This window comes from Mycobacteriales bacterium, assembly GCA_035550055.1.
Classification (GTDB): domain Bacteria; phylum Actinomycetota; class Actinomycetes; order JAFAQI01; family JAFAQI01; genus DASZTV01.
Genome location: DASZRO010000121.1, coordinates 1 through 48,710, shown reverse-complemented (window position 1 = coordinate 48,710; position 48,710 = coordinate 1). Strand labels below are relative to the sequence as shown.

Here is a 48,710-nt window from a genome sequence, read left to right as displayed (position 1 = left end):
TCCTTCGGCGCGAACCACGAGCTGAAGTCCACGGCGGTCTACCTGTACCAGGTCAAGAACGGCAACATCGCTTATCTCGGCGAGATCAGCGACCTGGTCTGACCGAGTACGAAGCCAGGCAATAGGAGCGCCGCGGGCCGGACCGTTGTAACGTCCGTCCCGCGGCGCTCTGCGTTGCGCCGTCCGTTCGACCCGGGAGCGCCTGCGACCGATGTGCTTCTCGCATAACTTCTGGCCGCTGTTGATCAGCGGCATTGAGAACGGGTCGGTCTATGCGCTCGTAGCACTCGGCTACACGCTGGTCTACGGCGTCCTGCAGCTCATCAACTTCGCGCACAGCGAGGTCTTCATGAGCGGCTCCTTCGGCGGGCTGTTCGCGGTCCAGGAAGTCGTGGGAAGCAGTACGCCGCACGGCTGGACCTCGGTGTGGCTGATCGCGCTTGGCGTCGCTGCGGGAGCTGTCGTCGGAGGGCTCGCGGCGTTCGTCCTCGAACGGGTCGCCTACCGGCCGCTTCGACGGCGTGGCGCACCTCCGCTGGCCTTCCTGATCAGCGCGATCGGCGCGTCGTTCTTCGCGCTCAACCTCGCCGGCAAGGAGTTCGGCAACAACCCGATCTCGGTGCCGCAGCTCTACGACCAGCACGCGGTGTTCCACGTCTTCGGCGCCCCCGTGCTGAACACCTACCTGATCATCGTCGGCGTCGCCGCCGTCTTCTACCTGATCGTCGACCAAGTCATCGCCAGGACGAGGCTCGGGCAGGGAATCCGCGCCGTCGCGCAGGACGCGGAGACCGCGAGCCTGATGGGTGTCAACGTCGAGAGGATCATCGTCGCGACGTTCGTTCTCGGCGGGTTGCTCGGCGGCGCGGGCGGCTTTCTCTACGGCATGGCCTACAGCGTGCAGTTCAACATGGGCTTCTTCCCTGGCCTGAAGGCGTTCACGGCGGCGGTGCTCGGCGGTATCGGCAACATCCGCGGCGCCGTCGTTGGTGGACTGCTGCTCGGCGTCATCGAGTCACTCGGGGTGGCCTGCATCCAGACCGAATGGTCGGACACGATCGCCTTCCTCGTGCTCGTGCTCGTGCTGATGATCAAGCCGACCGGTCTGTTCGGCGAGAGCCTCGGGCGTGCCGCATGACCGGGCAGGCGAACGCAGCAGCCACCGGTGGTGACCGCGTGAGGATCCACCTGGCGCAGGGGGCTCGTGGCCGGCTCGGCGGCTGGATCTCGGTCGCGCTGGTGCTCGCGCTGGTCAGCGGGCCGGGCGGGAGCAGCAGCGCGTACTCCTACGGCTTCCGGCACTCGATCCTGCGCCCCCGCGTGATCCCGTTCCTCGTGACCGCCCTCGTGGTGTGGGCCGTCGTCGAACTCGTCCGCCCACGTCGCGATCAGCTCTCCGCGGCGGTCCTGCGCCGTTGGGAGCTCGTCGAGCGCAAGACCGCGGCGCTGCGCGGCAATCCCGCGGGCCGGTTCGCCGTCCCCGTAGCGGTGCTCGCGGTCGCGGTGGCGGTGCCGCCGTTCCTGAACGGGTTCTGGCAGACGGTCCTGGTCCAGGAGATGGGCATCTTCGCGTTGCTCGCGCTCGGACTCAACGTCGTCGTCGGATTCGCCGGTCTGCTCGACCTCGGCTACATCGCGTTCTTCGCCGTCGGCAGCTACGCAACGGCGTACTTCACCGGCCGGCTGCCGGTGCACCCGCCCTTCACGCTCAACCCGTTCTGGATCCTGCCGATCGCGGTGGTGGCGGCCTTGATCGCGGGCGTGATCCTCGGCGCGCCGACGTTGCGGCTGCGTGGTGACTACCTGGCGATCGTCACCCTCGGGTTCGGTGAGGTCGCGTACAGCTTCGTACGCAACAAGACGAGCGTCACCGGTGGCGACAGCGGCGCCTTCAACATCCCGCACTTGTCGATCCACGCGGCCGGCATCCACTACACCTGGGGCGTCGAACAGCTCCCGTACTACTGGGTGCTGCTCGTCATCATCGTGCTCGTCTTCTTCCTGTTCCGGCGGTTGGAGAACTCCCGGGTCGGCCGGGCCTGGACCGCGATCCGGGAGGATGAGGTCGCAGCGGCGGCGTCCGGCATCCCGACGGTGCGCTACAAGCTGCTGGCATTTGCGATCGGGGCGTCCACGTCCGGGTTCGCCGGCGTGCTGTACGCCTCCAACGTCAGCGTCATCACCGACCAGGACTTCATCGTCCAGACCAGCATCCTGGTGCTGGTGTTCGTGATCTTCGGCGGCATGGGCTCGATGTGGGGAGTCCTGGCCGGAGCGGCGTTCCTCGAATGGCTGCCCGAGAAGCTGCGAAGCACCGTGCCGCCCGCTGACCGGTTCGTCTACTTCGGCATGTTGATCATCCTCATGATGATCTTCCGGCCGCAGGGGATGATCCCGTCCCGGCGCAGGGCATTGGAGATCAAGCAAGCCGAAGGCGGTGTCGGCGAAGCCGATGCGCTCGGCCTGCCGAAGGAGATGCAGCAGTGACCGCCCCCGCGCCGGTCGCTGCGCCCATGACCGATCCGGTGATCACCGTCGAGGGGATCACGCTGCGGTTCGGCGGGGTCACCAGCCTGGCGGATGTCACGCTCGCCGCACCGCGCGGCGAGGTCATGGCGGTCATCGGCCCCAACGGCGCCGGGAAGACCTCGCTGTTCAACTGCCTCACCGGGGTGTACGTCCCCCAGGAGGGCCGGATCACCTTGCATCAGGCCGGCGGGTCGACGGCGACGTTGTCCGGCCGCAAGCCGCACGTCGTCACCCGGCTCGGCGTCGGTCGGACGTTTCAGAACATCCGGCTGTTCAACGCGCTGACCGCCGTCGAGAACGTGAAGGTCGGCGGCGACTCGCGCGGCAGTGCCGGCCCGATCAGCGTGATGCTCGGCCTGCCGCGTACGCGCCGCGAGGAGCGGGCCAACACCGACCGCGCCCTCGAGCTGCTCGACTTCGTCGGGTTGAGCGGCCGGCACGATGCGATCGCCTCCTCGCTGTCCTACGGCGAGCAGCGCCGCCTCGAGATCGCGCGTGCGCTTGCGACCGCGCCGCAGGTGCTTCTGCTCGACGAGCCCGCGGCGGGCACGAACCCGGCGGAGAAGCTCGAGCTGGCGAGCCTGATCCGCCGGATCAACTCCGAGCTCGGCGTCTCCGTGCTGCTGATCGAGCACGACATGAAGCTCGTCATGTCGGTGGCGACATGGGTGGTCGTCCTCAGTTTCGGCAGAGTCATCGCGAGCGGTACGCCGGAGCAGGTCCAGCGTGATCCGGCGGTCATCGAGGCCTACCTCGGCACGGCGGACAAGGGAGACGGCGATGCTGCTTCAGGTTGAGGGCCTGCGGGTCGCCTACGGCCGGATCGAGGCGCTGCACGGCATCGATCTCGAGGTGGCGGAGGGCGAGATCGTCACCCTGCTCGGCGCAAACGGTGCCGGCAAGACGACCACGTTGCGCACCATCTCCGGGCTGCTCCCACCCACCGCCGGATCGGTGACGTTCGACGGGCAGCGGATCAGTGGCCGTCCCGCGCACGAGATCGTCGCCGCCGGGATCGGTCACGTGCCGGAGGGTCGCCGGGTCTTCCCGCGCATGACGGTTGTCGAGAACCTGCAGATCGGCGCCTACCAGCGCCGCGGCGACCTCACCGAGGACATGGATCGCGTGTTCTCGCTGTTCCCGGTGCTACAGGAGCGGCGTACCCAGACCGGGGGCACCCTGTCCGGCGGCGAGCAGCAGATGCTGGCGATCGGCCGGGCACTGATGGGGCGGCCGAGGCTGCTGTTGCTGGACGAGCCGTCGATGGGTCTGGCACCGATGATCGTGGCGAAGATCTTCGAGATCCTCCGGGAGATCAACTCGCAAGGTACGACGATCCTGCTCGTCGAGCAGAACGCGGCGCAGGCGCTGCGCCTCGCCGGTCGTGGCTACGTCCTGGAAACCGGAGCGATCGCGCTCGCCGACCGGGCCGAGTCACTGCTCGCAGACGACCGAGTGCGCTCGGCGTACCTGGGCGAAAGTGTCGCGTAGCGGGCAAATCCGCTGAAAACAAAAGGAAGCCCGGCACCTTTGGGTCCGGCCACGCCTTCCCCGTGCGTGGTCGTTGTCTACTCGGTGCCGGGCTGTGCGCCGAATTTAGTGACCCGCCACTTGGTGGGTCAACGCCGGTCACCCGCTGTTTGCCCGCTACCGCCGATTGGCCCTCGCCGGAGGTTCGTCGGGGCGCTACCGTGCTTCTACCCAGCGGTGCTTCCCGAAGGTCGCAGGGTTCGGATCGGCGCGAGGGAGGCCCGTGATGTCGCGGACACAGGTGGCCACTCGCATGGCGACCATCGAGGACATTCCGGTCCTTGTCGACCTCTGGGACGAGCTGCGTCAGATCGGCGGTCGAAGCGAGCGGGCGAACAACCCGGTGTCGGCGATCGACGTCCGCGAGCGGCTCACTGCGGTGCTGTCGAGCCCGTCGTACCGGATCCTGCTCGCCACCTTCGCCGACGTCCCGGCAGGAATGGCGGTGCTGCAGACGACCCGCCCGGATCCGTTCGCTGACGCGAAGGTGCTCAATGTCGCGCATCTCGTCGTGTCGCGGTCGGCACAGCACAAGGGGGTCGGTCACGCGTTGCTGAAGGCTGCCGTGGACTTCGCGACGGAGAAGCGGCTCGACCAGGTGTCGGTCAGCATCTATCCGTCGCTGCGGGAGGCGAACCGCTTCTTCGCCCGCCTCGGCTTCGCGCCCGCCGCGACGCGCCGCGTCGCTCCGGTCAGCCTGCTGCGCCGGAGGTTGGGGGCTGACGCAGGGACGGCGGTCGGTGTCGAGGCAACGCGGCGGCGGGCCCGGCTCGTCCGCAGCGTGCCGTACCCGAGGGGCAGCCGCGGCAGCGCCGACACCACCGCGGCGCGTCGCGCGGAAGCGCGCTAGAGAGGCAGTGCGGAAGCGCGCTAGAGGCAGCGCGGAAGCGCGCTAGAGGGGGCAGCGCGGAAGCGCGCTAGAGGGGCAGCGCGGAAGCGCGCTAGAGGGGGCAGCGCGGAAGCGCGCTAGGAGCGGCTAGGTCGCGTCGCGCAGCAGCGCGGTGAGCCGCGCGGTGCAGACCCGCCGGTCCTGCTCGTCGGTGATGACGATCTCGTAGGTGGCGAGCGTTCGGCCCAGGTGCAGTGGGGTCGCCACGCCGGTGACGTAACCCTCGGTGGCCGATCGATGATGGGTGGCGTTGATCTCGATGCCGACCGCAATGCGGCCTTCCCCGGCGTGGATCGCGGCACCGACCGAGCCGAGGGTCTCGGCCAGCACGCACGACGCCCCGCCGTGAAGCAGACCGTAGGGCTGGCGGTTGCCCTCGACCGGCATGCGCGCCACCATGCGGTCTGCGCCGAACTCGAGGAACTCGATCCCCATGCGCTCGGGCAGATCGGGCAGCGTCGCCTCAGGCGGGTTGTCAGTCACAGGGCGACATTACGATGCCGAGCATGGCCGCGGGCGACGTAGGTACCAGTCCGGGAGGCGGTCAGCGACTGCTGCTGCTCGACGGGCACTCGCTGGCGTACCGCGCCTTCTTCGCGTTGCCAGTCGAGAACTTCTCCACCACCACCGGGCAGTCGACGAACGCGGTCTACGGCTTCACCTCGATGCTCATCAATGTCTTGCGCGACGAGGCACCTACGCATGTCGCCGTCGCATTCGACGTCGGGCGCAAGACATTCCGAACCGAGGCCTACGCGGAGTACAAGGCGACCCGCAAGGAGACGCCGAGTGAGTTCCGGGGTCAGGTGGATCTCATCAAGGACGTGCTGGCGGCGCTCACCGTGCCGGCGCTGTCCCTCGACGGGTACGAAGCCGACGACCTCATCGCAACGCTTGCGGTGCAGGGCGCGGACGCCGGGATGGACGTGCTCATCGTCACGGGCGATCGCGACGTACTCCAGCTGGTCAACGACCGCATCACCGTGCTGATGACCCGCAAGGGAATCAGCGACATGACCCGCTTCACGCCGGAAGAGGTGCGGGCGAAGTACGACCTGACGCCCGCGCAGTATCCGGACTTCGCCGCGTTGCGCGGTGATCCGAGCGACAACCTGCCGTCGATCCCGGGCGTCGGTGAGAAGACCGCCTCGAAGTGGGTGCGCGACTTCGGCTCGCTCGACGAGCTCGTGGCGCGGGTCGACGAGGTGCCGGGGAAGGCCGGACAGGCGCTGCGGGATCACCTCGCCGACGTGATCCGCAACCGTCAGCTCACCGAGCTGCGCCGTGACGTGCCGTTGGAGGTGACTCCTGCCGGCCTCCAGGTCGGACAGTGGGACCGGGAGGCCGTCCATCAGCTGTTCGACACGTTGCAGTTCCGGGTGCTGCGCGAGCGGCTGTATGCGACCTTGTCCGCGGTCGAGCCGGAGGCCGACGAGGGCTTCCAGGTCGAAGGCGAGACCCTCGGGCCGGATCAGGTCGCCGCGTGGCTCGACGTACACGCCCGTGGAACGGGTGACCACGGGGTCGCCGTCGCCGGCAAGTGGGGACGCGGCACCGGCCACGTCACCGGGGTCGCCGTCGCTGCGCCGGACGGCGCGACCGCGGCCATCGACCCGGAACAGCTGACCGCCGCCGACGAGCAGGCGTTCGCCGGCTGGCTCGCGGACGCCACGGTCACGAAGGTGTTCCACGACGTCAAAGGCCCGTTGCTCGCTCTGGGTGCCCGTGGTTGGACGGTCGCCGGCGTACGAAGTGACACCGCCTTGGCGGCGTACCTCGCGTTGCCGGGCCAGCGGACGTTCGATCTCGCTGACCTGGCGTTGCGATACCTGCGCCGTGAGCTGCGCGCCGAGGTCCAGGACGGCCAGCTCTCCCTCGACGGCTCAGCAGAGGCGGACGCGGCTCAGGCGGAGATGGTGCGCGCCCGGGCGATCGTTGACCTCGCCGGCGCCCTCGACGCCGACCTGGAGCGGCGAGGCGGCGCCCGGCTGCTGGCGGAGGTCGAGCTGCCGTTGACCGCGTTGCTCGCCGACATGGAACGGGTCGGCATCGCCGCTGACGTCGACTGGCTGGCGGAGCTCGAGGCCCGCTTTGCGGGCGAGGTGAAGCGTGTCGCCGACGCGGCGTACGCGGTCATCGGGCACGAGGTGAACCTCGGGTCGCCGAAGCAGCTGCAAGAGGTGCTGTTCAACGAGCTCGGCCTGCCGAAGACGAAGAAGATCAAGACCGGCTACACGACCGACGCGGACGCGTTGCAGGAGCTGTACGCGAAGTCGCAGCACCCGTTCCTCGAGCATCTGCTCCGGCATCGCGATGTGGCGCGGCTCAAGACCGTCGTCGACTCGCTGATCCCGATGGTCGACGACGCCGGGCGCATCCACACCACCTTCAACCAGATGGTCGCGGCGACGGGCCGGCTGTCGAGCACGGATCCGAACCTGCAGAACATTCCGGTCCGCACCGTCGAGGGCCGGGAGATCCGCAAGGCGTTCATCGTGGGGGCGGGCTTCGAGTCGCTGATGACCGCGGACTACTCCCAGATCGAGATGCGGATCATGGCCCACCTGTCTCACGACGCCGGGCTCATCGAGGCGTTCACGTCGGGTGAGGACCTGCACACCTTCGTGGCGGCGCAGGCCTTCGGCATCCCGGTCGACGCGGTCGAGCCCGAGCAGCGGCGGCGGATCAAGGCGATGTCCTACGGTTTGGCGTACGGGTTGTCGTCGTTCGGCCTCGCCCAGCAGCTGGGGATCTCGACGAGTGAGGCGCAGGCCCAGATGGACGCCTACTTCGCGCGGTTCGGCGGGGTGCGGGACTACCTCAAGGGCGTGGTCGACGTCGCCCGCAAGGACGGCTACACCGAGACGATCCTCGGCCGGCGCCGCTACCTGCCCGATCTGACGAGCGACAACATGCAGCGCCGGCAGATGGCCGAGCGCATGGCGCTCAACGCTCCGATCCAGGGTTCAGCGGCGGACATCATCAAGGTCGCGATGCTCGGTGTCGAGCGGGCGCTGCGGGAGGCGTCGCTGTCCTCGCGGCTCCTGCTGCAGGTGCATGACGAGCTCGTCCTCGAGGTCGCCGCAGGCGAGCGCGAGCAGATCGAGGAGCTGGTCCGCCGACAGATGTGTTCGGCGTACGTCCTCGGTGACGTCCCGCTCGACGTCTCGGTCGGCTACGGCCAGAACTGGGACGCCGCCGCCCACTAACCCCCAACCCGTTCCCAGCAACGCTCCGTTGCTGTGGCTATCGCCCAGCTACGGACCGTTACCCCGGCGGATTGCCCAGCAACGGACCGTTGTCCCGGCGGAATGCCCAGCAACGGACCGTTGCTTCGGCGGATCGCCCAGCAATGGAGCGTTGCTGGTCAGGGTTTGTGGGTCAGGAAGATCGCGGTGCCGGGGATCAGCTGGCCGCGCAGCTTGCTCCACTGGCCCCAGGTGCGCTCGTGCTCCTTGGGCCACTCCGGCTCGACCAGCTCGTCGAGCACCAGGCCGGCCGCGACGATCTCCCGGATGCGGTCGCCCATCGTGCGGTGGTGCTCGACGTACGTCGGGACGCCGTCCTCGTCGACCTCGACGTAGGGCCGGCGGTCGAAGTACGACGTTTTCGCGATCAGCCCACCCAGGCCGGGGTCGTCGAGGAAGGACCACCGGATCGGGTGCGTCAGGGAGAACACCCAGCGTCCGCCCGGCTTCAGCACCCGGGCGACCTCGCTCATCACGGCAGCGGAGTCAGCGACGAACGGAACGGCACCGTACGCCGAGCACGCCGCGTCGAACACCGCGTCGCCGAACGGCAGCCGTTGGGCGTCGCCGACGACGACCGGGGTCCGTACCCCCAACGCCGCGTCGATCAGCCGTGAGTGGGCGAGCTGGGAGGCGGACAGGTCGACTCCCACGGCCCAGGCGCCGGCCGCGTTGAGCCAGCGGCTGCACTGCGCGGCGCCGGCTCCGACTTCGAGCACTCGTCGGCCGCGGACGTCGCCGAGCAGGCCGGCCGAGGACTCGCGCAGACCTTCCGGACACCACAGGAAGTCGGCGTCACCGAGGAAGTCGCCGTGCTCGACCTGGTAGTCGGCGGCGGAGGCGTCCCACCAGCTCCGGGATGCCCGCAGGCTGGTCGCCGGGTCGAGATGCCGGCGTACCGGTTTGATGACCGTCATCGGGCTGGTTCGAGCGCTCGTCGCGGCGTTCGACGTGCGGGTAGGCGCGGACTAAACTTGCTGGTCGCGTCGCGGGACCCCCGGCGCACAACCCGACATCTGTCCACCTTCGACATCTGTCCGTTCCCGAGGATCACCACTACATGACCGCTGCAGTCGCCGAGCCCAACGCCCTCACCCAGGTCGCGATCAACGACATTGGCACCGCCGAGGACTTCCTCGCCGCCATCGAGGGGACCATCAAGGAGTTCAACGACGGCGACATCGTCGAAGGGGTCATCGTTCGCGTCGACCGCGACGAGGTGCTGCTCGACATCGGTTACAAGACCGAGGGTGTGATCCCCAGCCGCGAGCTGTCGATCAAGCACGACGTCGACCCTAACGAGGTCGTCTCGGTCGGGGACGAGATCGAGGCCCTTGTCCTCCAGAAGGAGGACAAGGAAGGCCGCCTGATCCTGTCCAAGAAGCGCGCTCAGTACGAGCGGGCCTGGGGCACGATCGAGCAGATCAAGGAAGAGGACGGCATCGTCACCGGCACGGTGATCGAGGTCGTCAAGGGCGGCCTCATCCTCGACATCGGGCTGCGGGGCTTCCTGCCCGCCTCGCTGGTCGAGATGCGCCGGGTGCGCGACCTCCAGCCGTACGTCGGCAAGGAGCTCGAGGCCAAGATCATCGAGCTCGACAAGAACCGCAACAACGTCGTCCTGTCCCGTCGCGCGTGGCTCGAGCAGACGCAGAGCGAGGTTCGGCAGACGTTCCTGACGCAGCTGCTCAAGGGCCAGGTGCGCAAGGGTGTCGTCTCCTCGATCGTCAACTTCGGTGCGTTCGTCGACCTCGGTGGCGTCGACGGTCTCGTCCACGTATCCGAGCTGTCCTGGAAGCACATCGACCACCCCAGCGAGGTCGTCGAGGTCGGCCAGGAGGTCACCGTCGAGGTGCTCGACGTGGACATGGACCGCGAGCGGGTCTCGCTGTCGCTCAAGGCGACGCAGGAAGACCCGTGGCAGGCCTTCGCCCGTGCCCACCAGATCGGCCAGGTCGTCCCCGGTCGGGTCACCAAGCTCGTCCCGTTCGGTGCGTTCGTCCGCGTCGCGGAGGGCATCGAGGGCCTGGTTCACATCTCCGAGCTGGCCGAGCGCCACGTCGAGATCCCGGAGCAGGTCGTCAACGTCGGCGACGAGATCTACGTCAAGGTCATCGACATCGACCTCGAGCGTCGCCGGATCTCGCTGTCGCTGAAGCAGGCCAACGAGGGCACCGTCGGCGAGGCGGTCGCGGACCACTTCGACCCGACCCAGTACGGCATGCCGGCCCAGTACGACGACAAGGGCAACTACATCTACCCCGAGGGTTTCGACTCCGACACCAACGAGTGGAAGCCGGGCTACGAGGCGCAGCAGGCCGAGTGGGAAGCGCAGTACGCCAAGGCGCACGAGCGCTGGGAGGCCCACCAGAAGCAGATGCAGGCCGCCCAGGCCGCTGACGCGGAGGCCGCTGAGGCGACGTCGTACAGCTCTTCGCCGGAGGGTGCCTCCGACGCCGAGTCCGGTGGCACGCTGGCCAGCGACGAAGCGCTCGCCGAGCTTCGCCGCAAGCTGACCGGTGGTGACGACGAGGCGTCGGACGCGGCGGAGTAGCACCCGCCTGCGGGGATCGTCTCGATGCTCAACGTCGGGCTGACCGGCGGGATCGGCGCTGGCAAGAGCGAGGTCACGAAGCGGTTCGCCGCGCTCGGGGCCAAGGTCATCGACGCCGATGCGATCGCTCGTGAGGTGGTCGAGCCCGGTACGCCGGGGCTCGCCGCGGTCGTCGCGGAGTTCGGCGCCGGGGTGCAAGCCGCAGACGGGTCACTCGACCGCGACGCCGTGGCCGCGATCGTCTTCGCCGACGACGACGCCCGTGCACGGCTCAACGCGATCGTGCACCCGCTCATCGGTGAGCGCGTGGCGGCGTTGCTCGCCGAGTACGACGCCGATGATCCCGACGGGATCCTGATCAACGACGTACCGCTGATCGCGGAAGCCGGAGTGGCCGAGCGCTACGAGGTGATCATCGTCGTGGACGCGCCCGTGGAGGTCCAGCTCGACCGGCTCGTGCGACTGCGGGGGATGACCCGCGAGGCAGCGCAGGCCCGCATCGACGTACAGGCCAGCCGCGAGCAGCGCCTCGCCCTCGCCACCCACGTGCTCACCAACGACGGTGACCTCGACTCACTCCAAGCGCAGGTCGACCAGGTCTGGCAGGCCCTCCACGCCCGTTCGAAGTAGCACACAACCTGCCCCTGGAACCGGTCATCAAGGGGCAAGGGCGGCATTTCGCGGCAGGTTGTGTGCTACTTCGGACGCGGGAAGTGTCGGAGGGGCGGCGTACGTTGTGGATTTGTGGCCGCTGTGACCTCGATCCGTCCGACCAAGGCTCCGTTCGTCGTCGAGTCGGAGTTCGAGCCGTCCGGCGACCAGCCGGCGGCGATCGACGAGCTGGCCCGCCGGATCCGCGACGGCCACAAGGACACGGTCCTGCTCGGCGCCACCGGCACGGGCAAGTCGGCCACCACCGCGTGGCTGATCGAGCGGTTGCAGCGACCGACGCTGGTCATGGCGCCCAACAAGACCCTCGCGGCACAGCTGGCGAACGAGTTCCGGGAGCTGCTGCCCAACAACGCGGTCGAGTACTTCGTCTCCTACTACGACTACTACCAGCCTGAGGCCTACGTCCCGCAGACCGACACCTACATCGAGAAGGACTCCTCGATCAACGAGGAGGTCGAGCGGCTGCGGCACTCGGCGACGATGAGCCTGCTGACCCGGCGCGACGTCGTGGTCGTGGCGAGTGTCTCGTGCATCTACGGCCTCGGTACGCCGGAGGAGTACGTCAACCGCTGCGTCCAGCTCGAGCTCGGCCAAACGATCGAGCGCGACGCCTTGCTGCGCCGCTTCGTCGACATCCAGTACACCCGCAACGACCTCGCCTTCACGAGGGGCACGTTCCGGGTGCGCGGCGACACCATCGAGATCTTCCCGGTCTACCAGGAGCTCGCGATCCGGATCGAGATGTTCGGCGACGAGATCGAGCGGATCTCGGTCCTGCACCCGCTGACCGGCGAGGTGATGAGCGACGAGCAGTCCGTCTTCGTCTTCCCGGCGACCCACTACGTGGCAGGTCCCGAGCGCATGGAGCGCGCGATCTCAGGGATCGAAGCGGAGCTCACCGAGCGGCTCGAGGAGATGGAACGGCAAGGCAAGCTGCTCGAAGCGCAGCGGCTGCGCATGCGTACGACGTACGACATCGAGATGATGCGCCAGGTCGGCTTCTGCTCCGGGATCGAGAACTACTCCCGCCACATCGACGGACGCGCGGCCGGCTCCCCGCCGCACACGCTGCTCGACTACTTCCCGGACGACTTCCTGCTGGTCATCGACGAGTCGCACGTCACCGTTCCGCAGATCGGCGGGATGTACGAAGGGGACATGTCCCGCAAGCGGACCCTTGTCGACCACGGCTTCCGGTTGCCGAGCGCGATGGACAACCGGCCGCTGCGCTGGGAGGAGTTCCTCGACAGGATCGGGCAGACCGTCTACCTGTCTGCGACGCCGGGCAGCTACGAGATGAAGAAGGTCAACGGTGACGTCGTCGAGCAGGTCATCCGACCCACCGGGCTCGTCGACCCGCTGGTGGTCGTGAAGCCGCCGAAGGGCCAGATCGACGACCTGATGCACGAGATCCACCTGCGGGTCGAGCGCGACGAGCGGGTGCTCGTGACGACGCTGACCAAGAAGATGGCCGAGGATCTGACCGACTACCTGCTCGAGAACGGCGTTCGCGTCCGTTACCTGCACAGCGAGGTGGACACCCTGCGTCGGGTCGAGCTGCTGCGCGAGCTCCGGCTCGGGGAGTACGACGTGCTCGTCGGGATCAACCTGCTGCGTGAGGGCCTGGACCTTCCCGAGGTGTCGCTGGTGTCGATCCTCGACGCGGACAAGGAGGGCTTCCTTCGTTCGGACAAGTCGCTGATCCAGACGATCGGCCGCGCCGCGCGCAACGTGTCCGGCGAGGTGCACATGTACGCCGACACGATCACGCCTTCGATGAAGGCCGCCATCGAGGAGACCAACCGGCGCCGTGAGAAGCAGCTCGCCTACAACGCCGAGCGCGGTATCGACCCTCAGCCGCTCCGCAAGAAGGTTGCCGACATCCTCGACGGCATCATTCGCGGCGACGCCAACGAGCTGATCGGCGGCAGCGGCCGGGCGCAGTCGCGAGGCAAGACGCCGGTGCCGGGGATGACGAGCCCGTCGCCCACCGCCGGACAGCACGCGGCCGACCTGGCCGGCATGCCGCGCGCGGAGCTGGCACAGCTGATCCAACAGCTCCAGGACCAGATGCACGCCGCCGCCGAGGAGCTCCAGTTCGAGCTCGCCGCACGCTTGCGCGACGAGGTCAACGAGCTCAAGAAGGAGCTGCGGCAGATGACTGCGGTGGGCGCGTAGGCGGCGCGACAGCGAGACCTGCCCGTGACAGTTCCCCTCACAGGGAGTGCCGCGCGCCCTGACGGGTAACCCGCCGGCATGCGAATCCGACTCATCCTCGTGATGGCCGCGAGCGCCGTACTGGCCGGCTGTGGCACGAACTCGGGCGATGGGCCGAGCGTGACGACGAACGGTGTCACCAGCCTGCCGTCACCGAGTGCGGTATGCACCTCGCTTCGGGTCCACCAGTTCTGCGGCCCGCGAGACGGTTCGGCGGCGAGCCCGACGGCGACCGCCGCTTCGCCGACCCCTTCGTGTCGACCCCACCACCACGCGCGAGCCCGCCGCAGGCGCGACTGCGCGACCGCGACACCCGCGGCTGGCCACACCAGCCGCTGAGCCCTGCGCTGCTCTGGGCCGGGCAGGGGCGACGGCCGGAGTCGCACCCGCGGGCGGGTCTACGCCGGACCGGCGCCTTGCCGGACGACGCGCCGAGGGCGTGCGTGGGTGCAGACTACGGTCGTGACCACCTACCGCCTGACCGGTGGGATCGGCTTCGTCGGACGTCACCTGATCGAGCTGCTCCGCTGCGTCCACTGATAGGTGTCGGCGCAGAGTGGGGTCGTCGCAGAGTGCGCGGGACATGAACCCCGCGGTGGAGGAGCCGCTCGCGGCGCGGTCGGCGCGGCTGGTCGACGACCTGGCGCGCCACCGGTACGCCGTCCTGGCGCTCCTGACGGTGGTGCTGTGGCTCGGCACGGGCGCCGCGGTCGGCTGGCAGGGTCGGGACTGGAGCTACTTCCTGACCGGTGCGCACGCCCTGACCGGTCGGGTCGGGCTTCATGTCTACGCGCGCATGCCCGACCTGCAGTTCGGGCCCCCCGCGTTGCTGGTTGCGGTCGTGTTCCGCGACGCCGGTCCCGGTCACGGTTGGGCGCTCGTCAGCGCGATCTGCATGCTGCTCGGCGTCGTGACGATTCGGCTGCTCGAACGCACGGCCGTGGAGCTGGTCGGGCGAGCCCATCGTGTCGAGACACTCGTGCTCCTCGGCGGTCCGTTCTTCCTGATGACCTGGACCTTGCCGGCGGTCAGCCAGGGCCACCCCGACGACGTCCTGGCGCTGCTCGCGATCGCGGGGGCGATGCGCGCCGTGGTGTCCCGACGCTGGCTGCTCGCCGCGGCGCTCGTGGGCTGCGCCGCGGCCGCCAAACCCTGGGCGCTGATGGTCCTGCCGCTCGCGCTCGCGGTGCGCGGGACCCGGGTGCGGGCACTGCTCGTCACGATTGCGGTCGCGCTGGTGAGCTGGGTGCCCTACTTCCTCGGTGACGCCGAGACCCGGCGGGTCGGCGACTTCCATCTGCGGGTCGAGCAGACCTCGACACTGCACTACCTCGGGTTCGGCGTGGGCGCGGCGCCCGCTTGGCCGCGCGAGGCGCAACTGGCCGTCGCGCTGCTGCTGGGCGCCGTAGCGGTCCTTCGCGGCAGGTGGCTGCTGGTGCCGTTCGTCGCGTTCGCGGTCCGGATCAACCTGGACCCGTCCGTCGTCTACTACTACGCCGCGGGACCAATTCTCGGAGCGTTCGCCTGGGACCTCGTCGTACCGGTCCGTGGGCTTCCGGTACGCACGATCGGCGCCTGGCTCGGGCTGCTGGCATTCCCCACCGCGGTGCTCGGCGGCGGTACCGGCGATCCGGTGTCGCACGCCCTCATAGCTGCGGTGCGCGTCGCCGTGCTCGCCGCAGCGGTGTGGGGCGTGGCGGCGCCGGTCAGGCCGGGACCGGGAACCCTGCGGTCAGCTCCTTGACCTCTTTCGCGACCTGCTCGATGTCGCTCTCGTCGTCGCTGGCGACCGCGGTTGCGACGCGGTCCATCCAGCCGGCGATCGCCGTCATCTCAGCGGCGCCCATCCCGCGCGTCGTGACCGCGGCGGTGCCGATCCGCAGCCCGGACGGGTCGAACGGCGGGCGGGGGTCGTCGGGGATCGCGTTGTAGTTGGTGACCAGGCCGGCTCGGTCGAGCGCCTGCGCGACCGGCTTGCCGCCGACGCCCTTCGGTGTGAGGTCGACGAGGATGAGGTGGTTGTCGGTGCCCCCCGAGACCAGGTTGAAGCCGCGCTCGAGAAGGGCGCCGGCGAGCGCCGAGGCGTTCGCGACGATCTGTGCGGCGTACTCGCGGAACGACGGCTGCGCCGCCTCGCGCAACGCGACCGCGATCGCCGCCGTCGTGTGGTTGTGCGGTCCGCCCTGCAGACCGGGGAACACCGCCTTGTCGATGGCCGAGGCGTGCTCGGCGTTGCACATCAGCATTGCGCCGCGCGGGCCGCGCAACGTCTTGTGCGTCGTGGTCGAGATGACCGACGCGTGCCCGACTGGCGAGGGGTGCGCCCCGCCGGCGACGAGCCCCGCGATGTGGGCGATGTCCGCGACCAGCACCGCGTCGACCTCCGCCGCGATCGAGGCGAAGCCGGCGAAGTCGATCGTGCGGGGGATCGCCGTGCCGCCGCAGAAGATCACCTTCGGGCGCTCGGCGAGAGCGAGGTCGCGCACCTCGTCGAGGTCGACCCGGCCGGTGTCAGGGCGTACGCCGTAGCGCACCGGGGTGAACCACTTGCCGGTCGCCGAGACGCCCCAGCCGTGGGTCAGGTGCCCGCCAGCCGGCAGCGACATGCCCATCACCTTGTCGCCGGGCGACAGGAAGGCGAGGTAGACGGCCAGGTTCGCGGGCGAGCCGGAGTACGGCTGCACGTTGGCGTGGTCGACGCCGAACAGCGACTTGGCGCGCTCGACCGCCAGCGTCTCGATCTGGTCGATGACCTGCTGGCCCTCGTAGTACCGCTTGCCCGGATAGCCCTCCGAGTACTTGTTCGTGAGCACCGTGCCGGTGGCTTCGAGCACGCCTCGCGAGACGTAGTTCTCCGAGGCGATGAGCCGGATCTTCGCGCGCTGCCGGACCTCCTCGGCGTCGATCAACGACGCGATGTCGGGATCCTCGGCGCGCAGCGCGGGAAGGGTCGGAATCGGCTGGGCTGCAAACCCCTGCGGGTCGGACATGCTCGCTCCCAAGCGGTGGCGACGCCCAGGCGTACGGCGTCGTCGGTCTGCGCTTCCCGGTGGTCGATTCCACCCACTGCACGCCAGTCGCGACGAGTGCAGTCTAGTCGGTCTCCAGCACGGACCGGTCGCCGTGGGCCAGCGCGTTGGCGCGCGACTTCATGGTCGCGGTCGACTTACCGCTGCGCGCCGGAACTCGAGCACGCTTGGTTGCAGCCGCCGGGAAATACCGTGTGGCGGGCGCCGTCGTTCCCTGCTGGGTGGGCATCCGCTGCCGGGTCGGCAGCGAGGCGACCGCGCCGCCGGTCTCGGCGTCCTGGTTGAGCTCCGAGCACGCCCCGCTGCTGATCACCTGCGGGTCGGGGACCGAGGCGAGCGCCGGCATCGACAGGTCCGGTGTCCCGGCGAACAGCGCGTCCGCGAGGCTGGAGACGGTGCTTCGGCGCCACGCGGAGATGTTGTCGACCTTGATGCCGAACAGGTCTTCGAGCAGCAGCAGCTGCGAGGTGTGGTCGAACACCTGGGAGACGACGTGCCCGCCGCGGCTGAACGGCGACATCACCAGCAGCGGGACGCGTACGCCGAGGCCGAGCGGTCCGCGGATACCCAGAGTCGAGCTGTCGAGGGTGGCCGCGGTGAGGTACTCGCCGGCGGTGTTGGCCGGTGGCGTCGGCGGTGGTACGTGGTCGAACCACCCGTCGTTCTCGTCGTACATGAGGAACAGCACCGTCTTGGACCAGGTGTCCGCGTCGGCCATGAGTGCGTTGAGGACGAGGTTGGTGACGAACGCGCCACGGTCGGGCGAGGAGGACGGGTGCTCGTCCCAGCCGATCGGGGGGATGATCCAGGAGACGCTGGGCAGCGTGCCCGCTTGGATGTCCTGGATCAGCCCGTCCGGGTAGGTCGGCCCGAACGCCTTGCTGTACAGCGTCGAGCTCGGGTCCTTGTACTGGTGGAAGTACGGCAGGATGTGGTCGCCGACCGCGAGGACCAACGGGTTCGACGTCGGGTCGTAGAGGCGGCTGTCCCACACGCCGAACTGCTGGAACTGCGAGCCGACCGGGCCCTCGTCGGAGGGGTGGTAGATCTTCCACGACACCCCGGCGTCCTCGAGCAGCTCCTGCACTGTCGTCCAGCTGCAGGTCCACATGGCGTTCGGGTTGTCGGTGCTGTAGGTGATCGGACCGCCCTGGGTTCCGGCCGGGTCGATCGTTCCGCTGTTGGCCATCAGCCGGTTCGGGTGAGTCGGTCCCAGGATCGAGGCGTGGTAGCCGTCGCCGAGGGTGAACTCGTCGGCGATGGACCAGTAGAACGGGATGTCACGGCGGGTGTAGTAGCCCATGGTCATCGCGCCGTCGGGGCTGCCTTCGTACTGCTTGCTGGTGTGAGTGCGGACCCAGCTGTCCATCGCGCCGTTGTTCCAGCACAGGTGCTGCGCGCCCCAGGCGTGGGTGAGGTCGTCGGTGCACTCCATCCCGGCATGGGCGTCGAGGTGGAACGGCAACAGCTTCCGGCGTGGGGACAGCTCACCGCCGGCTGGATAGTCCTGGGCGAACACGCCGAGCGAGTGCGCCGGGTGGTCGTCGAAGCCGCGCCCCTTCGGGTAGGCGCCGAAGTAGTGGTCGTAGGACCGGTTCTCCATCATCAAGAACACGACGTGCTCGATCGCGCCGAGGTCCGACCCCCTCGCCTTGGTGGCCGCCGCGCGGCGAACGGTCCGGGCGAGTGGAGTCGCCGGTGTCGCGGCCGCGACGCGTTCGGGGAGCCCGAACGCCGCGGCGGCGCCCACCGCCGAGATCGCCGCGAGGATCTCGCGGCGCGACACGCCCCCGTTGGCCATCAGTGCCGATCGGCAGGCGTGCCGGCGTGGGACAGGTGGTTGTACGCCGACTTCGTCGTGGCGGTGCGACGCCCGCTGCGCAGCGGGACCCGGTCCGTGGTGGTGTGCGAGGCGGCGAAGAACCGGCTGGCCGGCACCGTCACCCCGCGCTGCGTCGGCATCCGCTGCTTGGTGGCGAGCGTCGGTCCGACACCGCCGAGCTCGGACTCCTCGCCGACTTCAGAGCACCCGCCGGTCAGCTCGAACGGCGTCAGGGCGATCTGCGGGAGCCGCGGAAGCGTCGCGTCGTGCGGGGTGCGGAACAGCGTTGAGGTGAGGTCGCCCACGGTGTTGCGGCGCCACTTCGAGACGTTCGGTACCTCGATGCCGAAGCGCTGGTGCAGGAACTGCAGCTGGGACGTGTGGTCGAACACCTCGGTCGCGATGTGGCCGCCGCGGCTGAACGGCGAGATGACCAGGCACGGCAGCCGTACGCCGAGGCCGAGCGGGCCCCGGATGCCGAGGGTCTGCGAGCTGATCTTCGGTGCCGTCAGCCACTCGCCCGCCGTCCCCTCGGGTGCGGTGGGCGGGGCGACGTGGTCGAACCAGCCGTCGTTCTCGTCGTACATCAAGAACAGCACCGTCTTCGACCACACCGTCGGGTTCGACGCGAGGATGTCGATGATCTGCTGGACGAACCACTGCCCTCGCTCCGGGTTGGCCGACGGGTGGTCGTCGAAGCCGAGCGGTGCCATCAGCCACGACACGCTCGGGAGCTGGTCCTTCGCCACATCTGCCATGAAGTCGGCCGGGAACGTCGGGTTGAACGCCTTCTGGTGCAGCATCGACAGCGGGTTCTCGAAGGCCTTGAAGTACGGCAGGACGGTGTCCGTCGCGAGCATCACGACGGGATTGACCGTCGGGTCGTAGAGGACCGGGTCCCAGATCGGGTACTGCACGAGGCTCGCGTACTTTCCGGTCGCCCCCACGAACGACGGGTGGTAGACCTTCCACGAGATCCCGGCGTCCTCGAGCACCTCCTGCACCGTCGGCCAGGTGCAGGTCCACAGCACCGCCGGATCCGGGTTGGTGTCCGTGACCGGCCCCCCGTGGGTGCCGGCCGGGTCGATCGTGCCGGTGTTCGCCATGAGCCGGTTCGGGTGGGTCGGCCCGAGGATCGAGGCGTGGTAGGCGTCGCAGAGGGTGAACTCGTCGGCCAGTGCCCAGTAGAGCGGGATCTCCCGGCGGGTGTAGTAGCCCATGGTCATCGCGCCGTCGGGTACGCCTTCCCACTGCTTGCTGGTGTGGGTCCTGACGTAGGAGTCCATCTTTCCGTCGTTCCAGCACAGGTGCTGCGGACCCCAGTTGTGGGTGAGGTCGTGGGTGCAGTCCCCGTCGGCGCCCGCGGTCAGGTGGAACGGAAGCAGCTTTCCCTTGGGGGAGAGGTCAGTCCCGGCGGGATAGTCCTGGGCGAACGCTCCGAGCGAGTGCTTCGGGTGGTCGTCGAAGCCGCGACCTCTCGGGTAGGCGCCGAAGTAGTGGTCGTAGGACCGATTCTCCAGCATCAGGTAGATCACGTGCTCGACCGCGCCGAGGTCCGAGCCGTGCGGAGCGGTCCGAGCGGCTCGCCGGGCCGCCGCCTTTGCCGCTCGGGCAGACGGGCCGGCGCCGACGGTGGCCCCGCCGGTGGAGGCGGTGGCGCGCTCCGGCAGTCCGAGTGCGGCCGCAGCGCCGGCGGCGGTGATCGCGGCGATCAGCTCGCGCCGGGACATGGAGGTCATGGGTTGTCCCAGTATCCAGCCATCAGCTCGGTTGCCCAGGCAGGTTGGGAGATTTCGCCGCGAGGCAGGAACTCGTTCATCACCGGTTTGAGGTCGAGCACCGGCGTGCCGTCGATCGCGTCGAGCCCCGCGACGCGCACGGTCAGGCCCTCGACGCCGAGCAGCCGGCAGGCCGTGACGCCGATCCGGTTCGGCCGCATCTTGGCGCGCTGGGCGAGGATGCCGACCAGTGGCCAGTCGCGGTTGCCGCGCGGGTGGCGCGCGCCGAGGGTGATCTGCGACTCGTCGACCTGGTCGAACAGGAAGACGACCTCGACGTGGGAGAACTCGGCCAGACCCGCGACGGCGTCAGGGCCGACTCGGTCCGGATCGAGCACGACTTCGGCGCTGACCGCGTCCCAGTCGTCGTCGATCGCCTCGGTCCGTGACGAGCGAACCGTGCCGATCGGGGTGACCTGGTAGGTCACCAGCCCCTCTCGTGCCACTCGCCGAGGTGCGGGCGCTCGGCGCCGAGCGTGCTGTCGTTGCCGTGACCCGGGTAGAACCAGGTGTCGTCGGGCAGTACGTCGAACAGCTTGGCCACCACGTCGGCGTACAGCAGCTCGAAGTTCTCCTTCGACCCGAACGTGTTGCCCACCCCGCCGGGAAACAGCGAGTCGCCGGTGAACAGGTGCGGCCGGTCACCGTCGCTGTAGAGCAGGGCGACGGAGCCGGGGGTGTGACCGACCAGATGAATGATCGAGAGCCGGTGCGTCCCGACCGTGACCGTGTCGCCTTCGTTGATCGGCTCGCTGACCGGAACCGGCAGCGGCTCGGCGTCCTGCGGGTGAGCCGCGACCGGCGCCCCGGTGGCCGCCACCATCTCCGGCAGCGCGGCCCAGTGGTCCGGGTGCTGGTGCGTGGTGACGATCCGCTGGAGCCGGTCCTGGTCGAGGACCCCGAGAAGTACGTCGGGGGAGTGCGCGGCGTCGATCAGCAGGACGTCGCCGGTGTCGGCGCACTTCAGGAAGTAGCAGTTGTTGTCGTACGGCCCCACCGCCACCTTCGCCAGGCGCAGCCCGCCGCCGAGGTCGCGGATGTCGGGCGGCCCGCCGACTGTCACTGCCCCGGTGTAGTCATCGGTCATGACCGCACGATACGGCGCGAGGCTGTCGGCGTCGGCACGTAACATCGGACCCGACTCCCGCCCCCTGCCGTCCGACACCGAGAAAGCAGCCATGGCCGACCGCTTGATCGTCCGGGGTGCGCGCGAGCACAACCTGCGCGACGTCAGCCTGGATCTGCCTCGCGACGCCCTGATCGTGTTCACCGGGCTGTCCGGCAGCGGCAAGTCGAGCCTGGCCTTCGACACCATCTTCGCCGAGGGGCAGCGGCGTTACGTCGAGTCCTTGTCGGCGTACGCCAGGCAGTTCCTCGGCCAGATGGACAAGCCCGACGTGGACTTCATCGAGGGGCTGTCCCCGGCGGTGTCGATCGACCAGAAGTCGACGAGCCGCAACCCGCGCTCGACCGTCGGGACGATCACCGAGGTCTGGGACTACCTCCGGCTGCTCTACGCGCGGATCGGCACGCCGCACTGCCCGGTCTGCGGCGAGCCGATTGCCCGCCAGACGCCGCAGCAGATCGTCGATCGGGTGATGGACCTGGCCGAGGGGACCCGGTTCCAGGTGCTGGCCCCGGTCGTGCGAGGCCGCAAGGGGGAGTACGCCGAGCTGTTCCGGGAGCTGCAGACCAAGGGCTTCGCCCGGGCCCGGGTGGACGGCACCGTGATCGGGCTCGACGACCCGCCGAAGCTCGCCAAGTACGAAAAGCACGACATCGAGGTCGTGGTCGACCGGCTCGCGGTCAAAGCGTCGGCCAAGCGCCGGCTGACCGACTCGGTGGAGACCGCGCTCAACCTCGCCTCGGGCATCGTCGTACTCGACTTCGTCGACCTGCCGGAGGACGACCCGCACCGCGAGCGCAAGTACTCCGAGCGGCTCGCCTGTCCCAACGACCACCCGTTGACCATCGAGGATCTCGAGCCGCGCACCTTCTCGTTCAACTCGCCGTACGGCGCCTGCCCGACGTGTACCGGGCTCGGCGTGAAGCTGGAGGCGGACGAGGAGCTGATCGTCCCCGACCCGACCAAGTCGCTCGCCGATGGTGCGGTGTCGGTGTTCTTCGGCCAGAACGGGCGCGACTACTTCACCCGGCTGATGGTCGCCCTCGGCGAAGAGCTCGGCTTCAAGGTCACGACGCCGTGGGAGGACCTGCCCGCGAAGGCCCAGCAGGCGGTGCTGCGGGGCTATCCCAAGCAGATCCACGTCCATTACAAGAACCGGTACGGCCGGGAGCGGTCCTACTACACGCGCTTCGAAGGGGCCATCCCGCACGTCGAGCGCCGTCACAGCGAGGCCGAGAGCGACACCAGCCGGGACCGCTTCGAGGGCTTCATGCGCGAAGTGCCGTGTCCGGCGTGCGACGGCGCGCGGCTGAAGCCGGAGGCGCTGGCGGTCAGCCTCAACGGCCGCTCGATCGCCGAGGTGGCGAAGCTGCCGATCGGCGAGTGCGCCACGTGGCTGGCCGCGATGAAGCTGACCCCGCGCGAGGCTCAGATCGGCAGCCGGGTGCTGAAGGAGATCAACGAGCGGCTGCGCTTCCTGGTCGACGTCGGGCTGGACTACCTGTCGCTGGACCGGGCGGCAGCGACCCTCGCCGGCGGTGAGGCCCAGCGGATCCGGCTGGCCACGCAGATCGGCTCGGGGCTGGTCGGCGTGCTGTACGTCCTCGACGAGCCGTCGATCGGGCTGCACCAGCGGGACAACCGCCGGCTGATCGAGACGCTGGTCCGGCTGCGCAACATGGGCAACACGCTGATCGTCGTAGAGCACGACGAGGACACGATCCGCACCGCCGACTGGGTGGTCGACATCGGCCCGGGGGCCGGCGAGCACGGCGGCGAGATCGTCCACTCCGGGACCTACGACGACCTGCTGAAGGTGGACCGCTCGATCACCGGCGCCTACTTGTCGGGCCGGCGCGAGATCCCGATCCCCGACATCCGTCGCCAGCCGTCGCCGGACCGGCAGCTGACCGTCGTCGGGGCGCGGGAGCACAACCTCCGGGAGGTCACCGCCGAGTTCCCGCTCGGCTGCTTCGTGGCGGTCACCGGGGTGTCGGGCTCGGGCAAGTCGACGATGGTCAACGACATCCTCTACTCGGTGCTCGCTCGCGAGCTCAACGGCGCCCGGATGGTGCCCGGCCGGCACCGCACCGTGACCGGGCTGGACCTGGTCGACAAGGTCGTCGGCGTCGACCAGTCACCGATCGGGCGGACCCCTAGGTCGAACCCCGCGACGTACACCGGCGTGTTCGACCGGATCCGCTCGCTGTTCGCCGAGACGACCGAAGCCAAGGTGCGTGGCTACCTGCCGGGCCGCTTCTCGTTCAACGTCAAGGGCGGCCGCTGCGAGGCGTGCGCGGGCGACGGAACCATCAAGATCGAGATGAACTTCCTGCCGGACGTCTACGTCCCGTGCGAGGTGTGCCACGGCGCCCGCTACAACCGCGAGACGCTCGAGGTGCACTTCAAGGGCAAGACGATCGCCGACGTGCTCGACATGCCGATCGAGGAGGGCGCCGAGTTCTTCGCCGCGGTTCCGGCGATCGCGCGTCACCTGACGACGCTGGTCGACGTCGGGCTCGGCTATGTCCGGCTCGGCCAGCCCGCACCCACGCTTTCCGGGGGCGAGGCGCAGCGCGTGAAGCTCGCCTCCGAGCTTCAGCGGCGCTCGACCGGACGGACCGTCTACATCCTCGACGAGCCGACCACCGGCCTGCACTTCGAGGACATTCGCAAGCTGCTCGGGGTGCTCACCCGCCTGGTCGAGGCGGGCAACACCGTGATCGTCATCGAGCACAACCTCGACGTGATCAAGACCGCCGACTGGGTCATCGACATGGGCCCGGAGGGTGGTAGCGGCGGTGGCACGATCGTCGCCGCCGGGTCACCGGAGCACATCGCGACGGTGCCCGAGTCGCACACCGGCCGGTTCCTGGCCGAGATCCTCGGCACCCGCGTCGCGAAGCCGAAAGCGGCGAAGCGCACGGCGGCCACCCGCAAGCGAGCCTGACCTCTGCGGTGCGTGAAGAGCGACGTGTAGTCGGCTACACGTCGCTCTTCACGCACTGGGGCTCTGTCGGTGGTGCGGACTAGATTCGACAGGCGTGGCGGACCCGGCGAGCTATCGACCGGCTCCCGGCACGATCCCCGACTCACCCGGCGTCTACCGGTTCCGTGACGAGCACGGCCGGGTCATCTACGTCGGCAAGGCGAAGAGCCTGCGCAGCCGGCTCGGCTCCTACTTCCAGGACATCGCGGCGCTGCACCCGCGCACCCAACGGATGGTCCGGACCGCCGCCTCCGTCGACTGGACGATCGTCTCGACCGAGGTCGAGGCGCTCCAGCTCGAGTTCAACTGGATCAAGGAGTTCGACCCGCGGTTCAACGTCCGCTACCGCGACGACAAGTCCTACCCGTGGCTCGCCGTCACCCTCGACGAGGCCTACCCCCGGGCCCAGGTGATGCGGGGCGCGAAGCGCAAGGGCGTGAAGTACTTCGGGCCGTACGCCCATGCCTGGGCGATCCGGGACACCCTCGACGCGCTGCTGCGGGTCTTCCCGGTGCGCACCTGTAGCGCTGGCGTGTTCAAGCGGGCGGGCCAGGTCGGCCGGCCGTGCCTGCTGGGCTACATCGGCAAGTGCTCCGCGCCTTGCGTCGACCGGGTCAGCGCCGACGAGCACCGCGCGATCGCGCAGGACTTCGTCGACTTCATGTCCGGCCAGACGCAGAAGTTCGTGAAGCGACTCGAGCGGGAGATGCGCGCCGCGTCCCAAGCGCAGGAGTACGAGCGGGCCGCGCGGCTACGCGACGACATCGGTGCGCTGAACCGCGCGATGGAGAAGCAGGCCGTCGTGCTCGGCGACGGGACGGACGCCGACGTGGTCGCGTTCGCCCAGGACGAGCTCGAGGCCGCGGTGCAGGTCTTCTACGTGCGCGGCGGCCGGGTGCGAGGCGTCCGCGGTTGGGTGGTCGAGAAGGTCGAGGACATCGACACCGCCGGTCTCGTCGAGCAGTTCCTGACCCAGGCCTACCTCGACGCGGGTGCCGCCGAGGTGGACGTGCCGCGCGAGGTGCTCGTGCCCGAGCTGCCGCAGGACGCGGACGTCGTAGCGGAGCTGCTCGGCCTCGCGCGCGGCGGGCGGGTCGACCTGCGGGTGCCGCAGCGCGGCGACAAGCGCGCGCTGATCGAGACGGTCGAACGCAACGCCAAGGAGTCGTTCCAGCGGCACAAGCTGCGCCGGTCCAGCGACCTGACGGCGCGAGCGCTGGCACTACAGGAGCTCCAGGACGCGCTCGGTCTCGACCAGGCGCCGCTTCGCATCGAGTGCTTCGACGTCTCCAACCTGCAGGGCAGCGACATCGTCGCCTCGATGGTGGTGTTCGAGGACGGGTCGGCGCGCAAGAGCGAGTACCGCCGGTTCGCGGTCCGTGGGCCGGGTCAGGACGACGTCGGATCGATTCGTGAGGTGATCAGCCGCCGCTTCCGGCGCTACCTCGAAGAGCGCATCGACACCGCTGAGGTCGAGATCGACACCGCCGAGGCGGGTACGCCGAACGACGCGCCGATGTCACCCATCGACCCCGAGACCGGCAAGCCGCGCAAGTTCGCCTACCCGCCGCAGCTGGTCGTGGTCGACGGTGGCGCGCCCCAGGTCGCGGCGGCGGCCGACGCGATGGCGGCGCTCGGCATCGACGACGTCGCGCTCTGCGGCCTCGCGAAGCGGCTCGAGGAGGTCTGGCTGCCGGGACGTCCCGACCCGGTCATCCTGCCGCGGACCAGCGAGGCCCTCTACCTGCTCCAACGGGTCCGCGACGAAGCGCACCGGTTCGCCATCACCTATCACCGGCAGCGGCGCTCGAAGGGAATGGTCGACAGCGCCCTCGACGGGATCCCGGGCCTGGGTGAGGTCCGGCGCAAGGCGTTGCTGCGCAAGTTCGGGTCGGTCAAGCGGATGCGGGCGGCCTCGGTCGAGGAGCTCGCCGAGGTGCCCGGGGTCGGCCGTCGTACTGCCGAGGCGATCCACGCCGCACTGGCGGCTGCTGCTCCTGCTGCGCCCGCGGTGGATCCTGTGACGGGCGAGATTCTGGAATCCCAGGACACGGTGCCCGCGTCGGTGGCAGGCTCGGGGACAGCGCCATGACAGATCCCGCCGCAGCTGCTCACCCGTCGTTGAAGCTCGCCGTCATCACCGGCCTGTCCGGGGCGGGACGCAGCACCGCGGCGAAGTGCTTGGAAGACCTCGGCTGGTTCGTCGTTGACAACCTGCCGCCGGCGCTGATCCCGGACGTCGCTGACCTCGCGGCGAAGTCCGGCGGCGGCGTGGATCGGGTCGGTGTCGTCGTGGACGTCCGCAGCCGAGGCTTCAACTCCGACCTCAGCGCCGCCCTCGCCGGCGTGCGGGAGGGGGGATTCGACCCCCGCATCGTGTTCTTGGAGGCGCCGGACGAGGTGTTGGTCCGCCGCTTCGACGGCGTACGCCGCCCGCACCCGTTGCAGGGCGGGGGCCGCGTCCTCGAAGGGATCGCGGAGGAGCGCGAGCTGCTCCACGAGGTGCGCGGCGTCGCCGACGTCGTCCTCGACACCAGCGCGCTCAACGTCCACGAGCTCCGGGCGAAGATCGCCGCCGTCTTCGACGAGAGCGGCGCCAACGAGCTGCACGTGTCGATGGTCACCTTCGGCTACAAGTACGGACTGCCGGTCGACGCCGACGTCGTCATCGACTGCCGGCTGCTGCCGAACCCGCACTGGGTGCCCGAGCTCAAGCCGTTGTCCGGTCAGGATCCGGCGGTCCGCGACTACATCTTCGGCCAGCCGGGCGCTGCCGAGTTCGTCGACGACGCAACCCGGCTGTTGCGCCGCTACGAGCTCGGCTACGTCAACGAGGGCAAGCAGTACGCCACCATCGCGATCGGCTGCACCGGCGGCCGTCACCGCAGCGTGGCGATCGCCGAGGAGCTGACCAACCGGTTGCGCGGCGACGGCGTCGACGTCACGCTGAGCCATCGCGACAAGGACCGCGAATGACCGCCCCCGAAGAGCGGACGGCACCTCCGCTCGCCGATCGGGGAGCGGATGGCACATCCGCCCACAAGGTGGTCGCGTTCGGCGGCGGCCACGGGCTGTCGGCTTCGCTGGCCGCGCTGCGCCGGGTGACGCCGAACCTCACCGCGGTCGTGACGGTCGGCGACGACGGCGGCTCCAGCGGGGTGATCCGGCAGGAGCTCGGGGTGCTGCCACCCGGAGACCTGCGCATGGCGCTGGCGGCACTGGCCGGCGAGGACGCGGACTCGCAGCTGTGGGCGTCGGTGTGCCAGCACCGGTTCGGCGGTGAGGCCACCCTGGCGGGACACCCGGTCGGCAACCTCCTGCTGGTCGGTCTCACCGACATCCTCGACGATCCGGTCGCCTCCCTCGACGCGGTCGGCCGGCTGCTCGGTGCCGTCGGGCGGGTCCTGCCGCTGTCGACCACGCCGCTCGACATCGTTGCCGACGTGCTCGGGCTCGAGCCCGGCGATCGTACGGCGCTGCACGAGGTCCGCGGACAGGTCGCCGTCGCGACCACGCCGGGCCAGGTCGTCGGCGTGCGCCTCGACCCGCCGGGCGTTGAGGCCTGCCCGCAGGCGGTCGAGGCGGTGCTCGACGCCGACTGGGTGGTGTTCGGGCCGGGGTCGTGGTTCACCAGCGTGATCCCGCACGTGCTGGTCCCGGGGATCGTCAAGGCGCTCGCCGAGTCCAAGGCGCGATGCGTCGTCACGCTGAACATGTCGGCGCAGACGGGGGAGACCGAGGGCTTCTCGCCGACGACCCACCTCGAGGTCCTCGCGGCCCACGCGCCTGACCTTCACGTCGACGTCGTGCTGGCTCCCCGCAGGTCCACCGCAGACGGCATGGCATCGTTGGAGGCCGGCGCGGCGAGCCTCGGTGCGCAGCTCGTGGTGGCCCACCTCGGCGCGGACCAGACCGTGCCGACCCACGACCCGCAGCGGCTTGCCGCGGCGTACGCCTCGATCTTTCGCTCCTGAGGGGACATTGGATGGCAATGACGGCAGCGGTCAAGGACGAGCTGGCTCGCGTCGTTGTGACCAAGCCGTGCTGCCGTAAGGCCGAGATCGCGACGCTGTTGCGCTTCGCCAGCGGACTGCACCTGATCGGCAAGGGCCAGCTGATGATCGAGGCCGATCTGGACACCGGTGCCACCGCGCGCCGCCTTCGCAAGGACCTCGCCGAGGTCTACGGGCACAGCTCGGAGCTCGCGGTGGTCTCTGCGGCCGGCCTTCGCAAAGGGTCGCGCTACCTCGTCCGCGTGACGAAGGACGCTCAGGCGCTCGCCCGACAGACCGGCCTGGTGGACGGCAACGGCCGCCCGGTGCGGGGCCTGCCGCCGCAGGTCGTCTCCGGCGCGCTGTGTGACGCGGCCGCCGCCTGGCGCGGTGCGTTCCTGGCCCACGGCTCGCTCACCGAGCCGGGTCGGTCCTCGTCGCTGGAGATCACCTGTCCCGGGCCGGAGTCCGCCCTCGCGCTGGTCGGGTCGGCGCGGCGGCTCGGGGTGGCCGCCAAGGCCCGGGAGGTCAGGGGCGTCGACCGGGTCGTGATCCGCGACGGCGACGCGATCGGGGTGATGCTGACCAAGCTCGGTGCGCACGACAGTGTCCTGGCGTGGGAGGAGCGCCGGTTGCGCCGCGAGGTCCGGGCAACCGCGAACCGGCTCGCGAACTTCGACGACGCGAACCTGCGCCGCTCCGCCCGCGCGGCAGTTGCCGCCGGAGCGCGGGTCTCCCGCGCGATGGAGATCCTGGGTGACGAGGCGCCGGAGCATCTGCTCTCGGCCGGGCGGCTGCGCCTCGAGCATGCGAATGCCTCGCTGGAGGAGCTCGGGGCGCTGGCCGAGCCGCCGCTGACCAAGGATGCGATCGCCGGGCGGATCCGCCGGCTGCTCGCCATGGCGGACGTACGTGCCGACGAACTGGGTATTCCCAACACGGAGGCGTCCCTGACCCCGGAGATGCTCGCCGACGCGCCGTGATCGGGTGATTCAAGGCCATCGGGGATTAGGCCGATGGAGTGGTGAGGCCGACGAGACGCGGCCCCTGAGACGAGGTGTGTTGCGATGTCCGACCTGTCCAGCCGCTCACAGCAGCTCGACCGCGTGATCGCTGATCTGCTGGCGCAGGCGCCGGAGGTTGAGGCGGCGGCGGTGGTGTCCTTCGACGGCCTGCCGATGGCGAGCGCGCTTCCGGCCGCGATGGACGAGGACCGCGTCGCCGCGATGAGCGCGTCGCTGCTCAGCCTCGGCGAGCGCGCCGCGGAGGGCCTCGGCCGCGGCGGACTCAACCAGGTCTACATCGAGGGCGACCACGGCACCGTGTTCCTGTGCGGGGCCGAGGACGAAGCCGTGCTGGTCGCGGTCGCGGCCCGCGAGGCCAAGGTCGGCATGATGCTCTACGAAGTACGCCGAGCGGCCGAACGGGTCGCTGAGGTCCTGCGCAACTCACACGAGGCGGCCGCGGCGCCCGCGGCTGCACCGGCCGCCGGCTACGCCCCCGCGCCCGCTGCGCCTCCTGCCTACCAGCCGCAGCCGGCCGCGTACGAGCCGCCCGCCTACGAGCCCCCGTCGTACGCGCCGGCGCCGGTCGACTACCCGCCCGCACCGCCGGTCCAGGCTGAGGTCCCGGCCTACGTGCCGGCCCCGATGGCCCCCGAGGCGGTGCCCTACGCAGCCGGTGCCGACACCTATGTGAAGCCGGTCGGCGAGCCGAATGCCGACACGCAGCCGTTGCCGGCGTACGCACCGATCACCTCAGACCCGGCGTGGGCGACGCACCTGCCCAACGGCAGCAACGGTGCCGGCGCCCCGGTCGGCGAGCAGCAGTCCTGGTCCTGATCCGACGAGTCGCACCGAACCGCAACCACTAGCAGCCGAGGTCAACCGTGAAGCTTGAAGGCACCCTCGATGCCTTCAGCTTGCCCGACATCTTCTCGCTGCTGAGCATGACCAAGAAGACCGGCGGGCTGCACCTGCAGCGGTCGGGCTCCCATGGCGCGGTCTGGTTCGCCGACGGCATGCTGACCGGGGGAGCCTCCGACCTGTCGCGGCAGTCACTCGGCCGGCGGATCGCCGGCAGCGGTCGGGTCACCGACGCCGCCCTCACCGCGGCCGTGACCCAGGTCCGCCTCGACGCCGACGCCGGGGTGGCCAGCGTGCTGCGCGACGCGGACGCGATCGACGAAGGTGACCTGCACTCGTTGGTGACCGAGCAGATCATGGACGCCGTCTTCGACCTGATGCGCTGGACGGACGGCTCGTTCGCCTTCGTCGTCGACGAGCCCAATCGCGACGGGGTCGGCGTCAACTGCCGGGTTGACGACGTCGTGGCCGAGGCCCGACGGCGCCTGGACCAGTGGGCCACGATCGACCCGGCCGTCGCCGACCAGGACACCGTGCTGACCATCACCTGCGACCCGCCGGCGGAGCCTCAGCTCAGCGCCGACGAGTGGTCGATCCTCGCTCTCGTCGACGGTCAGCGCTCGGTCGGCGAGATCGTGGATCTGTGCGGCCGCGGCGAGTACGCCGTCGTCGTCACCCTCGCCGACCTCGTGGCGCGCAAGCTGCTCGAGACCGAGGACGGCGGCGTGACCGCGCTGACCCGCCGCCAGGAGCTGTTCAGCGCCATCGAGGCTCCGGTCACGACCGGACCGGTCGCCGTACCGGCCCAACCCGCCCCGGCAACCCCTGCGCCGCCGCCCCCGGCGACGTTCCCGGCGGAGCCGATCCCGGCACCGTACGTTCCGCCGACACCGGTGCAGCCGGTCTACGAGACCCCTGCGCCACCACCCACTCCGCCCGCCCCTGCACCTGCACCTGCCGCGCCCGCGCCGCGGCCGGTGGTGCCGCACCGCGACCCCGGACCGTTCACGTCGGTGCCGCAGCCGCAACCGGCCGAAGTGTTCACCGCCGCATCCGCGAACGGAGCTGCCGGTACGCCGGCTGCGATCGAGCGCGACCCAAATGTCAACAAGAGCCTGCTGCTGCGGCTGATCGCCGGCGTTCGGGGGTTGTAAGTGGTAGCCAGAACGCGCCGACGTCAGGGCGGCACCGCGGTCAAGATCGTGGTGACCGGTCCGTTCGCCGCCGGCAAGACGACCTTGATCCGCACCATCAGCGAGATCACGGTGCTGTCGACCGAGAAGGCCGTCAGCGACGTCGAGCTGTCCCGCAAGACCGATACGACCGTCGCGATGGACTTCGGCCGCATCACGATCGACCGCGACCTGGTCCTCTACCTGTTCGGCACTCCCGGCCAGGACCGGTTCGACTTCATGTGGGAGATCCTGTCCGAAGGCATGCTCGGCTACGTGCTGCTCGTCGACGCCGCGCGGCCGGACTCCCTCAGCGAGGCGGCCAGCATCCTCGAGGCGTTCCGCGCCATGGCCCACGTCCCGTTCGTGGTCGGCTACAACCGCGCCGACAGCCTCGACGAGGCCGAGGAGGGGCGCATCCGCGGGATGCTCGACCTCGAGTCGGGCACGCCGATCGTGCCGTGTGACGTGACCGATCGCGAGTCGGTCAAGGGTGTGCTGCTCGCGCTGCTCTACGCCGTCGTCGACTCCCTCGACACGGCGACCGCCGCCCAGGCCTAGCCGTGTTCAACGACTGGATCGGTCGTGGCGAGGAGCTCGCCGAGACCTACCGGACGGCATCGCCGTTCCCGGTGCTCGTCATCGACGACTTCCTGGAAGCGGCGGCAGCGGACGCGGTGTTGCGCGAGTTCCCGAAGCCGGACGCGATGCCCAAGTCGCGCGACTACGTGTTCGGGGACAAGCACGAGCTGTCGAGCGTCGCCGAGCAGGGCGAGGCCTCGCGTGCCCTCTACGACGCCTTGATGGGTGAGCAGTTCCGGACCTTCATCTCGGCGCTGACGGGCAAGGAGCTCTTCGTCGACCCTGCCTTCCACGGTGGCGGGTTCCATCAGAGCGCCGACGGCGGGTACCTCGACAACCACGTCGACTTCAACGTGCACCCGCTGCACCCCGACTGGCTGCGGACGCTGAACATCCTGCTCTACCTCAACAAGGACTGGAAGCCCGAGTACGACGGCCGCCTGCTCATCAAGGCGAGCCTCGACGGCGAGGCCCGGGCGATCGAGCCGTTGTTCAACCGCGGCGTGATCATGCTCAGCGACGCGCACACCTACCACGGCTTCAAGAAGATGGCGCTGCCGCCTGGGGTGACGCGTAAGTCGATCGCGACGTACGCCTACCAGCGGATCGAGGTCGGCAGCACGAAGCCCCGCACGACGGGCTGGGCGCCGGAGGACGCCGGGACGCTGAAGCGTTCCCTCGCCCGCCATTACGACGCGGCGGTGCGGGTCAAGAACCGCTTCCTCGGCAGCGCGACGGCGAGGAACCGCTGATTTCGTCCGGTACGCCGGAAACGCCCGCTGACCTGCACGTTTCGTTGCCCGCCGGGACCCCGATCGCGGCGTACAGTCGGTACGTGCGCTGGCCCCGACGTTCGCCGCGTAAGGACGCGGACCGCGCGAATCCGCTGGGCAGCTATACGCCCGGCTCGTGGGCGCAAGCCGGCGATCCCGGCGTCCCGTCGGTCGTGATGCCGCCACCTGAGACGACGGTGACCGTCGTACCCCCGCCGGCGCCGGACGCGCCGGTCGCGCCGCCACCGGTCGCCGTGGGCCCGCCGCCGTTCGTGCAGCCGCCGCTGGTGGCGGCACCGCCCGCCGATCCGCTGCCGCCCGCGCCGTCGCCGAGCATCCCGATATCGCCCGCGCCGTCGCCGAGCATCCCGATGCCGCCGCTCGCCGAGGACCCGATGCCGACGAGCGATCCCGCGGTTCGGCTGGGATTCGTCGACGGCACCGGCTTCGAGCTCCATCCGGAGGACCCGAACGCGGTAGCGCTCAAGGCGGTCGCGGAGGTGCTGACGCTCCGAGGCCCGCATCCGCTCGGGTGAGCCTGCAATCGGACGCTGAGCCCATTGCTGGCGGTACCGAGCCGCCGCCCGACGGTGTGCTCGAAACCGGAAGGCTGGGCCGCTATCTGAGGTCGTCGGCCGGCGTCGTCGTCATCGGCGAGGCGTCGTACCGGGTCGGCACCTTCGCCATCCTGCTCGTGCTGGCACGGGCGATGCGTCCGGCGGACTACGGCAGCGTGGTGATCTTCTTCACCGTCTTGACCCTCGGGGCGGTGGTTTCGCAGTTCGGGCTGCCGCCGACCGCGGTCCGCCTCATCTCCGCCCGGCTGACCTCCGACGGCGCTTCCGGGGCGAAACGAGCCGCATGGTCGACGTGGCTCGTCGCGGCGGTGATCGCGGCGCTGTTGCTTCCGGTGCTCGCCCTCGTCGTCCTGCCACCGACCCTTCGCGACTTCACCCACGACCCGCAGCTGGCTCGGCTGTCGACCTTGGTCGCGGTTGGGGTCGTCTTCGAAGGTTTTCAGATCACGGTCGCGGAGATCTTTCGCGGCTTTCATCGTGTCGGGCTGGCCGTGACCTTCGGGTTCGCCGGCCGAGCGGTCCTGATCCTGGGCGCTATCGGCGGCCTCGCGGCGGCCGACGCCGTGACCGTCAGGCGAGTCGTGCTCGTCTACGCGGTTGCGGTGTGTGCGCTGTCGGTGTGTGCGTCGTTAGCGATGCTCGCGTCGTTGGGTCGCGCCACGCACCCCACTCGACGGACCGCCGATCTCAGTGTCGAGATAAGCGCGGTGGTGCGTTTCGCGTTGCCGATCCTCGTGTACACCGTGGCCAACCGCCTGCTCGTTCAAGGCGACACGTTGATCGTCGGACATTTGGCAAGCCGAGTCGACACCGCGACGTACAACCTCGCGTCGCGGATCTGCAACCTGCTCTTCGTTCCCTACGTCGCCGGCACGCTGGTACTCGCCCCGGTCGTCGCCGGGCTGTGGTCGAGAAACGATCGGGACCGCATTGAGCGGGTGGCACGCGCGGCCGCATCGGTGTCGGGCGGGCTGACCTGCGTGGGGTGCATCGTCGCCGCGTGCGTCGGCGGGCCGGCGATTCGGGTGGTGTTCGGACACGCCTACGCCGGCGGCGGGGTGCTGCTTGCGCTGCTGGCAATCGGACCCGCTGCGGCGGCGCTGACCGCTGGTGCGGCGGTGGTGCTCACCTCGACCGGTCATCAACGGGCAACGATGATCGGATCCGTTGCCGTCACCATCGCCACGCTCGGCGCCGAGTTCGGGCTCGGCGAGCACTACGGAGCGCGTGGCGTCGCCGTGGCGTCCGGACTCGGCTCGGTCGCGCAGGGCGTCGCGATGGCTGTCCTCGCCTGGCGGCTGGTGGCGATCCGGACGTGGCCGTCCCTGGCCGTCGCGGATCTCCGGCATGCGCTCGGCAAGCGCTCCTAGCGCGGGATCACCCGCAGCTCCACGAACCGGGAGTCGGACAGGACGGGCAGCTTGCGACGGGCGGCCACGACCTCCAGCCCTGCCGCTGCGGCCTGCGCGCGGAAAGTGCGAAGCGATCCCGCGTGCCAGTCGAACTTGCTCGGCAACCGGCTTCCCACGGTGTGCCGTCGTAAGACGGACTTGGCAAAGTGCGCCGAGCGAGAGGAGATCGGAATCTCGATGACCACACGGCCCGCCGAGAGACGGGCCATCTCTTCGAGAATGGCGGGCCGGTCCTCAGGGGCTACATGCCCGAAGAACCGCATCGAGAACACCAGGTCGTAGCCGGCAGAGGGCAGGTTGGTCTTCGAGGCGTCGCACTCGACGAACGTGACGTTGCCGGCCGCCGACTTGGCGACGGCAAGCATGGCCGGCGACACGTCGGCGCCGGAGAGGTTGCGAAAGCCCCGCGCCGCCATGAACCGCAACGCTCGCCCGGTCCCGCACGGGAGGTCGAGAATCGGTGCGCTCTTCGGCAGTCCGTGAAGGCTTCGCCGCAACGCGATGAAGTCGAGCCGCTGGGACAGCCGTCCCGCCAGCGTGGTGAACCGTCGACGCTCGTAGTCGGCAGCCGAGTCGGCGTCGAGCCAGGCCTCAGCGACCTTCGGATCGTCAGTCACGCCGGCCGCGCTTCTGGAAGGCGTCGATGTGGCGAGCGGCCGCGGTCGCGATCTGGTAGCGATCGATGACGGTGCGGCGTGCCGCCGCTCGCATCGATTCGGTGGGGCTGCCCATTCTCCGAAGCGCATCGGCGAGCTGCGCGTAGCCGTCGACGAGGTAGCCGGAGACGCCGTCGTCGATGACCTCTGCCGCGCCGCCGACACGCGTGCTGAGGACGGGAGTGCCCATTGACATCGCCTCGATCCAGGTCAGCGGCGGCGAGACCGTCGAGCGGACGTTGCCGACGGGGGAGAGGAAGACGTCCGCCGCCGCCAGGAGGTCGACGAAGCGGGGGACGCCACACAGCACCTGGACCCCGTCCGCCGACTCGACGCTGAAGTCGGCGCGATAGGTCTCTGGCTTGAAGCAGAACAGGAACTCGATGTCGCGCCGCGCGCTGCGTACCTCACGGGCGATCGCCACTGTCCTGCGGAAGTCCTCGGCCTGGATCTGCTGGAGGAAGCCGGACCAGACCACGAGCGTGGCGCCGGGCGAGATGCCGAGCTCAGCACGCGCCGCGTCGCGATCGGCTTGCGATCTCGGTGTGAACCCCTCCGGGTCAACGCCCCAATGGATGACTTCGATACGTTCCGCCGGAAGCATCGTGCGCAGGATGTCGCGGTAGGCCTTCGAGTAGGTGACGACCAGGTCCAGCGGTTGGACGAAGCGCTGCTGCAATGCGTCGTACCGCGCACCGCGGGGTTGATAGTTGGCGGCGGCGAAGCCGACGCTGGTGCCGAACGCGCGGCGGGCGTACGCCATGCCAGGGCCGAAGTTGTCCAGGAAGTATAGCCAGTCCAGCGAGTGGTCCTTGACGATCTGCCGGATCCGGCGCGTGCCCAGGAGGAGTGTCGCCGACTTCTCGCCGATCTCGCGCATCGCGTTGTGGCGATGATGGTAATGACGGACGCCGTTCGTGGTCCCGAAGTGGCGGTTGTCGCGTCGTCCGTCGATCGGTCGCACGAAGTTGTAGATCGGCACCTCGCCGGCGGGCGTGTCCTGATGGGAAATGCGCTCGGCTGCGTCGTTGACCGAGATGACGACGAGGTCGTCGAGCTTCGGGCGTAGCTCAGGCACCAGCCGGAAGTAGAAGTTCTTCTCACCCGCAATCAGAAACGGGAAGTAGCCCACTCCGACGAGGCCAAGCCGCATATGAAGCTCGCCTCTCAGGTCGGCTGGGTCGACGAGGCCATCGTAGAACGCGACCGGTTCGCCTTCTGGTACGCCGCGACGAGCGACTCGAGGTGACGAGTCGGCGACAGCCTGCGCGCCGTCACCGCGCTGAGGAGCGCGTCGGCGCCGGCGATCGCCCGTTCCGCCTCCGCGAGAATCGCCTCGGCCCACTCCTCGACGTCACCCGGCGAGACGATGCGACCGGTGGGCTCGTCGACGAGCTCGGGCATCCCGCCGATGCGGGAAACGACGGCAGGCACCGCCGCGCACAGGCTCTCGCGAACGCTGAACGGACTGTTCTCGTTGCACAACGACGGATGAACGGTCATGACGGACCGATCGAGCTCCCTCGCGAGCTCGGCCTGCTGGAGGTGGCCGAGGAACTCGACGCGGGGCAGACGAGTTCCGACGTGCCGAGCCTCGTCGAGGGCGTTACCGGCTCCGGCGATGCGCAGCGTCAGTCCCGGTAGCCGCTCGTGCACCTTCGCCCACGCGTCGAGGGCGACGAAGATCCCTTTTTCCTTCTCGATGCGCCCGAAATAGAGCACGGAGTCACGACCGACCGCTTCAGGGACACGTACCTCGGGCCACGGAAGCTCGAGGTGCTCGACGCGGTCGCTCGGCAGACCGTCGCCTCGCAGCACGCCCGCCATGAACGCCGACGGTGCAAGGACGGTGCCCTCCGTCCGCCCCCACAGCTGGGTGCTGATCGGTGCCTCGACGGCGCCCAGCAACGCACCGCCGATGCTCCCCTTGATGCAACGGCGGCTGGTGATCGCGAGGAACTTTCGCGGTGCACTGACGCCGACGCACGCCGTACAGACGGTCTGGGCGCGGTCGTCGTACAGGACCTGGTTGGCGCACACGAGCTTGTACTCGTGGGCAGTCATCACCGACGGAAGCCTGTGACGGGCCGCGGCGTGGAAGATCGACGGGGTGAGCTGGTGGCAGGTGCTGTGGAAGTGCGCCACATCGGGGCGGAAGCTGCGGATGGCGGCCTCCATCGTCTGCCGGGCGGCCGGACTGTAGACCGATGCCAGTGCATCCCGCACTCGGTGGTCGGAGTCCGCTGCGTACGACCGTGACGGCGCGGTGAACAGTTCGGTACCCGCCGGCAGCTGAAGCGCCGGCTTTTCGGGCTGCGGGGCCATGCCCACGAGCGCGATCTCGTGTCCGTCGTCGACGAGCGAGCGGGCGAGCCACTGCACATAGGTCTCGACGCCCCCGACGTAGTGGAGGAACTTCGTGACCAGCAGAACTCTCATCAGGGCTCGTGAGCCATGCTACGCGGCGCGCCCGCCTGTGGTCCGTGCACGCGGGCGCACCGGGCTGAGCGCACAGTAGTTTGCTGTCGTGCGGCAAATGTTCGCGCTTCGGCGCCGTGCCGATCTCATGCTCGCCATCGTCGACCTCGGATCCGCGGTGCTCGCATCATGGATTGCCTACACGCTGCGCTTCGGCAGTGCGGGGCTTCCGGGCGTGTACGTCGTTCGCTACCAGGTGACGACAGCTGCCATGGCCATGGGATGGGTCCTGGCAGGCCGGGCGGCGGGCCTGTACCGGCGCGGAGCGTTGCGACTCGGCGAGACGAACGTCGAGCAAGCGGTGGAGGCGGCTTTCGTCGTCGGGGTGGCGATCTTCATCGTCAACGAGGCTCTGATCGACGCCGACCTGTCGAGGGCCTGGATCGGGCTCGTCACGCTGTGGCTGCTGGTGTTCGGCATCGCGACGCGAGGTGCGATCCGCAGACTGCGCCGGATGCTGGTCCCGATCGGGATCGGACTGGAACGCTACGCCGTCGTCGGTGACGACGCGGCGGGGCGACGCCTGCTGGGGGACCTGACCCGCGCACCAGGGTCGCCGTTCGTCGTCGTCGACGTACTGCCCGGCGACCTTGCCGCGGACGAGCTCGTCGCGCGGGCCCGCGAGCTCCGTTTGGACGGGCTGATCCTGCCGAGCGACACCGATCCGCTGCGGGCGGGACGGTTGGCCGGCGCGCTGGCGGACGCCGGGATCGACGTCCTCATCGCCCCCGGGATGCTGGGTCTGGAGATGCGGGTCGCCAGCATCGCCATGCTGCACGGCGTACCGCTGCTGCGCGCCACCGGCCTGACACCCAAGCTGCGGGCGATCCGTAGCGAGCCCAGGCGCCTTGCCCATGGCGTTGCCATCCTCGGCACGCGCGGCATCCCTGCCAACTACGGCGGTTTCGAGACGTTCGCGGAGCGGCTTGCGCTGCGGCTGGTCGAGCGCGGCGTCCCGGTGACGGTGTACTGCCGGAAGACCTACGCGACGGAGGGGTCGCAGTGGCGGGGAGTGCGGCTGGTGACGTTGCCGACGATCTCGAACAAATACCTCGACACCGTGGTGCACACCGTGCTGTCGGTGGCGCATCTCGTCACACGCACCCGAATCCGAGACGTCATCCTCTGCAACGCCGCCAACGCCCCGGTGCTGCCGCTGCTGCGGGTTGCCGGCCGTCGGACCCTCATCAACGTGGACGGGCTGGAGTGGCGTCGCGGCAAATGGGGAATCGCGGGACGCGCCTGGTATCGCGCAGGGGAGTGGTTGTCGGTCCAGTGGGCCAGCGTTCTCGTCACGGACGCGGAGGAGGTGCGCACCTACTACCGGGTCAGGTACGACGCGGACTCCGTCATGATCCCGTACGGCGCCGATCCGATCCCTCGCGGAGCGCCGCTCCCACCGGACATTCCGGCTCGTCCCGATCGTTTCGCGCTCTATGTCTCGCGGTGGGAGCGGGAGAACAACCCGTTGATGGTTGCTCGTGCACACGCCGCCGCGGGCACCCGGCTCGGCCTGGTCATGCTCGGTGGGGCGACGTACGACCCTGACCTCGAGCGTGACGTGCGCGCGGCCGCGCACCCGGACGCGATCCTGCCGGGACCGATCTTCGGCGAGGGTTACCGGGCGCTTCAGAGCAACGCCCGGTGCTACATCCATGCCACCGAGGTCGGCGGCACGCATCCGGCGCTCATCGAAGCGATGGGTGCCGGCAACCTGTGCCTGGTCCTGGACACCCCGGAGAATCGTGAGGTGGCCGGTCCTGACGCGTGGTACTTCGCGGACGAGGCGGACCTGGCCGATCTGATCCGCAAGGCGGACGCGCTGGGCAAAACCGAGCTCGGCAGGTTGCGGGCGCTCAGCGCCGACCGGGCCCGGGAGAAGTTCTCGTGGTCGGCGGTCACGGACGCCTACCTCGAGCTGATGTCAGGCTGACGCCGCCAGTTCGATTGCCGGCTCGGCCGGCTGCCTCGGCCGCAGCCTGACGCCGATGGCGTACAGCATGAGCGCGACGGTGACGATCATCACGACTCTCGGCCCCCATCCCGCGTAGCGAAGCTCGTGGGCGAGATGCGAGTAGCTCCATGGGCTGTGATGGACGAGATCGTCCGGTGTCCAGAAGATCGCGCCGATTGCCTGCGTTCCGACGCCGTAGACCGCCGCCGCGACTGCGCCGCCGCCCCACAGCCGGTGTCGCCTGCTGACCTCGACGGCAGCGAGCACGAGCAACGGGGTGAGCAGAATCAACGGTTCCAGTGTGAGCCGGTACGACCAGAACCGGTCGCCTCCTGAGAAGTAGTTGAGCTTCATCTGGATCAGGAAGTAGCCGACGGCTGCCACCGCACTGATACGCACCCAGTCCGGCGCCAGCCGCCACGCAGGGCGTAGTGCGAAGGCGAGCACGACGATCAGCGGGCACCAGACCAACAGGCCTCGGTCGGTGGAGACCAACGCGCCGAGGACGTCGATCGGGAAGTTGACGTGCCCGCTGCCGGACAACGCCGCGAGGTCGTGGTTGACGTACGGGTACCCGCCCGAGATCGCCCAGGTTCCGAACATCCAGTGGTTGTACAAGCACAGCAGGAAGAGCGTGATCCCCGATGGCAGCCCGAAGGTCACGAGGGGCCACGCTGACCGGCGCCGAACCGCCAGCCATACGCCGGCAACGAGCGCGAACGCGGCGACATGGGCTCGAATCGGCACTGCGAGCGCGACGGAGATGGCTGAGAGCAGTGCACGGTTGCGCGACAGGAAATACATCGCCGCCGCGAGGAAGAGCTCGTCCGGGCCATGCGGCCACAGCGTGTCTGCCGCGACCGACCAAGTCGCCGTCCCGAACGCGAAGACCGCCGTCGCGATGAGCGCTCGGTTGGCTCCGCACAGCCGCCGAATCGCCGCGAACAGGAACGCCGCGGAACCGGCGGCGGCCGTCGCCGCGGCAAGACATGCCGCGAACATGCTGAAGATGGCAGACCGGCCGACCGCGAGGTAGAAGGGGATGCTGAAGAAGACCACGCCGGGAGTCCGGTTGCTCACCACATGCGCCTTCGGCTGGTACTCCCAGATGTTCGGCACCGCCACGCGATCGAGATACAACGTGTGGTGGGTCGCCCATGCCCAGGCCGGCAAAGCCGCCGCGACCGTGTCAGGACTGACACTGTCCCGGCCGACGTCGGCAGTAGCGAAGTAGACCACCGCCAGCACCGCGAACACGCCCAGCGCGATCAACCAGCCGTCGGCTTCCTCGATCCGCACTGCCGTTCGCGCCGCGGTCCTCTCGACGAGACGGGACGCGGCGGCCAGGATACGCACGGGTGTTCATCGACGGTGCTCGCCGGAGCCTTAACCGAATGCGTGCCGGTCAAGTACTTGCCGATGCCGGTCGATGCGGTTGTGTGGCGGTTGACGAGCAACACCGCCGGGAGCTGCCGCGATTGGAGGTGGCCACCGGCCTCGCGGGTACCGGCCGCCTGGAGCTCCTCGAGCATGTTGCGATGCTTGTGGCGCTGGCGGTCTGGGCCGTGCCGTTCACCCGCGCTACCGGCGGTCGCGGCGTCCACAACGAGCTGGTGTTCGCGGTGGTGTTGCTGCTGGTCCTGCCTGCGGTCAGGGCGTGGCGGGGTCCTACTCCGTCGATCAGCGTTGCCGCAGTCACCGCCATTGGCGCGCTGCTGGTATGCGCGTTCGCGCCGAGCGGCTGGTACGGCAGCAACGTCGCGGCTGGATACGCGATCGCGGCGGGGATGTTCGTCGCCGCGCGCAGGTACGTGCGGGACTCGGATCGCCGCCTGCTCGTGTGCGCTGCGGTCTGCCTGGCCGGGGTGTACCAGTTCTCACTCGCGTTCAGCCCCTGGTGGGGCAACCGCAACCCTGCTTCGCCGATGGACGGCACCTTTTACTGGTACAACCCGTATGCGGCGTTTCTCATGCCGGGGGCGATCCTCGGCCTCGGCTTGATACTTCAGGCCAAGCGGCCCTGGACCTTCGTGGGCTGGGTGAGCGTGCCGGTATGTGTCGCCGGCATCGTCTTCTCGACGAGCCGCGCGACGATGGCCGCGCTTGCCGTGGCCCTCGTCCTGGTGTTCGCCTTCGGCGTTCGGAGCCGGCAGGCGCTGGGCCGCGCGGTCGGCACGATCGGCTTGGCCGCCGTGGTGGTTCTTGCGCTGCCCGGTCCGCCGTTCTTTCCCAGCTACACCGCGCCGTGGACCGCAACGACCGCGCGCGACGCGACCGGACAGACATTGACCCAGAACGGCACGTACCGCACCGAGTTCTGGCGTGAGGCCGTCCAACTGGCCACGCATCATCCGATCGTCGGCAGCGGGTTCAACGACCTGGCGGTGGCCAGCGCGCTCTACACCCCGAGCGGCTGGGTTCGATCACCGCAAGCCCACAACGGCTTCCTTCAGGCGTTCTCGGACGGCGGCCTGGTGCTCGGACTGCCGTTCGTCTTCGGGCTTCTCGCCGTTCTGTGGTGGGCGCTGCGGCCGCTGCTGGCCATGCTCCGCCGGCGGGTGCGAAGTCCGGACGTGATCGAGGTCGCGGCCGCGGTGGCCCTTTTGGCGGCGTACGCCCACTCCGCGGTCGACTTCGACTGGTCGCACCCCACGGTCCTCGTCGAGCTGGCGCTGATCGCAGCCTGTATCGCGCCGCCGGTCGCCCGATCCGGCCGGCGAGCGCTCTCCGCGGCACCTTTGCTAGCGCTCGGCGGTGTGCTGGTGGTCTCGATCCCTGCCTTGCACGAGTGGCAAATCGACCAGCCGAACCTGACGCACTCCACTGGCGCGCTCCTCGCCGCGGCGGGCGGGACGTTCGGCGACTACCGTCCCGCGCAGGCGGTCCTCAATGACACCGCCTACGGGCAGCGGGTGATCACCGAGGCCCAGGCGAAGCGCGCGCTGGCGCTCACCGCGCGAGAGGCGACGGTCGACATCCACCTGGCCTTGCTGCGGGACGCGATCGAGGCGAAGTTCGGGTTGATCCACGACGCGGTTGCGGCCGCGCAGCGCGAGCTGCGGCTCGTCGACGGATCGACCGCGCCGTACGTGCCCGACCTCGTCATCGTCCGGCTGGAAGCGGGCGACGCGAGCGGGGCCAGCTCATTGCTCGCGTCGGACATCGCGCGTCAGGTCATGCAGAACCTCGCCAGCCCGGACCTGCAGGAGGAGATCCAGATCTGGGCGCAGCGACTCGGGACAGGCGCGAGCTATGCGTGTGAGCTCGATGCGGCCCGACCGCTGCTCCAGGCCGAGGGGGTGCCGACTACACCGCCGACCACCGCCGCGCCTACCGCAGCGTGTCCGAGCGGCGATCAAGGTGGCGCGTAACGCTTCCGATCACCATGAGGGGCGCACGACGAAAGGGAGTCCGTGAAACAGCTGGGCGACATCCTGCTCGAGGACGGGCTGGTCACCCAGGATCAGCTTGCCGAGGCCTACGACGAGCACCAGCGTGTCGGCCGCGCGCTCGGGCGAGTCCTGGTCGACCGAGGTGTGCTCACCGAGAGCCAGCTGGTCGCGGCGCTCGCGCAGCAGATCGGCATGCGCTTCGTCGACCTGGGCGATTTCCCGATCGACGGTGCCGCCCTGGCTTCGGTCCCGGCCGCGGTGTGCCGTCGCTACAACGCCATGCCGATCGGGTACGAGGACGGCCGGCTGGTCGTCGCGATGTCCGATCCGGCGAACGTCTTCGCCCTCGACGATCTCCGCTCGATCACCGGCATGGACGTCAAGCCGGTTGTCGCGACGAAGGCCGACGTCGTGGCGGCCATCAACCGCTATCACCGGGCGGACTCCGACCTCGACGACCTCACGATGGCGCTGGATCAGGAGGAGGAGCACGACCTCTCCGAGCTCAAGCAGGTCGTCGAGGATGCGCCGATCGTCAAGTTCGTGAACCTGCTCATCACGCAGGCGATCAACGACCGGGCCTCCGACATCCACCTGGAGCCCAACGAGCGCGACCTCCGAGTCCGGTTCCGGATCGACGGCGTGCTGCACGACATCATGCGGTCGCCCCGCAACATCCAGGCCGGGGTGATCAGCCGGCTGAAGATCATGGCCGACATCAACATCGCTGAGCGGCGGATCCCGCAGGACGGCCGGCTTTCCGTCACCGCCCAAGGGAAGAAGATCGACCTTCGTGTCGCCACCCTGCCGACGGTGTGGGGCGAGAAGGTCGTCATGCGAATCCTGGACAACACGACGGCGATGCTCAAGCTGTCCGACCTCGGATTCAGCGACGCAAACTACGCCCGCTACTCCACGAGCTTCACCAAGCCCTACGGGATGATCCTCGTCACCGGACCGACCGGCTCCGGCAAGTCGACGACGCTGTACGCCACGCTCAACATCGTCAGCCGTCCCGAGATCAACGTCATCACCGTCGAGGACCCGGTCGAGTACCGCATCGGCGGCATCAACCAGGTGCAGACCAACCCCAAGGCGGGCCTCACGTTCGCCAGCGCGCTGCGATCGATCCTGCGGTCCGACCCTGACGTGGTCCTGATCGGGGAGATCCGTGACCATGAAACCGCCCAGATCGCGATCGAGGCGGCGCTCACCGGTCACCTCGTGCTGTCCAGCCTTCACACCAACGACGCGCCCTCGGCCCTGACCCGGCTCGTCGAGATGGGGATGGAGCCGTTCCTGGTCGGTTCGGCGCTCGACAGCGTGCTCGCTCAGCGCCTCGCTCGCCGGCTCTGCGACAAATGCAAGGAGACCTACGTCCCCGAGCCGTCGGTGCTCGAGTCGGCGAGGTTCCCCTGGCGGCCGGGGGAGCCGCTCCCGACGCTCTACCGGCCGGTCGGCTGCTCCTCATGCGCCAAGACCGGCTATCGCGGCCGGATCGCGCTCACCGAGGTCATGATGATGAGCGAGGAGATCGAGCGGATGACCGTCGAGCGCGCGACGTCGGTCGACGTGACCCGGGTCGCGATCGAGCAGGGAATGATCTCGCTCCGGCTCGACGGGATGGACAAGGCGGTCAAAGGCCTCACTTCGATCGAAGAGGTGCTGCGGGTCGTCGTATAGCCCGATCCGCGCGCGGCATGCGCCCGGCTGACACGCTCAAGATCCGCCGAATGGGGGCCGATGCACGCGTAGAGCGGAACTATGAGCGCGGCCCGCCTGCCCAGCCATCCGAGCCCGCCGACGAGGGGATGCCGACGTGGAGACTCAGGACACCGAAGCGACACCGTTCGCGCCCTCGAGCCTGCCGCCGGCCGACGGCGGCAGCTGGCTGCCGAGCAGCCAGGGAGTGGGGCTTGCCCCGCCGGTCGACCCCGCGACCAACATCCCCACCACCGGCTACGACCCGACCTACGGCTCCTACGCGCCCGCCATCCCGGCCGGATCGCCCGGCGCAGCCACGATCGAGTCGGCGGTCGCCGCACCTGCCGCCCCCGCTGCGCCCGTCGGTGCTGCGCCCGTCGCCGCTGTGCCGGCGCAGCCTGAGGTCGCCGAGCCCGCCGCGGGACCGGCGCCCGCCGCCCCGACGTTCAGTGCGTTCGCACCCGCCCCCGCAGTCGCGCCACCGAGTGCGACCGTGCTCCCGGCCGCAGCCCCCCCGGCGGTCCCAGAAGCGCCTGCCGCAGCTGTTCCTCCGGCCGCTGCGCCTGCCCCTCCCGCCCCCGCCGCGCCCGCTCCGGCCACCTTCGAGCCGCCACGCGCGTTCGAGCCGGTGCAGCCGCCGACCGCCTTCCACCCTCCGGAAGAGTCACCTGACGACGCGGTCGAGAAGGACACCGCGTACGCCCGGGCCGCGCTCGAAGAGGACAGCAAGTTCGAGGCGACGCTACTCGCGGATCTCCTCGTCGCGGTGCAGGACAGCGGCGCCTCCGACCTTCACCTGAGCTCGGGCGCTCGTCCGACGCTGCGGATCCACGGCTCGCTGGCGCCGATGGAAGACCAGCCGCTGCTGACTCCGCCGGTGATCCAGCGGATGCTCTACGCCATCCTCACCCAGAAGCAGCGGGAGACCTTCGAAGAGGAGCTCGAGCTCGACTTCGCCTACGCCCTGCCCGGCCGGGCGCGGTTCCGGGTCAACCTCTACCGGCAGCGCGACGCGCTCGGTGCGGCGTTCCGCATCATCCCGTACGAGATCAAGTCGCTCGAGGAGCTCGGTGTGCCGCCGAGCGTGGCCAACTTCGCCATGCTGCCGCGTGGCTTCGTCCTCGTCACCGGCCCGACCGGCTCCGGCAAGTCGACCACGCTGGCGGCGCTGGTCGACCTGGCGAACCGGACCCGCAAAGACCACATCATGACGTGCGAGGACCCGATCGAGTTCTTGCACCGCCACAAGAGCTGCCTGGTCAACCAGCGGGAGGTCGGCGAGGACACCTGGTCGTTCCAGAACGCGCTCAAGCACGTGCTGCGCCAGGACCCCGACATCATCCTCGTCGGGGAGATGCGTGACCTGGAGACCATCTCGGTCGCGCTGACCGCAGCCGAAACCGGCCACCTGGTGTTTGCGACGCTGCACACCCAGGACGCGGCCCAGACGATCGACCGTGTCATCGACGTGTTCCCGCCGCACCAGCAGCAGCAGATCCGGGTGCAGCTCGCAGGCGCATTGCAGGGCATCGTCTGCCAGACGCTGGCGAAGACCTTCGACGGCAAGGGTCGCGCGGTCGCAACCGAGGTCCTGGTTGCCACGCCCGCCATCCGCAACCTGATCCGCGAGGGCAAGACCCACCAGATCTACTCATCGCTTCAGGCGGGCGCCAAGCACGGGATGCACACCCTCGACCAGCACCTCGCCGAGCTGGTCAAGTCCGGCCGGATCACCTACGAGACGGCGCTCGAGAAGTGCCATCACGTCGAGGACTTCAACCGGCTGGCCGGTAGGGGCTGAGAGGACGCAACATGGCCACCACCCTGTTCAAGTACCAGGTCCGGGACCGCACCGGCAAGCTGATCAGCGGCGAGCTTCAGGCCGAGACAGAGGCCGCGCTGGTCTCGCGGCTGCGCTCGATGGGCTACGCCCCGGTCTCGATCAGCCAGGGCAACACCGGCATGCAGAAAGAGATCACCATTCCCGGCTTCGGGAAGAAGGTGAAGCTCAAGGACCTTGCGATCTTCTCGCGCCAGTTCGCGACGATGATCAACTCGGGCCTGTCGCTGATGCGTTCGCTCACGATCCTTGCCGAGCAGACCGAGAACCCGGAGCTCGCCCGGCTGGTCGGCGAGGTACGCAACGAGGTCGAGGCCGGCAACTCGCTGTCCGTCGCCATGGGCAAGTTCCCCAAGGTGTTCCCGCCGCTGATGGTCAACCTCTGCCGCGCCGGCGAGATCGGCGGCTTCCTCGACACCGTGCTGCTTCAGATTGCCGAGAACTACGAGGCAGAGGTCAAGCTCCGCTCCAAGATCAAGTCGGCGATGACCTATCCCGTGGTCGTCGGGTGCATCGCGCTCATCGCACTGACGGTCATGTTGACGTTCGTGGTCCCCACGTTCGCCAACATCTTCGCCTCACTCGGCTCGAAGCTGCCGGCGCCGACCCAGATGCTGGTCGACATCTCGCACTGGATGAAGTACCTCATCCCGGCCGGGATCATCGGCGGCATCGCCGGCATGATCGTCTGGCGCCGGATCCGCGACCTGGAGAAGGTCCGGGCGTTCGTCGACCCGCTCAAGCTGAAGGTGCCGGTCTTCGGGCCGCTGTTCCAGAAGGTCGCGATCGCCCGCTTCGCCCGCAACCTCGGGACGATGATCAAGTCGGGCGTTCCGATCCTGCAGGCGCTCGAGATCGTGGCGGACACCACCGGGAACTGGACCATCACCCAGGCGGTGCACGACGTCCAGGACAGCGTCCGGCAGGGTGAGGCGCTCACCCAGCCCTTGAGCCAGCACGACGTGTTCCCGCCGATGGTGGTGCAGATGATGGCGGTCGGTGAGGACACCGGCGCGCTCGACACGATGCTGGCAAAGATCGCGGAGTTCTACGACCAGGAGGTCGAGGCGACCACCGAGTCGCTGACCGCGCTGATCGAGCCGATCATGATTGCGGTGCTCGGTGGCCTGGTGGGTGGCATGATCGTCTGCCTCTACCTGCCGATCTTCTCGGTCTACAACCACATCGGCAGCTGATTCGCCGCAAATCGCGGCGCGCACTATTCCCGGTAGGCAATACGGGTGGTTTCTCGGCCGATTTGGCCGCTTGTCCCGTGCGGCTGCGCCGGGCGCTGCAAAAGCATGGGCCGAATGGCGTAAAGACACTCGCAGTTGCCGAAATCGTCATTCAAGTCGGCATCGCGGAATCCCGAATACCTCTACGTCATCGAGCCGATCGGCTGGTCCGGGGGTACCCGCCCGTGGTCGATCGCGAGGCTCACCGTAGTGCTACGGAAGGATCCATCACATGCTCGCTCGCATCCGCAAGATGCAGGAGGAGAACGAGGGCGGCTTCACCCTCATCGAGCTCCTCGTCGTCATCATCATCATCGGCATCCTCGCCGCGATCGCGATCCCGGTCTTCCTCAACCAGCGCAAGAAGGGCTACGACGCGGGCATCAAGTCCGACCTGCGCAACGCGGCCACGGCCGAGGAGACCTACCTCACCGACTACAGCGGCTACGCGACGACGCAGGCCGAGCTCGTCACCGAGGGTTGGAAGCCGTCCAGCAAGACCGACTACAAGAACGGTGCTCAGACGATCAGCATCTCGGTCCGCAATGGCAACGGGTCGTACTGCCTCCACGCCGACTCGGCGTCGGGCAAGACCTGGTACTACGACAGCGCCAACGGCGGTCTGCTCGACCAGGGCACGACCTGCTCGTAATGCTCGAAGCCGGCTCGACCGGCGCGTGACACGGAGGCGCGC

General features: G+C 69.2%; 38 protein-coding genes and 1 riboswitch. Of the genes, 27 read left to right on the top strand and 11 right to left on the bottom strand.

The genetic code is table 11. The features are described 5' to 3' along the window. Window positions 1–211 precede the first annotated feature (211 nt). The 5 genes from VG899_17660 to VG899_17640 all read left to right on the top strand — a co-directional run bounded on the left by VG899_17660 (window position 212) and on the right by VG899_17640 (window position 4,909). The gene (locus VG899_17660) at window positions 212–1,138 is read left to right on the top strand and encodes a branched-chain amino acid ABC transporter permease (protein HWA68193.1); all 927 of its coding nucleotides are present in this window, start codon (window positions 212–214) and stop codon (window positions 1,136–1,138) included. Window positions 1,139–1,176: 38 nt separating this feature from the next. Next, on the top strand, window positions 1,177–2,487 hold the full coding sequence (locus tag VG899_17655) for a branched-chain amino acid ABC transporter permease (GenBank protein ID HWA68192.1): 1,311 nt from the start codon (window positions 1,177–1,179) through the stop codon (window positions 2,485–2,487). Next, window positions 2,484–3,326 (top strand): ABC transporter ATP-binding protein, encoded by an 843-nt coding sequence (locus VG899_17650; GenBank protein ID HWA68191.1) that lies wholly within the window; start codon window positions 2,484–2,486, stop codon window positions 3,324–3,326. Before VG899_17655 ends, VG899_17650 begins: the two co-directional genes overlap by 4 nt. Beyond that, window positions 3,310–4,020, top strand: a complete 711-nt coding sequence (locus VG899_17645) for an ABC transporter ATP-binding protein (GenBank protein HWA68190.1) — start codon at window positions 3,310–3,312, stop codon at window positions 4,018–4,020. The genes VG899_17650 and VG899_17645 overlap by 17 nt, the downstream gene beginning before the upstream one ends. Window positions 4,021–4,285: 265 nt before the next feature. Then, window positions 4,286–4,909 (top strand): GNAT family N-acetyltransferase, encoded by a 624-nt coding sequence (locus VG899_17640; GenBank protein HWA68189.1) that lies wholly within the window; start codon window positions 4,286–4,288, stop codon window positions 4,907–4,909. A 126-nt stretch (window positions 4,910–5,035) separates the two neighbouring features. Here the strand turns inward: VG899_17640 and VG899_17635 are convergent, their stop codons facing one another. Then, window positions 5,036–5,431: a hotdog fold thioesterase gene (locus tag VG899_17635; GenBank protein HWA68188.1), complete on the bottom strand. Its 396-nt coding sequence runs from the start codon at window positions 5,429–5,431 to the stop codon at window positions 5,036–5,038. A 23-nt stretch (window positions 5,432–5,454) separates the two neighbouring features. Between VG899_17635 and polA the strand changes: the two genes are divergently transcribed. Continuing rightward, complete coding sequence (gene polA / locus VG899_17630; GenBank protein HWA68187.1) at window positions 5,455–8,157, top strand: DNA polymerase I; 2,703 nt, start codon at window positions 5,455–5,457, stop codon at window positions 8,155–8,157. A gap of 158 nt (window positions 8,158–8,315) precedes the next feature. Here polA and VG899_17625 read toward each other — a convergent pair whose 3' ends face one another. After that, window positions 8,316–9,113: a class I SAM-dependent methyltransferase gene (locus VG899_17625; protein ID HWA68186.1), complete on the bottom strand. Its 798-nt coding sequence runs from the start codon at window positions 9,111–9,113 to the stop codon at window positions 8,316–8,318. A 143-nt stretch (window positions 9,114–9,256) separates the two neighbouring features. On the opposite strand from VG899_17625, the gene rpsA reads away from it, so the two are divergent. From rpsA to VG899_17605, 4 genes are all read left to right on the top strand, one after another. Continuing rightward, a complete protein-coding gene (rpsA, locus tag VG899_17620; protein ID HWA68185.1) occupies window positions 9,257–10,750 on the top strand; it encodes a 30S ribosomal protein S1 in 1,494 nt (497 codons plus the stop codon). 24 nt (window positions 10,751–10,774) lie between these two features. Continuing rightward, entirely contained in the window at window positions 10,775–11,380 is a 606-nt protein-coding gene (gene coaE / locus VG899_17615) for a dephospho-CoA kinase (protein HWA68184.1), read from the top strand. Window positions 11,381–11,494: 114 nt separating this feature from the next. Further along, window positions 11,495–13,600, top strand: a complete 2,106-nt coding sequence (uvrB, locus tag VG899_17610) for an excinuclease ABC subunit UvrB (GenBank protein ID HWA68183.1) — start codon at window positions 11,495–11,497, stop codon at window positions 13,598–13,600. Window positions 13,601–14,222: 622 nt separating this feature from the next. Next, the gene (locus tag VG899_17605) at window positions 14,223–15,383 is read left to right on the top strand and encodes a hypothetical protein (GenBank protein ID HWA68182.1); all 1,161 of its coding nucleotides are present in this window, start codon (window positions 14,223–14,225) and stop codon (window positions 15,381–15,383) included. On the opposite strand, the gene glyA is transcribed toward VG899_17605, so the two are convergent. The 5 genes from glyA to VG899_17580 form a co-directional block, all read right to left on the bottom strand. Next, window positions 15,346–16,629: a serine hydroxymethyltransferase gene (glyA, locus tag VG899_17600; protein ID HWA68181.1), complete on the bottom strand. Its 1,284-nt coding sequence runs from the start codon at window positions 16,627–16,629 to the stop codon at window positions 15,346–15,348. The two genes, VG899_17605 and glyA, sit on opposite strands and share 38 nt — an antisense overlap. Window positions 16,630–16,645: 16 nt before the next feature. Then, window positions 16,646–16,730: riboswitch (ZMP/ZTP riboswitch) on the bottom strand. 2 nt (window positions 16,731–16,732) lie between these two features. Further along, window positions 16,733–18,469, bottom strand: a complete 1,737-nt coding sequence (locus tag VG899_17595) for an alkaline phosphatase family protein (protein ID HWA68180.1) — start codon at window positions 18,467–18,469, stop codon at window positions 16,733–16,735. Continuing rightward, a complete protein-coding gene (locus VG899_17590) occupies window positions 18,469–20,229 on the bottom strand; it encodes an alkaline phosphatase family protein (GenBank protein ID HWA68179.1) in 1,761 nt (586 codons plus the stop codon). The genes VG899_17595 and VG899_17590 overlap by 1 nt, the downstream gene beginning before the upstream one ends. Beyond that, window positions 20,226–20,696 (bottom strand): SAM-dependent methyltransferase, encoded by a 471-nt coding sequence (locus VG899_17585; GenBank protein ID HWA68178.1) that lies wholly within the window; start codon window positions 20,694–20,696, stop codon window positions 20,226–20,228. The genes VG899_17590 and VG899_17585 overlap by 4 nt, the downstream gene beginning before the upstream one ends. After that, on the bottom strand, window positions 20,693–21,355 hold the full coding sequence (locus tag VG899_17580) for an MBL fold metallo-hydrolase (protein ID HWA68177.1): 663 nt from the start codon (window positions 21,353–21,355) through the stop codon (window positions 20,693–20,695). The genes VG899_17585 and VG899_17580 overlap by 4 nt, the downstream gene beginning before the upstream one ends. Window positions 21,356–21,446: 91 nt before the next feature. Here VG899_17580 and uvrA point away from each other — a divergent pair, with 91 nt between their 5' ends. From uvrA to VG899_17525, 11 genes are all read left to right on the top strand, one after another. Continuing rightward, on the top strand, window positions 21,447–24,344 hold the full coding sequence (uvrA, locus tag VG899_17575; GenBank protein ID HWA68176.1) for an excinuclease ABC subunit UvrA: 2,898 nt from the start codon (window positions 21,447–21,449) through the stop codon (window positions 24,342–24,344). A gap of 94 nt (window positions 24,345–24,438) precedes the next feature. Then, a complete protein-coding gene (uvrC, locus tag VG899_17570) occupies window positions 24,439–26,475 on the top strand; it encodes an excinuclease ABC subunit UvrC (GenBank protein ID HWA68175.1) in 2,037 nt (678 codons plus the stop codon). Next, entirely contained in the window at window positions 26,472–27,359 is an 888-nt protein-coding gene (rapZ, locus tag VG899_17565) for an RNase adapter RapZ (GenBank protein ID HWA68174.1), read from the top strand. The genes uvrC and rapZ overlap by 4 nt, the downstream gene beginning before the upstream one ends. Next, the gene (gene yvcK / locus VG899_17560) at window positions 27,356–28,357 is read left to right on the top strand and encodes a uridine diphosphate-N-acetylglucosamine-binding protein YvcK (GenBank protein ID HWA68173.1); all 1,002 of its coding nucleotides are present in this window, start codon (window positions 27,356–27,358) and stop codon (window positions 28,355–28,357) included. Before rapZ ends, yvcK begins: the two co-directional genes overlap by 4 nt. 11 nt (window positions 28,358–28,368) lie before the next feature. Beyond that, window positions 28,369–29,358, top strand: coding sequence for a DNA-binding protein WhiA (gene whiA / locus VG899_17555; GenBank protein HWA68172.1), 990 nt, complete (start codon window positions 28,369–28,371; stop codon window positions 29,356–29,358). 84 nt (window positions 29,359–29,442) lie between these two features. Next, the gene (locus VG899_17550; GenBank protein ID HWA68171.1) at window positions 29,443–30,216 is read left to right on the top strand and encodes a roadblock/LC7 domain-containing protein; all 774 of its coding nucleotides are present in this window, start codon (window positions 29,443–29,445) and stop codon (window positions 30,214–30,216) included. A gap of 47 nt (window positions 30,217–30,263) precedes the next feature. Then, the gene (locus VG899_17545; GenBank protein ID HWA68170.1) at window positions 30,264–31,394 is read left to right on the top strand and encodes a DUF4388 domain-containing protein; all 1,131 of its coding nucleotides are present in this window, start codon (window positions 30,264–30,266) and stop codon (window positions 31,392–31,394) included. Continuing rightward, window positions 31,395–31,973, top strand: coding sequence for an ATP/GTP-binding protein (locus VG899_17540; protein HWA68169.1), 579 nt, complete (start codon window positions 31,395–31,397; stop codon window positions 31,971–31,973). 2 nt (window positions 31,974–31,975) lie between these two features. Next, window positions 31,976–32,746 (top strand): 2OG-Fe(II) oxygenase, encoded by a 771-nt coding sequence (locus VG899_17535; protein HWA68168.1) that lies wholly within the window; start codon window positions 31,976–31,978, stop codon window positions 32,744–32,746. Between the two features lie 83 nt (window positions 32,747–32,829). After that, complete coding sequence (locus VG899_17530) at window positions 32,830–33,303, top strand: hypothetical protein (GenBank protein ID HWA68167.1); 474 nt, start codon at window positions 32,830–32,832, stop codon at window positions 33,301–33,303. After that, window positions 33,300–34,715 carry an oligosaccharide flippase family protein gene (locus tag VG899_17525; protein HWA68166.1) on the top strand — a complete coding sequence of 472 codons (1,416 nt, stop codon included), beginning with the start codon at window positions 33,300–33,302 and terminating at the stop codon, window positions 34,713–34,715. Before VG899_17530 ends, VG899_17525 begins: the two co-directional genes overlap by 4 nt. On the opposite strand, the gene VG899_17520 is transcribed toward VG899_17525, so the two are convergent. From VG899_17520 to VG899_17510, 3 genes are read right to left on the bottom strand one after another with little or no spacing between them, the layout of a single operon-like run. After that, a complete protein-coding gene (locus tag VG899_17520; GenBank protein HWA68165.1) occupies window positions 34,712–35,374 on the bottom strand; it encodes a class I SAM-dependent methyltransferase in 663 nt (220 codons plus the stop codon). The genes VG899_17525 and VG899_17520 overlap by 4 nt on opposite strands. Beyond that, window positions 35,367–36,566, bottom strand: coding sequence for a glycosyltransferase family 4 protein (locus VG899_17515; protein HWA68164.1), 1,200 nt, complete (start codon window positions 36,564–36,566; stop codon window positions 35,367–35,369). Before VG899_17515 ends, VG899_17520 begins: the two co-directional genes overlap by 8 nt. A gap of 14 nt (window positions 36,567–36,580) precedes the next feature. Beyond that, window positions 36,581–37,852: a glycosyltransferase gene (locus VG899_17510; protein ID HWA68163.1), complete on the bottom strand. Its 1,272-nt coding sequence runs from the start codon at window positions 37,850–37,852 to the stop codon at window positions 36,581–36,583. A 97-nt stretch (window positions 37,853–37,949) separates the two neighbouring features. Between VG899_17510 and VG899_17505 the strand changes: the two genes are divergently transcribed. Further along, on the top strand, window positions 37,950–39,824 hold the full coding sequence (locus VG899_17505) for a DUF1972 domain-containing protein (protein HWA68162.1): 1,875 nt from the start codon (window positions 37,950–37,952) through the stop codon (window positions 39,822–39,824). On the opposite strand, the gene VG899_17500 is transcribed toward VG899_17505, so the two are convergent. After that, on the bottom strand, window positions 39,816–41,144 hold the full coding sequence (locus VG899_17500; GenBank protein ID HWA68161.1) for a hypothetical protein: 1,329 nt from the start codon (window positions 41,142–41,144) through the stop codon (window positions 39,816–39,818). The two genes, VG899_17505 and VG899_17500, sit on opposite strands and share 9 nt — an antisense overlap. A 239-nt stretch (window positions 41,145–41,383) precedes the next feature. Between VG899_17500 and VG899_17495 the strand changes: the two genes are divergently transcribed. The 5 genes from VG899_17495 (at window position 41,384) to VG899_17475 (ending at window position 48,668) form a co-directional block, all read left to right on the top strand. Then, window positions 41,384–43,216, top strand: coding sequence for an O-antigen ligase family protein (locus VG899_17495; protein ID HWA68160.1), 1,833 nt, complete (start codon window positions 41,384–41,386; stop codon window positions 43,214–43,216). 42 nt (window positions 43,217–43,258) lie between these two features. Next, window positions 43,259–44,920, top strand: a complete 1,662-nt coding sequence (locus VG899_17490; GenBank protein ID HWA68159.1) for an ATPase, T2SS/T4P/T4SS family — start codon at window positions 43,259–43,261, stop codon at window positions 44,918–44,920. Between the two features lie 136 nt (window positions 44,921–45,056). Next, a complete protein-coding gene (locus VG899_17485) occupies window positions 45,057–46,742 on the top strand; it encodes a type IV pilus twitching motility protein PilT (protein ID HWA68158.1) in 1,686 nt (561 codons plus the stop codon). 11 nt (window positions 46,743–46,753) lie between these two features. Continuing rightward, on the top strand, window positions 46,754–47,977 hold the full coding sequence (locus VG899_17480; GenBank protein ID HWA68157.1) for a type II secretion system F family protein: 1,224 nt from the start codon (window positions 46,754–46,756) through the stop codon (window positions 47,975–47,977). Window positions 47,978–48,248: 271 nt separating this feature from the next. After that, window positions 48,249–48,668, top strand: coding sequence for a prepilin-type N-terminal cleavage/methylation domain-containing protein (locus VG899_17475; protein ID HWA68156.1), 420 nt, complete (start codon window positions 48,249–48,251; stop codon window positions 48,666–48,668). Window positions 48,669–48,710 lie beyond the last annotated feature (42 nt).

What these genes read in the sequence shown, in the direction of transcription:
- VG899_17495 (HWA68160.1), top strand. Translation starts at nt 41,384, where the DNA reads ATGCTTGTGGCGCTGGCGGTCTGGGCCGTGCCGTTCACCCGCGCTACC.
- VG899_17550 (HWA68171.1), top strand. Translation starts at nt 29,443, where the DNA reads ATGTCCGACCTGTCCAGCCGCTCACAGCAGCTCGACCGCGTGATCGCT.
- VG899_17580 (HWA68177.1), bottom strand. Translation starts at nt 21,355, where the DNA reads ATGACCGATGACTACACCGGGGCAGTGACAGTCGGCGGGCCGCCCGAC.
- VG899_17645 (HWA68190.1), top strand. Translation starts at nt 3,310, where the DNA reads ATGCTGCTTCAGGTTGAGGGCCTGCGGGTCGCCTACGGCCGGATCGAG.
- VG899_17515 (HWA68164.1), bottom strand. Translation starts at nt 36,566, where the DNA reads ATGCGGCTTGGCCTCGTCGGAGTGGGCTACTTCCCGTTTCTGATTGCG.
- VG899_17625 (HWA68186.1), bottom strand. Translation starts at nt 9,113, where the DNA reads ATGACGGTCATCAAACCGGTACGCCGGCATCTCGACCCGGCGACCAGC.
- glyA (HWA68181.1), bottom strand. Translation starts at nt 16,629, where the DNA reads ATGTCCGACCCGCAGGGGTTTGCAGCCCAGCCGATTCCGACCCTTCCC.
- coaE (HWA68184.1), top strand. Translation starts at nt 10,775, where the DNA reads ATGCTCAACGTCGGGCTGACCGGCGGGATCGGCGCTGGCAAGAGCGAG.
- polA (HWA68187.1), top strand. Translation starts at nt 5,455, where the DNA reads ATGGCCGCGGGCGACGTAGGTACCAGTCCGGGAGGCGGTCAGCGACTG.
- rapZ (HWA68174.1), top strand. Translation starts at nt 26,472, where the DNA reads ATGACAGATCCCGCCGCAGCTGCTCACCCGTCGTTGAAGCTCGCCGTC.
- VG899_17595 (HWA68180.1), bottom strand. Translation starts at nt 18,469, where the DNA reads ATGGCCAACGGGGGCGTGTCGCGCCGCGAGATCCTCGCGGCGATCTCG.
- VG899_17505 (HWA68162.1), top strand. Translation starts at nt 37,950, where the DNA reads ATGTTCGCGCTTCGGCGCCGTGCCGATCTCATGCTCGCCATCGTCGAC.
- yvcK (HWA68173.1), top strand. Translation starts at nt 27,356, where the DNA reads ATGACCGCCCCCGAAGAGCGGACGGCACCTCCGCTCGCCGATCGGGGA.
- VG899_17605 (HWA68182.1), top strand. Translation starts at nt 14,223, where the DNA reads ATGAACCCCGCGGTGGAGGAGCCGCTCGCGGCGCGGTCGGCGCGGCTG.
- VG899_17590 (HWA68179.1), bottom strand. Translation starts at nt 20,229, where the DNA reads ATGACCTCCATGTCCCGGCGCGAGCTGATCGCCGCGATCACCGCCGCC.
- VG899_17660 (HWA68193.1), top strand. Translation starts at nt 212, where the DNA reads ATGTGCTTCTCGCATAACTTCTGGCCGCTGTTGATCAGCGGCATTGAG.
- VG899_17480 (HWA68157.1), top strand. Translation starts at nt 46,754, where the DNA reads ATGGCCACCACCCTGTTCAAGTACCAGGTCCGGGACCGCACCGGCAAG.
- uvrA (HWA68176.1), top strand. Translation starts at nt 21,447, where the DNA reads ATGGCCGACCGCTTGATCGTCCGGGGTGCGCGCGAGCACAACCTGCGC.
- VG899_17640 (HWA68189.1), top strand. Translation starts at nt 4,286, where the DNA reads ATGTCGCGGACACAGGTGGCCACTCGCATGGCGACCATCGAGGACATT.
- rpsA (HWA68185.1), top strand. Translation starts at nt 9,257, where the DNA reads ATGACCGCTGCAGTCGCCGAGCCCAACGCCCTCACCCAGGTCGCGATC.
- whiA (HWA68172.1), top strand. Translation starts at nt 28,369, where the DNA reads ATGGCAATGACGGCAGCGGTCAAGGACGAGCTGGCTCGCGTCGTTGTG.
- VG899_17475 (HWA68156.1), top strand. Translation starts at nt 48,249, where the DNA reads ATGCTCGCTCGCATCCGCAAGATGCAGGAGGAGAACGAGGGCGGCTTC.
- VG899_17510 (HWA68163.1), bottom strand. Translation starts at nt 37,852, where the DNA reads ATGAGAGTTCTGCTGGTCACGAAGTTCCTCCACTACGTCGGGGGCGTC.